The organism is Streptomyces sp. NPDC017095, assembly GCF_044332325.1.
In the GTDB taxonomy this organism is placed as follows: Bacteria; Actinomycetota; Actinomycetes; order Streptomycetales; family Streptomycetaceae; genus Streptomyces.
The window spans coordinates 115,343-159,844 of the sequence record NZ_JBIROU010000017.1 but is presented as its reverse complement, the minus strand read 5'-3'; the positions used below and the strand labels follow the sequence as shown (position 1 = coordinate 159,844).

The 44,502-nt window shown below is 71.7% G+C and carries 40 protein-coding genes and 2 pseudogenes (1 of these 42 running past the window's edge); 17 read left to right on the top strand and 25 right to left on the bottom strand.

The window, feature by feature from the left end; all coding sequences use genetic code 11:
• Positions 1-325: 325 nt before the first annotated feature.
• Positions 326-1,225, bottom strand: coding sequence for a hypothetical protein (locus ACH4OA_RS28990; protein ID WP_397948451.1), 900 nt, complete (start codon positions 1,223-1,225; stop codon positions 326-328).
• Positions 1,222-2,235 (bottom strand): SPFH domain-containing protein, encoded by a 1,014-nt coding sequence (locus tag ACH4OA_RS28985; protein WP_397972045.1) that lies wholly within the window; start codon positions 2,233-2,235, stop codon positions 1,222-1,224. The genes ACH4OA_RS28990 and ACH4OA_RS28985 overlap by 4 nt, the downstream gene beginning before the upstream one ends.
• A gap of 100 nt (positions 2,236-2,335) precedes the next feature.
• On the opposite strand from ACH4OA_RS28985, the gene ACH4OA_RS28980 reads away from it, so the two are divergent.
• From ACH4OA_RS28980 to ACH4OA_RS28965, 4 genes are all read left to right on the top strand, one after another.
• Positions 2,336-2,947 (top strand): hypothetical protein, encoded by a 612-nt coding sequence (locus ACH4OA_RS28980; protein WP_397972042.1) that lies wholly within the window; start codon positions 2,336-2,338, stop codon positions 2,945-2,947.
• Positions 2,948-3,325: 378 nt separating this feature from the next.
• Positions 3,326-3,925, top strand: coding sequence for a TetR/AcrR family transcriptional regulator (locus ACH4OA_RS28975; protein ID WP_397972039.1), 600 nt, complete (start codon positions 3,326-3,328; stop codon positions 3,923-3,925).
• Positions 3,926-4,023: 98 nt separating this feature from the next.
• The gene (locus ACH4OA_RS28970) at positions 4,024-5,220 is read left to right on the top strand and encodes an aromatic ring-hydroxylating dioxygenase subunit alpha (protein ID WP_397972036.1); all 1,197 of its coding nucleotides are present in this window, start codon (positions 4,024-4,026) and stop codon (positions 5,218-5,220) included.
• A complete protein-coding gene (locus ACH4OA_RS28965; protein WP_397940088.1) occupies positions 5,217-5,645 on the top strand; it encodes a PaaI family thioesterase in 429 nt (142 codons plus the stop codon). The genes ACH4OA_RS28970 and ACH4OA_RS28965 overlap by 4 nt, the downstream gene beginning before the upstream one ends.
• A gap of 55 nt (positions 5,646-5,700) precedes the next feature.
• On the opposite strand, the gene ACH4OA_RS28960 is transcribed toward ACH4OA_RS28965, so the two are convergent.
• Together ACH4OA_RS28960 and ACH4OA_RS28955 are read right to left on the bottom strand one after the other, a co-directional pair.
• Entirely contained in the window at positions 5,701-7,212 is a 1,512-nt protein-coding gene (locus ACH4OA_RS28960) for a class I adenylate-forming enzyme family protein (protein ID WP_397948454.1), read from the bottom strand.
• Between the two features lie 224 nt (positions 7,213-7,436).
• The gene (locus tag ACH4OA_RS28955; protein WP_397972034.1) at positions 7,437-8,339 is read right to left on the bottom strand and encodes an NADP-dependent oxidoreductase; all 903 of its coding nucleotides are present in this window, start codon (positions 8,337-8,339) and stop codon (positions 7,437-7,439) included.
• Positions 8,340-8,426: 87 nt separating this feature from the next.
• Between ACH4OA_RS28955 and ACH4OA_RS28950 the strand changes: the two genes are divergently transcribed.
• The gene (locus tag ACH4OA_RS28950) at positions 8,427-9,032 is read left to right on the top strand and encodes a TetR/AcrR family transcriptional regulator (protein ID WP_397948456.1); all 606 of its coding nucleotides are present in this window, start codon (positions 8,427-8,429) and stop codon (positions 9,030-9,032) included.
• A gap of 85 nt (positions 9,033-9,117) precedes the next feature.
• On the opposite strand, the gene ACH4OA_RS28945 is transcribed toward ACH4OA_RS28950, so the two are convergent.
• Both ACH4OA_RS28945 and ACH4OA_RS28940 read right to left on the bottom strand, forming a co-directional pair.
• Positions 9,118-10,116, bottom strand: coding sequence for a multiprotein-bridging factor 1 family protein (locus ACH4OA_RS28945; RefSeq protein WP_397972031.1), 999 nt, complete (start codon positions 10,114-10,116; stop codon positions 9,118-9,120).
• Positions 10,117-10,356: 240 nt separating this feature from the next.
• Positions 10,357-11,427, bottom strand: coding sequence for a S1 family peptidase (locus ACH4OA_RS28940; RefSeq protein WP_397972028.1), 1,071 nt, complete (start codon positions 11,425-11,427; stop codon positions 10,357-10,359).
• Positions 11,428-11,981: 554 nt separating this feature from the next.
• Between ACH4OA_RS28940 and ACH4OA_RS28935 the strand changes: the two genes are divergently transcribed.
• Positions 11,982-12,245 carry a hypothetical protein gene (locus ACH4OA_RS28935; RefSeq protein WP_365884250.1) on the top strand — a complete coding sequence of 88 codons (264 nt, stop codon included), beginning with the start codon at positions 11,982-11,984 and terminating at the stop codon, positions 12,243-12,245.
• Positions 12,246-12,382: 137 nt separating this feature from the next.
• Here the strand turns inward: ACH4OA_RS28935 and ACH4OA_RS28930 are convergent, their stop codons facing one another.
• Together ACH4OA_RS28930 and ACH4OA_RS28925 are read right to left on the bottom strand one after the other, a co-directional pair.
• Positions 12,383-13,468 carry a hypothetical protein gene (locus ACH4OA_RS28930; RefSeq protein ID WP_397972025.1) on the bottom strand — a complete coding sequence of 362 codons (1,086 nt, stop codon included), beginning with the start codon at positions 13,466-13,468 and terminating at the stop codon, positions 12,383-12,385.
• Positions 13,469-13,616: 148 nt separating this feature from the next.
• Positions 13,617-14,366 carry a class I SAM-dependent DNA methyltransferase gene (locus ACH4OA_RS28925; protein ID WP_397972023.1) on the bottom strand — a complete coding sequence of 250 codons (750 nt, stop codon included), beginning with the start codon at positions 14,364-14,366 and terminating at the stop codon, positions 13,617-13,619.
• Between the two features lie 423 nt (positions 14,367-14,789).
• Here ACH4OA_RS28925 and ACH4OA_RS28920 point away from each other — a divergent pair, with 423 nt between their 5' ends.
• Complete coding sequence (locus tag ACH4OA_RS28920) at positions 14,790-16,421, top strand: molybdopterin-dependent oxidoreductase (protein ID WP_397972020.1); 1,632 nt, start codon at positions 14,790-14,792, stop codon at positions 16,419-16,421.
• 125 nt (positions 16,422-16,546) lie between these two features.
• Positions 16,547-17,209 carry a fasciclin domain-containing protein gene (locus tag ACH4OA_RS28915; protein ID WP_397972105.1) on the top strand — a complete coding sequence of 221 codons (663 nt, stop codon included), beginning with the start codon at positions 16,547-16,549 and terminating at the stop codon, positions 17,207-17,209.
• Positions 17,210-17,389: 180 nt separating this feature from the next.
• Here the strand turns inward: ACH4OA_RS28915 and ACH4OA_RS28910 are convergent, their stop codons facing one another.
• From ACH4OA_RS28910 to ACH4OA_RS28900, 3 genes are all read right to left on the bottom strand, one after another.
• Positions 17,390-18,139, bottom strand: a complete 750-nt coding sequence (locus ACH4OA_RS28910; RefSeq protein ID WP_397972017.1) for an anti-sigma factor domain-containing protein — start codon at positions 18,137-18,139, stop codon at positions 17,390-17,392.
• Positions 18,136-18,720 (bottom strand): sigma-70 family RNA polymerase sigma factor, encoded by a 585-nt coding sequence (locus tag ACH4OA_RS28905; RefSeq protein ID WP_397940054.1) that lies wholly within the window; start codon positions 18,718-18,720, stop codon positions 18,136-18,138. Before ACH4OA_RS28905 ends, ACH4OA_RS28910 begins: the two co-directional genes overlap by 4 nt.
• Positions 18,721-19,344: 624 nt before the next feature.
• Positions 19,345-20,622 (bottom strand): MFS transporter, encoded by a 1,278-nt coding sequence (locus ACH4OA_RS28900; protein ID WP_397940049.1) that lies wholly within the window; start codon positions 20,620-20,622, stop codon positions 19,345-19,347.
• A 231-nt stretch (positions 20,623-20,853) separates the two neighbouring features.
• On the opposite strand from ACH4OA_RS28900, the gene ACH4OA_RS28895 reads away from it, so the two are divergent.
• The 6 genes and pseudogenes from ACH4OA_RS28895 to ACH4OA_RS28870 all read left to right on the top strand — a co-directional run bounded on the left by ACH4OA_RS28895 (position 20,854) and on the right by ACH4OA_RS28870 (position 26,587).
• Complete coding sequence (locus ACH4OA_RS28895; protein ID WP_397972016.1) at positions 20,854-22,812, top strand: alpha/beta hydrolase family protein; 1,959 nt, start codon at positions 20,854-20,856, stop codon at positions 22,810-22,812.
• A complete protein-coding gene (locus tag ACH4OA_RS28890) occupies positions 22,809-22,991 on the top strand; it encodes a hypothetical protein (RefSeq protein ID WP_397940045.1) in 183 nt (60 codons plus the stop codon). The genes ACH4OA_RS28895 and ACH4OA_RS28890 overlap by 4 nt, the downstream gene beginning before the upstream one ends.
• Before the next feature lie 81 nt (positions 22,992-23,072).
• A complete protein-coding gene (locus ACH4OA_RS28885) occupies positions 23,073-24,380 on the top strand; it encodes a cytochrome P450 (RefSeq protein ID WP_397972014.1) in 1,308 nt (435 codons plus the stop codon).
• 26 nt (positions 24,381-24,406) lie between these two features.
• A pseudogene (locus ACH4OA_RS28880) lies at positions 24,407-24,631 on the top strand (LacI family transcriptional regulator); the annotation flags it as partial.
• 415 nt (positions 24,632-25,046) lie between these two features.
• Entirely contained in the window at positions 25,047-25,610 is a 564-nt protein-coding gene (locus ACH4OA_RS28875) for a TetR/AcrR family transcriptional regulator (protein ID WP_397972011.1), read from the top strand.
• Positions 25,611-25,684: 74 nt separating this feature from the next.
• On the top strand, positions 25,685-26,587 hold the full coding sequence (locus ACH4OA_RS28870; RefSeq protein WP_397972008.1) for an SDR family NAD(P)-dependent oxidoreductase: 903 nt from the start codon (positions 25,685-25,687) through the stop codon (positions 26,585-26,587).
• A 27-nt stretch (positions 26,588-26,614) separates the two neighbouring features.
• On the opposite strand, the gene ACH4OA_RS28865 is transcribed toward ACH4OA_RS28870, so the two are convergent.
• Complete coding sequence (locus tag ACH4OA_RS28865) at positions 26,615-27,346, bottom strand: alpha/beta fold hydrolase (RefSeq protein ID WP_397972005.1); 732 nt, start codon at positions 27,344-27,346, stop codon at positions 26,615-26,617.
• Between the two features lie 152 nt (positions 27,347-27,498).
• On the opposite strand from ACH4OA_RS28865, the gene ACH4OA_RS28860 reads away from it, so the two are divergent.
• Positions 27,499-27,894 carry a winged helix-turn-helix transcriptional regulator gene (locus tag ACH4OA_RS28860; RefSeq protein WP_397972003.1) on the top strand — a complete coding sequence of 132 codons (396 nt, stop codon included), beginning with the start codon at positions 27,499-27,501 and terminating at the stop codon, positions 27,892-27,894.
• Positions 27,895-27,922: 28 nt separating this feature from the next.
• Here the strand turns inward: ACH4OA_RS28860 and ACH4OA_RS28855 are convergent, their stop codons facing one another.
• The 13 genes and pseudogenes from ACH4OA_RS28855 to ACH4OA_RS28795 form a co-directional block, all read right to left on the bottom strand.
• Positions 27,923-28,651 (bottom strand): GAF domain-containing protein, encoded by a 729-nt coding sequence (locus tag ACH4OA_RS28855; protein ID WP_397972000.1) that lies wholly within the window; start codon positions 28,649-28,651, stop codon positions 27,923-27,925.
• 251 nt (positions 28,652-28,902) lie between these two features.
• On the bottom strand, positions 28,903-30,162 hold the full coding sequence (locus tag ACH4OA_RS28850) for an ROK family protein (RefSeq protein WP_397940034.1): 1,260 nt from the start codon (positions 30,160-30,162) through the stop codon (positions 28,903-28,905).
• A 12-nt stretch (positions 30,163-30,174) separates the two neighbouring features.
• A complete protein-coding gene (locus tag ACH4OA_RS28845; RefSeq protein ID WP_397940032.1) occupies positions 30,175-31,443 on the bottom strand; it encodes a sugar ABC transporter permease in 1,269 nt (422 codons plus the stop codon).
• Positions 31,440-32,219: an ATP-binding cassette domain-containing protein gene (locus tag ACH4OA_RS28840; RefSeq protein WP_397948478.1), complete on the bottom strand. Its 780-nt coding sequence runs from the start codon at positions 32,217-32,219 to the stop codon at positions 31,440-31,442. Before ACH4OA_RS28840 ends, ACH4OA_RS28845 begins: the two co-directional genes overlap by 4 nt.
• 87 nt (positions 32,220-32,306) lie before the next feature.
• Positions 32,307-33,404 (bottom strand): sugar ABC transporter substrate-binding protein, encoded by a 1,098-nt coding sequence (locus ACH4OA_RS28835; RefSeq protein WP_397940029.1) that lies wholly within the window; start codon positions 33,402-33,404, stop codon positions 32,307-32,309.
• Between the two features lie 608 nt (positions 33,405-34,012).
• Positions 34,013-34,426, bottom strand: a complete 414-nt coding sequence (locus tag ACH4OA_RS28830; RefSeq protein WP_365880640.1) for a cupin domain-containing protein — start codon at positions 34,424-34,426, stop codon at positions 34,013-34,015.
• A 44-nt stretch (positions 34,427-34,470) separates the two neighbouring features.
• A complete protein-coding gene (locus ACH4OA_RS28825) occupies positions 34,471-34,794 on the bottom strand; it encodes a carboxymuconolactone decarboxylase family protein (RefSeq protein ID WP_397971997.1) in 324 nt (107 codons plus the stop codon).
• Between the two features lie 79 nt (positions 34,795-34,873).
• Positions 34,874-35,641, bottom strand: coding sequence for a glucose 1-dehydrogenase (locus ACH4OA_RS28820; RefSeq protein ID WP_397971994.1), 768 nt, complete (start codon positions 35,639-35,641; stop codon positions 34,874-34,876).
• A gap of 45 nt (positions 35,642-35,686) precedes the next feature.
• Positions 35,687-36,115, bottom strand: coding sequence for a hypothetical protein (locus ACH4OA_RS28815; RefSeq protein WP_397971991.1), 429 nt, complete (start codon positions 36,113-36,115; stop codon positions 35,687-35,689).
• Between the two features lie 166 nt (positions 36,116-36,281).
• Positions 36,282-36,863 (bottom strand): annotated as a pseudogene (locus ACH4OA_RS28810) (MFS transporter); the annotation flags it as partial.
• Positions 36,864-36,983: 120 nt separating this feature from the next.
• Positions 36,984-37,526 (bottom strand): cyclophilin-like fold protein, encoded by a 543-nt coding sequence (locus ACH4OA_RS28805; protein ID WP_397971988.1) that lies wholly within the window; start codon positions 37,524-37,526, stop codon positions 36,984-36,986.
• A gap of 71 nt (positions 37,527-37,597) precedes the next feature.
• Positions 37,598-38,614 carry a zinc-dependent alcohol dehydrogenase family protein gene (locus ACH4OA_RS28800; RefSeq protein ID WP_397971985.1) on the bottom strand — a complete coding sequence of 339 codons (1,017 nt, stop codon included), beginning with the start codon at positions 38,612-38,614 and terminating at the stop codon, positions 37,598-37,600.
• A 440-nt stretch (positions 38,615-39,054) separates the two neighbouring features.
• The gene (locus ACH4OA_RS28795; protein WP_397971982.1) at positions 39,055-39,747 is read right to left on the bottom strand and encodes a LamG-like jellyroll fold domain-containing protein; all 693 of its coding nucleotides are present in this window, start codon (positions 39,745-39,747) and stop codon (positions 39,055-39,057) included.
• 608 nt (positions 39,748-40,355) lie between these two features.
• Between ACH4OA_RS28795 and ACH4OA_RS28790 the strand changes: the two genes are divergently transcribed.
• Positions 40,356-44,000 carry a glycoside hydrolase family 3 C-terminal domain-containing protein gene (locus ACH4OA_RS28790; protein WP_397971980.1) on the top strand — a complete coding sequence of 1,215 codons (3,645 nt, stop codon included), beginning with the start codon at positions 40,356-40,358 and terminating at the stop codon, positions 43,998-44,000.
• A gap of 310 nt (positions 44,001-44,310) precedes the next feature.
• A protein-coding gene (locus ACH4OA_RS28785) for a hypothetical protein (protein WP_397971977.1) crosses the window boundary here: on the top strand, positions 44,311-44,502 show its 5' end (the start). Its footprint extends 258 nt past the window's final position; the window shows 192 of its 450 coding nt (coding positions 1-192); its start codon is at positions 44,311-44,313; its stop codon lies beyond the right edge, outside the window.

Here is a 44,502-nt window from a genome sequence, read left to right as displayed (position 1 = left end):
GAGTCTTACCTCCGGCCCGGGTGCGGTCGCCCCGGCCGGCGCCGCCCGCCGGGCCCCACCGCCCGGGGGGGGCGGGCGCCCCCCGGCGCCCCCGGGGGGGGGGGCGGGCCCCGGGGCCCCCGGCGGCCGGCCCCACACGGAGAGGCCGTGCCACCCCCTCATGCCCCCTTCTCCCTCCTCCGGCCCGCTACCCCTCGACACCGCCGCCCGCCGGGTCGTCTACCTTCCTGTTCCCCGCGGCGCGACGCCGCGTGCTCGCCCGCCCCGCCGCCTCACCCGGTTTCGTCGCGGTGCGGCGGCCGGGCGATCCGCCGGGGCCGGGCGGTCACGTCACCAGGCGCAGCGATGACGCCGCGATCCCCACCCGCACGCTCTGTCCCCAGGTCAGCTCCAGGGCGTCGGCCTCCATCCCGTCCCCGAAGACCACCATCCGGTCCGACTCCACGGTCAGCCGCAGCGCTTGCCCCCGCCCCAGTTCGCCCGCGACCCTCGACGTCCCGGTCGCGGGCGACGGCCACGCCTCGCGGACGAACCACAGCAGCCGCGGCTCGCGCGGCGCCGGCAGCGGCACGGTGGCGCCGCGCTCCCGCCACAGGGAGTGGAGCCACCCGGTGGCTCCGGTGCCGGTGCCGACGAGCACCCCGGAGGAGGCCTGGGCCTCGCCCGCGTCCGTCCCGCCGCCGGTGCCCAGGCGGTAGCGGACCGTCTGGTGGCCGGGCGGACCCAGATAGACCTCGTTCAGCGCGAGCAGGCGCTGGGTGTCGTCGGCGACGGCCTCGACCATGGTCAGTTCCTCCACCTGGCCCCCGGCGGCGGTCGCGGCACGCAGCAAGGCGGCCGCGTCGGCGCGGCGGTGCCGGACCAGCACCCCCGGGTTGCGCCCCGGATCGGTGTCGATGCCCACCACCGGCTGCCCGGAGAGGTACTTCGCGGTGTTGGCGACCAGACCGTCCTGGCCGACCACGACCACCACGTCCTCCGGGGCGAACAGGAAGCGGTCCAGATCCGCCCGCTCCACCCGGGAGCTGCGCCAGGTGAGCGGCACCGCCGACGCCACGTCCCGCAGCGCCTGCCGGGTGCGGTCGTGACGGCGGGCCACCTCGTCGATCGAGCGGCCGCGCCCGGCGAGGAAGAACGCGGCCTGCCCGTGCGTCCCGTGCCGGGCGAGCAGTTCCTGGTACTCGGTCCTGCGGTGCACGAGCACCACCCGCGGTGCCAGACTCACACGTCCGCCCGGCCGTCCGGGCGCCCGATCCTGGCGAGGAGCCCGGTGAGCACGTCGGGGGAGAGCGTGACGCTCTCGATCCGCGGCAGGTTCTCCGCCAGCCGGGTCGCCGCCAGGGCGTGCAGCGTGACCGGGTCGGCCTCGCCGTGCACGGCCAGCCAGGCGGCCTGGGCCTCGGCGCGCGCCGCGCCCGTCGTGCGCGCGGCCTCGGCCTCCGCGCGGGCCAGGCGGACCTTGCGGGCCGCTTCGGCCTCGGTGCGCACGCCGTCGGCCGCCGCCTTCTCCTCGGCCTCGCGCCGTGCGTTGGTGCCGCGCTGGTCGACCAACTCCTCCTCGCGACGGGCCAGTTCGATCTGGCTGGCCAGCTCGTTCTCGGCGATGGCGCGCTCGCGTTCGACGGCGACGGCCCGCCGCTCGTAGGTGGCGCGGTCCGCCTCCTGCTGGATCTGCTCGCGGGCCGGGGTGCGCAGCGCGCGCTCCACCTCGGCCTCGGGCCGGATCGCGACCACGCGTACGGCGACCACGTCGATGCCGGTGGCCGGGAGGCGGGGCTCGGCGGCGAGACCGGCGCTGATCCGTTCGCGTACGGAGGCGACGCCGTCCACCAGCGCGACGGCCAGCGGGGTGCGGGCCAGCACGTCCAGCGTGTGCTGCTGCGCGGTCTCGGTGAGGAGGGTGGCGATCTGCTCCAGGGGCGTGCCGCGCCAGCTCCCGCTGTCCGGGTCCACGGAGAAGTCGAGCCGGTTCGCCGCCTCGGCCGGGTCGCTGATCCGGTAGGTCACGGTGGCCTGCACGGTGACGTCCTGGAAGTCGGCCGTACGAGCGTGGAACGCCATGGCCAGTTCCCGGTCGTCGACCGGTACTTCGGAGAGTGCCGCCGACAGTGACCGGTACCAGAAGCTGAGTCCCCGGCCGTCGTGGACCAGCCGGCCACGTGTGTGGTGGCGGATGTGAGCGGTGGGCGCGGAGCGCAGATGGCGCCAACCGAAGCGCCGGGTGATGTCGGCCATGACGGACCCCCTTGATTTCGTCAGGACGACGATAACGAGGAACGGCGATATCGTCAAACAGACGAGAATAGGGAACCGTCCCGGCTGGGACCATGCGTGGGTGAACTACTTCTCGTATCTCGCTCTCGGACCCGGCCATGACGGGCCGCCCGGCCCGGTGCCCCGGCGGGCCGAGCCCGGCCGGTGGCCGAAGCTGGAAGCGGCACTCACCTTGGTCAATCGCGACCTCCTGGCGACCCTGCCGGGTCAGGAGGCGCTGGTGCTGATGGCCGTCCCGCCCTGGGAGCCTTCGCAGGCGCACGGGACCGACGGCGACCAGGTCTACGTGGCGATGCCGGACGGCCGTTGGCACGGCAACCCGGTGAACGCCGTTGACCTGGAGGAGGGCGATCCGGCGGAGCCGTACGAGGCGACCACGGCCCTCGCCGTGGTCGCGGAGGCGGCGCAGGAGACCGTCACCGAACTGCTCCGGCAGGTCTGGCCGGTCTGCCGGGAACACCGGCTCGGTACGCACCCGCGTCCCGCGGGGACCACTGAGGACTGGTACCGCGGTGCGACGGACACGGCCGGTGCACCGGTGTGGTGGTGCCGGGGCGGCCGGGACGGCGCGTGCCACGACGTCGCCCCGGTGGGCGAGCTGGCCGCCGCTCTGCCGGGAAGACAGCGTCGCGCCCTGCGGCGCGCCGAGCGCGGACGAGGCGGCCGCCGATAGTCGCGGCGCCGGACCACCGCGGGCGGTCGGGGCGCAGGACCAAGGACTGCACGATGTCCCGGTGCCGATGAGGCAACCGGCCGCTGCCGGACGGTGCGGACCGGCTGCCCGCGCCGACGGGCTCCCGGCCGGAGCGGCGCGGCCCGACGAAACTCCGGCCGCCGCGACCCCGGCCGCTGGGGTGTCGGCTGCTCGGGCGCAGACCACGGCATCCGCGCCCGCCCGGGACGGCGCCGACCGTGCCGGTCCCTGCCCCGGGCCGCCGTACCGGCCGCTGCCGGACCGTACACCCCCGCCGGTTTTTCCTGTTCACTGGTGCTTCCCGGCAGCGACACGGAAGGCCCGGCTCCCGCCATGGTGTATCGACGTACGGAACGCATGAAGCGGCACGCGCAGACGAAGGAGGAGGCCTTCGTGCGCGCCGCGCACGACCTGGTGGCGCGGGAGGGCTTCGCCGGGGCGAAGGTGGCCGCGGTGGCCAGGGCGTGCGGCGTGAGCGCGGGCTCGCTCTACTCGTACTTCGGCAGCAGGGACGAGTTGCTGGCCCACGTCTTCCGGCGTGCCGCGGGGCGGGAACTGGCCGCCGTGCGCGGTGCGGTGGATGCCGCGCCCGCACATCCCGGCGCCCGGCTCGAGGCGTTCGCCGACACGTTCACGCAACGGGCCCTGCGCGGCCGGCGGCTGGCGTGGTCCCTGCTCTTCGAACCGGTCTCGCCGGTGGTGGAACGCGAACGGCTGGTGTACCGGCGCGAGTACGCGCAGTTGTGCGAGGGCGTCATCCGGGACGGCGTCGCGGCCGGGCTGTTCGCCCCGCAGAACACCGCGGTCGCGGCCAGCGCCGCCATCGGTGCCATCTCCGAGGCGCTGGTCGGCAGGCTCTCGCCGGAGATGTCGCAGAAGCCGGAGGTGCCGGACGAGCAACTGGTCGCGGAGATCCGCGGCTTCTGCCTGCGGGCCCTGGGCTGCGCGCCTTCGTGACGGCGCCGCGTGCTGCGGCGGTCTCGTTGCTTCGGCCCGGTGACCTCCGTAACATGAATTGAACGAGGATTCAGAGCTTGATCTGCGACGGGGGACCCATGCGGCACAGCGAACAAGTGGCGATGATCAAGCGTCTGCTCTCGCTGCGCGAGACGCGCCGTGACGAGAAGATGCTCGACGAAGTCGTCACGATCCCGGTGACCAAGTACACCGACGAGGCGCTCCTGGAGCGGGAGATCGGCTCCGTCTTCACCCGCTATCCGCTGGTCGCGGGACACGCCTCGGCGCTCGGCGAACCCGGTGCCTATCTCACCAGCGACTGGGACCGGTTCCCCTATGTCGTCGTCAGGGGCGAGGACGGCCGGGTCCGCGCCTTCTACAACCAGTGCCGCCACCGCGGAGCCCGCCTCGCCGCCGAGCCGACGGGGACGGTGCAGAACTTCGTCTGCCCGTTCCACGGCTGGGTCTACGGGCTCGACGGCGCCCTGAAGGGCATCACCCGGGCCCATGACTTCCCCGGCGTCAAGACGTGCGACTACGGACTGGTGGAACTGCCCGCGACGGAGGCCGGCGGCCTGATCTGGGTCGGCCGCGAGCCCGGGGGGACGCTCGACATACCGGGCTTCCTCGGGACGTTCTACGCGGATCTGGTGAACTTCGACGTGGCCTCGCTCGTTCGGTACAAGAAGACGAAGGTCGTGAAGGAGGCCAACTGGAAGCTGCTGATCAAGACGTATCTGGAGGGCTACCACGTCCCGTACCTGCACCGGGACACCCTCGCCTTCGCCTTCAAGAAGGGGGTGATCGCGCACGACGAGGACGGGCCGCACATCAGGCTGTCCGCGGCGCGCACCAACATCGGCGAGACGGCCCGGAAACCGGAAGAGGAGTGGCGCATCCTGGACTACGCCTCGGTGTACTACACGCTCTTCCCCAACACCTTCTTCATCCTGCACCCCGACTACGTGTCCATCAACACCTTCTGGCCCCTGGCACCGGACCGCACGATCTGGACCCACGAAATGCTCTACCGTGACGGCGACTTCCCCGGGTCGGCGGGGCAGAGCGCGCTGGCCAAGCGCTTCCGGTTCACCAACGACACGGTCTTCGACCAGGAGGACTTCGCCATCGCCGAGGACGTGCAGCGGCATCTGCCCCACGGAGGCAGTGACCACCACGTCCTGGGACTGGCGGAGGGTCTGCTCGCCATGTTCCAGCAGAGCATCGACGAGCGGCTCACCGGCCCGGACGCGACCACCATCTCCCCCCGAGCAACAGGACGGCACTCATCATGACCACGGACCTCGTCGGTCTCGCCCACAGCATCTTCCAGGCCCAGCCGTTCAGCAGGTTCCTGGGTGCGGAACTCGCCGCCGTGGGACCCGGCTCGGCCGAGATCCGCATCGCCAACCGGCCCGAGATCCAGCAGCAGCACGGCTTCGTGCACGGGGGAGTCCTCAGCTACCTGGCCGACAACGCGCTGACCTTCGCCGGCGGACTCGCTCTCGGCGGCGACGCGCTCACCGCCGAATACAAGATCAACTACCTGCGGCCGGCCGTGGGCGACCTCGTCGTCGCCCGCGCCGAGACGACCGCCACGACCCGGCGCCAGGCCGTGTGCGTGTGCTCGGTCTACGTCGTCTCGGGGGAGAGCGAGGAGGAGCACCTGGTCGCCGTGGCGCAGGGCACGATCATGCGGGCGGGCAAGCACGCGGACTGAGAGACGACAGGGCCGGCCGGGCACCCGGCCGGCCCATGACGCCCGGCGGTGCCGGTCACGGGCCGGTCAGCAGCTGTTCCCGCAGGACGTGCTTCTTCGTCTTGCCGGAGGGCGTACGCGGCAGCGACGGGACCACCACCAGTTCCCGGGGGATCTTGTACTTCGCCAGCCTGGTGGAGAGGAACCCGCGCAACTCCTCCAGCGTCACCGCCGAGTCGGCCTCCACCACGGCGACGACGGTCTCGCCCCACTCCGGGTGCGGCCGCCCGACGACGGCGGCGTCCCGGATCGCCGGGTGCCGTACGATCGCCTCCTCCACCTCGGCCGCGTAGACGTTCTCCCCGCCGGTGATGACGACGTCCTTGATCCGGCCGACGATGAACAGGTAGCCGTCCTCGTCCACCCGGGCGAGATCCCCGGACCGGTACCAGTCGCCCGCGAACGCGCGCTCCGTCGCCTCCGGATCGTCCAGATATCCCAGCATGCGGGTCCCCGACCGCAGCCACAGCTCCCCGGTCTCGCCGGCCCCGGCGTCCAGGCCGTCGTCCCTGACCACGCGGATGTCCACGCCCGGCATCCCGCCCGCCCCGATCGACCCGGCCTTGGCGAGCTGCTCCCGCGGGCGCAGCACGGAACCCACCGGCCCCATCTCGCTCATCCCGTACACCTGGCAGAAGCGGTCCGGGCCGTACGCCGCCTCCAGCGTCCGGACCGTCTCGGCCGCGAGCGGCGCCCCGCCGTAGGCCCACAGGCGCACGCTCGACAGGCCGAACCCGGACAGGTCGGCGCCCGGTGGAAGGGTCTTCAGCGGGGCGAGGTAGGCGATGGGAGCACCGAAGAAGGCCGTGACCCGGTGCTTGCGCACCGCTTCGAGGAAGGCGAGGGGCTGGTACTCCTTCAGCAGGACGACGGTCCCGCCCAGGTAGATCATCGACAGGAACCAGTTGTTCAGGGGCGAGGCGTGCCAGATCGGCATGGCCAGCAGGAACCGGTCGTCACGGCGCAGCCCCGCGGCGGCCGTGGTGTACGCGGGCACGGCGGACAGCCCGCGGTGCGAGTGCAGACAGCCCTTGGGCGTGCCGGTCGTCCCGGAGGTGTACAGCACCTGCGCGACGGCATCGGGCCCGACCTCCACCCCCTCCCACTCCGGCGCCCCGGCGACCAGTGTGTCGAACTCCCCGCCGCCGGTGTCGTCCGTGGTGAGCACCTCGACCTCGGGAGCGCCCTCGCGCATCCGGCCGGCCAGCTCCTGAGCGACGACGGCCGTCCGCAGCCTCGCGTGCCGTGCGAGGTACGCCAGCTCGCCCGGGGTCAGCTTGTGGTTGACCGGCACCAGCGCCGCCCCGGCCCGCCAGATCCCGAACGCGGCCACGGCGAAGGCAGGGGTGTTGTACGTCATCACCCCCACGCGATCCCCGGGCCGCACCCCGCGCTCCCGGAGCACGGCGGCGGCCCGCTTCGACGCCGCGAGCAACTCGGCGTACGTCATCGATCCCAGGTCGGACACGAGGGCCGGCTTCGCACCGCAGCCGCGGGCCGACGCCTCCAGCATCCACGTCAGGTTCACCGAACGGTTCTCCGCATCCTCGTGGGACTGCCGAGCCGGGGTCCCCACGGCTCGGCAAGGATTGAATCATTGTTCAAAACCCGGGGGAAGCTGCCACGACCGCCTTTGCGAGGACGGGGCCGCGGGAGGGCGGAGCGAACGGCCCGGACGCCCGGGACCGGCCGGGCGTACCGGGAAGCGACGGTGCGTCAGGCGCGGTCCCGGCCACCCGGGCCGGCACCGTCTTACGGTTCTCGGATGACCAGGGCCCGGCGCCCGCGCGTGTGACCGGCCTGGCTGTCGATGTGCGCGGCCGCGGCCTCGGCGAGCGGGTACGACTTCTCGACCGGGATGTGGAGCTTGCCCCGTGCGATGAGGCGGGCGGCCTCGGCGAGCGCGTCCGGCACGCTCCCGGCCACACCGGAGAACCGGACACCGAACGTGGGCGCATCGAGATCGGCGATGGAGATCACCTTCCGCGGGTCCCCGGTCAGCTCCACGAGTTCGCGGATCACGCCGGAGCCGGCCAGGTCGAGGGCCGCGTCGACCCGGCCGAGCTGCCGCACCCGCCCGGCCCAGCCCTCGCCGTACGTCGTGGCGAGGGCGCCCAGGCCGCGCAGGTAGTCCTGGTTCGCGGCTCCGGCCGTACCGATCACCGTGATGCCGCGGTCGCGGGCGATCTGCAGCACAGCCGAACCGACTCCGCCGGACGCACCGCTGACCAGCAGCGTCTGCCCGGGCCGCACACCGACCTCACGGAGGACGCGCAGCGCGGTCTCCACCACCGAGGGATACCCGGCGGCCTCTTCGAACGTCAGCCCCTCGGGCATCCGGGCCCAGGCCGACAGTACGGCGAACTCGGCATAGGTGCTGAAGCCCTCGCCGAACACGTGGTCGCCGACCGCGACCCCTTCGACGCCCTCGCCGGCCTCGTCCACCACCCCGGCGGCGTCCACCCCGACTCCGGCGGGCAGCTCGACCGGATGGGCCTTCAGGACCTGCCCTTCACGGAGTCTCCAGTCGACGGGGTTCACGCCCGCCGCCCGCACGGCGATGCGTATGCGGCCGGGGCCCGCATGGGGCTCCTCGGCATCGATGAGGCGCAACACGTCCGGACCGCCGAACTCGGCGTAGCTCACTTTCTTCATGCGGTGGACCGTAGCACTAACGGTTAGGGTTTTGAAACGACTCCAGATTCGAACTCGGTAGTGTTCCGCACCTGATAGTGTCAGCGCATGACCGTGCCGACCGGACGCCGTGAGCGCAAGAAGGCCGCGACCCGCCAGAAGATCGCCGACACCGCCCTGCGGCTCTTCCTGGAGCGCGGGTACGACGCGGTGGGCATCCGTGAAGTGGCCGCCGAGGCCGACGTGGCCGTCACCACGCTCTTCTCCCACTTCGCCTCCAAAGAGGCCCTGGTGTTCGAGCAGGATGAGGACTTCGAGCAACGCCTCACGCGGGCGGTCACCGGCCGGGCGCCGCACGAGCCGCTCATCCCCGCGCTCCGCCACGAGATTCACGCCCTGGTGCGCCATTGCACGGCGGACGGCGCCGCACCGATCTGGCGCATGATCGACGAGTCGCCCGCCCTGCGCGAGTACGAGGAGTCGATGCGGCTGCGCCACGCGGAGACGCTGGCAGCGGCCATCGCCGGCGATCCCGGACTGTCCCGGACGGCGACGGCGAGCCGGGCGATCGCCAGGTTCGTGATCGACGCCTATGCGCTGGCCCGTGAGGCGGCCGACCCGGAAGCCGCGGTGGACGAGGTCTTCCGGATGATCGAGGCGGCCTGGGCCGCCACCCACCCCTCCGGCGACTCCACCGGCGGCACCGCACCGTAGCCGGGCCCTGCCCCACGCCGTCCCGCCGTACCCCGGCCGGCGGAGCCTTGGCGGACGGGGCCCGTCGGTTGCCGGTGGCTCTGCCTCAGCGGTCGGGGCCGCTCCGTTCCCAGGCGATCCCGTAGATCCCGCCGGTGCACTTGGCGGGCATGATGTGCACGCTGTGCGAGGCGTCCAGGACCAGAGGGCGGATGTCCCGCCGTTCCGCGCCGGAGGCCTGCTTGTAGTACCCGAACACGGCCGACGGAAGACGTGCCGGATGGAAGAAGATGTGCAGGAGATACTGCCGCACCGGTACGGCCAGGGTGCGTTCGTGGTGGTCGGAGGGTGTCCAGCGCGGACCGACGTCGAGGGTGTAGCCGACGATCGCGGTGTCTCCACGGCGCAGCGGCCGCCCGAACCCGATGTCGAAGACCGCCGAACCCAGTTCCTGGCGGAACCGCAGCGTCTCCAGACGTCCGCACTGGACGGTCACCTGCACGGAAGGCGTCTCGACGTCGTCGAGGTTGTGATGGGCGGTGAGACGGCCGACCCCGTCCTGCGCGGCGCGCACCACATGGCTGACCGCGTAGCGCGCTATGCAGCCCTGCGCGTCGAGGAACACCGTCTCCTGCACGGAGAGACTGACGAGATGTTCGTTGAAGCGGTAGGCGTCGGCACCCAGCACCATTTCGAGCGGCGCCCCGGGGCTCAGGATGCGTGAGAGGGCCTCGGAGGTCTCGCCCCGCGTGCTCACGGCACGGCCCCGGGGCCGGCGGCTGGCCAGCAGGGTCTGCAATGCGCCGCGCGGCAGACCGAGGATGTGCTCGATCTCCCCGACCGCGCGCAGGGACTGCCGTCGTTCCGGCTGGCTCCTGCCGCGCTGCCAGTGGCTGAGCGTCACCGGACTCACCGAGACACCACGCTCGCCGAGGTGGTGGTGCAGCCGCTGCAACGACAGCCCGCTGGCCTTCAGCGCCGTACGGAACGCCTCGCCGAACGTGCTCGGCGCGGAGGGCTGCCCTCCCGCGGTCCGGTCCGCGGTCCCGTCCGCCGGCCCGGAACCGGTCTCTTCCGCGGCCGGCGGATGGTGCGGCTGGTTCATGGACACTCCCGGAACAGCGGTGCGGGGAAGGTCCGGCAGGGCCGCCGCCGTCGTCGGCCGCGGCCCTGCCGGGGTGGTGCACGGCGCGACCCCCGTGGGGGCGGCGGCGGGCATCCGTGGTGGTGGTGCGCGGCGAGTCCGCCGCGCCGGCGCACCGGTCGGAGCCCGCTGCCCGGGGCCGCGCCCTGCTCGACGCCGTGCCTGGGGAGACCGCGGCGCCGAGGTCCGTCACGGTACGGATCAGGCGGTGTTCAGCTTCAGGCCGTAGTAGCGCAGGGTGTCGTCCAGGGGCTGGAAGTAGGACGTGCCCTGCCCGTAGACGCCGTTGCACTGGTTGTCGGTCTGACCGCCCGAGGTCATACCCTGACCCTGGTTGCCGGAGACCCAGGGGCCGCCGCTGTCCCCGCCCAGATCGCACGTGTCGCTCAGGCCCAGGTTGGTCACCAGCGTCGCGGGCTGGCCGGGATCGGTGTACGTCACCGAGTAGTTGTAGGACTTGATGGAGCCGCAGGTCCAGTGGGAGGTGGCACCGGACTTGCAGACGTCGGAGCCGACCGCGGCGCGCTGGCTGCCCTGGACGGCGATGTTGGCGCCGTTGTTCCAGGTGCCGACCTGGGTGGCGATGGTGGTGCCGGCGTCGACGCTGGCGAGACCCATGTCGATGCTGGTCTGGCCGTGGTGGAAACGGGTGGTGGTGCCCTTGGCGAAGTGGGTGCCGTTGAAGTACAGGTCCGGCAGGGTCTCGACGCAGTGGCCTGCGGTGACCAGCACCTGCTGGCCGGAGGAGGTGCGGGCGCCGAAGCCGACCGAGCAGTAGTGGTTGCCGTAGTCCATCCGGCTGCCGGGGTAGATGCTGCCGGCCGTCGACACGGCCCTGCCCGCGTCGTGCCGCACGGTGACCGCCGAGCCGTGGGACGCGGCCCTCTTCAGGAACGCCTTGGTGCCGGCCGCCGTGGTGTCGCGCACATGGACGACGACCGTGTCCGACACGGGGTCCACACCCCAGCCCTGCACACCGGCGGGTGTGTGGATCTCGGCGTACTTGTCCAGTGCGGTCTTGACCCGGTCCAGTTCGCCCGCGCTGTGCCGGACCAGGCGGGCCCTGAGCCCCGCGGTCTCGACGTGTCGTGCCGTGTCCGGAGCCGTGACGTTCACCGTCAGCCGGCCCTCGCCGTCGAAGAAGGCCCCGCGGGCGTCGACTCCCGGGGACCGCAGACCTTCGAGGGCCGTCTGCTGCCGGGCCTGCGAGTCGAGTCTGCGCACGGCCGCCGAGTCGCTGATGCCGAGGGACGCGGCGAGGGCGTGCACCATCTGCTTCTGGTAACGGCCGTTCGAGGCGGAGGAGGCCGGGGATTCCGCGGCGGTGGCGCCATGAGCCGAGAGGGCACCGGCGGATATGAGCAATGCCGCTGCCGCGGCCCCTGAGACCAGGGTCGAGCGTAGACGTAGCACCTTGTCTCCATTTCCGGACAGCCGCCGACGGCGGCATGTGGGGGGAAGTGCGGATTACGGCCGGGGAGTCGCCGTCGAACCCGCAGGAGAACCTTCCTTGCGTATGCGTGTCCCTGACAAGGTCGAGGAAAGGTGCAAAAATTAACAGAACCGCGGCTAACTGTTTCTGATGGCGCCTCAACAGCGGCGATGCGAGCACCTGCGGAACTTCATCAGGGCGCCGGGGAACCGGATACCAGCGGTGACCAAAAGAGGCGAACCCTGATTCTTGTGGTTGTCCTGAAGAAAACCGCGCCGAATGCCACCAAGGGACCGCCCCGGGTGCCACCGGCGAGATGCGGCGGGCGGGGTCTGCGTCGATCGTGGGAAGGGCCGAAGCATTGCCACCGCGGTAGAGACCGGAGAATGTGATCATGGACAAGTCGCGACTGATCGAAATCACCGCGCGCCGTGCCGCCGAACACCCGGGCGGCCGGCAGTTCGCCGAGCAGGACATCGGCCACGTCCTCGACACGCTCTTCGGCACCACGGAGCACCCCGGCACGATCGCGGAGGCGCTCAGGGACCAGCAGACCGTCGTCCTCGGCAGTTTCGGCAGTTTCCACGCCGACGACGGCACGGCGGCGTTCCGGCCGGGCAAGGCCCTCACCGAGTACCTCCGCGGCGAGACGGGCTGAGCCCGGCACGTACCGCACCCGCTGCGCCGGCACCGCCCGCTCCGTGAGGTGCCGGTCCGCTGGGGCGTGGGCGGCGGGGTGCCGAAGCGGGCGCTGCCGCGCGCCGCTCCGGCGAGGAGACCGGACGGCCCAGCCGGTCAGTTGATGCGCTTGGCGACCACGGAGTTGTCGGGGAACGCCGAGCTGGCGGCACCGTTCCACCGGACGTTGAGCGTCCAGGAGCTGTTCGACAGCGGCGTGGCGAACACCGAGGGCGTCGAGGCCGACGGCGCGAGCCTGCCGGTCGGGTGGCGCCACCCGTCGAAGGTGCGGCCCCCGTCGGAGGAGGTGCTCTCCCATACGTACCCGTCGTTCCCGACGCAGGCGATCATGACCCGCTGCTGCTCCGCGTACCCCGGCTGTCCGGGAGCGACCACGGTGGTCTGATCGCCCAGACGGGCCGCGGTCACACCGGTGGCGCACTCGGCTCCGCCGTTCACCTCCGTCACGTTCGAGACCCCGCCCGTCGTGGGGTCGGAGGTGAGCCGCCAGACGTGGTGGTCGCTTCCCGTGACGAAGCTGCGGTAGACCGAGCGGTAGTACTCCGTGCCGTAGACGGCGATCTGGCCGTCTCCCTCGATGTCCACGTGGTTGGTGCCGAGGACCGCGTGGGTGTCCACCGTCCAGCCCCTGGACGACAGGGTTCCGCTGTAGTTCCGCAGGAAGGTGTAACTGATCTGCCGGTTGGCGTTCGGCGCCTCGATCATGAGGTCACCGGTGGCCGAGCTGACGGTGAGCAGGGGGCTGCCGATCGCCCTCGCGCCCTCGGGCAGCCGGGTCCACGGTGTCCAGAGGTTCGCGGATCCGCTGTTCACCTGGCTGTACCAGATCTCACCGTCCAGGCCCCTGATGACGGCCATCGCGCGGCCCCGCGGGAAGTCGACGATGCGCGGGGGCGAGGTGGTCCGGGTCGCGGCGAAGCCTCCGAGGGGATGCCAGGTGCCGCCGTTGTAGCGGAACCAGACGTTGTTGTCCGTGCCGCGGGCCACGTCGTAGGTGGCGCCGCCGATCGCCACCGAGTACACGGCGGACAGGACTCTGGACTGGCCGCCGTCGAAGCTGACCCACTCCGACTCGGCGGCCTGCGCGGGACTCGCCGTACCGGCCAGCAGCAGGAGGCAGCCCGCCACCCCGGCCATGACGGTGCGCAGGCCACGCAAGGGTGACCTCTGGAAATGTGACATGACGGACCTCTCCGCTGGATTGCCCTGTGCGGGAAAGGGTCACATCACGGTGCCTCCGCCGTTTTCCTCACCGTGCACCGACCGCGTGCCGGCAGCGCACACGGAGCTCGCTCGTCACGTACCGCACCGGCCCTGCGGGCCGCTCGGGTCAGTGACCGGCGCCGGGCTTGCGCCACACCGAGACGTGCTTCGTGGCCTCCTGGGTGAACGGCGTCCCGTCCCAGTCCGCGACGCGGCGTTCCGGTTCGAGCCCGGCGATCCGGGCCATCAGGTCGAGTTCGGCCGGCCAGGCGTACCGGTGCCGGGAGGCCTCACGACGGTAGCGGCCGTCGTCGCCGTCGCGGGTGAAGTGGTGCGAGACGAGGATCTGCCGGACCAGGTCGAAGGTGTCGAAGCCGAGGTGGCGCTCGGAGACGTCGAACGGCACCGCGACCTGGCCGGGCGGCAGGAACCGCAGCGGCGGCAAGCCCAGTTCGACGACGAACCGGCCACCGGGCCGCAGGTGACGTGCGGCGTTGCGGAAGCACTCGACCTGCTCGTCCTGTGTCAGCAGGTTCGAGAGGGTGTTGTAGACGAGGTACACCAGGGCGAACTCGCCCGGGACGACGGTGGTGGCCATGTCGCCGACGGTCACCGGGAGCGTGTCCGCGTCGACCTTGCGCCGCAGGACCGCCGCCATGTGCTCGGACAGCTCGATACCGGCGACCGGCACGCCACGCTCCCGGAGCGGGACGCCCACCCGTCCGGTGCCGATGGCGAACTCCAGCGCCCGGCCGTCCCCGGCCAGCTCGGCGAGGAAGGCGACGGTCGGTCCGAGGACGGCGGCCGAGGACATCCCCGTCTCCTCGGCGTCGTACCGTTCGGCGGTCGCACGGTCCCACAGCTCACTGCTCGTCATATCGGGTCACTGTGCCGGGTGTCGGGCGACGTTGTCGAAGCCTTTGTTTCCGGGCGGGGGAGGGGAGCACGGCGGCTCGGGTTGTGCTCCGTCCGTTCACCTGGACAGGTCGCAGTGTCATGCCGACGATCTTATGAACCCGGGACGCAACGACAGCCGCGGATTCCGTCGTCACCGGAGACCACGCCTGTCCGGTCTCCTGCCGGAGGCCGTTGCTCGCCGGGACCCACAGCGACGTCGCCGCGCCGCTGGCCTCCCCCGCGTGCTGGGGCGGCCGGCTTGCAGACGACTCAAGACAGTGATGTGCGTCGGGGCTCAACTCGGTAATCCGTAGCGGAATGGCGGGTGGATTGGTCCGGGGTTTTTCTCCACCTGGTCGGGTGCGGGACCAATCCGTCCGGTGCGCAGAACCGGATTCCCCCCGTGAGGGACGAAGAGAAGGATCAGCGAGTACGGCCGGGCCGGCAGCGGCTGGCGCTGGGTGCGCTGAGCGGGGTGCTGGCCGGCTTCGCCGCGCTGGCGGTGGCCGAACTGGCCGCCGCGGCGGTGCGTCCGCAGTCCGGTCCGGTCATCGCGGTGGGCGGCGCGTCCATCGACGCCACGCCCGCGCCGGTCAAGGACTGGGCGATCCGCCACTTCGGCACCGACGACAAGCTGGTGCTGCAACTCGGCATCGTGGCCGTGCTCGCCGTGCTGGCTCTGGCACCGGGTGTGCTGGCGCTGCGGTCTCGGCGGGGCGGAGCGGCCGGGGTCCTTCTCTTCGGCCTGGTCGGGGCGCTGGCCGCCGTCGGCCGGCCCGATTCCATCGGCGGCGCCGACGCGTTGCCCTCCGCGGTCGGAGCGCTTGCCGGGGCCCTGCTCCTGTACGTCCTTGTGGGCCGACTGAGCGCGGTGAGGCGGTCATCAGCGCCGGTAGCCGGGTCCGTGACGGAGGAAGCGGGAGACGCGCTGGGTGCGGGCAAGGGATGGGACCGGCGGGGATTCGTCCTGGCGGCCGGTTCCGCCGCGGCGGCTTCCGCTGCGGTGGGGGCGGCCGGCCGGTCCCTGAACGCCTCGCGCGGCCAGGACGCGATCGCCTCCCGTGAGAAGGTCGTGCTGCCCGCGGCCGGGTCACCGGCGCGACCGGTGCCCAAGAGGGCGGTGTCGCGCGTCCCGGGAGCGAGTCCCTTCTTCACCCCGAACGACGACTTCTACCGGGTGGACACCGCCCTCGTGGTGCCCAGAGTGGACGCCACCGCCTGGCGGCTGCGCGTTCACGGCATGGGCGTACGCCGTCCTGCCACCTACTCCTTCGACGACCTGCTGCACAGGGAGCTGATCGAGCGGGACATCACCCTGACCTGTGTCTCCAACGAGGTCGGCGGCCCCTACGTGGGCAACGCCCGCTGGACCGGCGTACGGCTGGCCGACCTGCTCGCCGAATGCGGGGTCGAGCCCCCGTCCCGGGGAGGCCCGGCGGATCAGCTGGTGTCGCGTTCCGTGGACGGCATGACGATCGGCAGCCCGGTCGAGGACGTCATGGACGGCCGGGACGGGATGCTCGCCCTCGGCATGAACGGCGAGCCGCTCCCCTTCGCCCACGGCTTCCCCGTGCGCATGGTCGTCCCCGGCCTGTACGGATTCGTGTCGGCCTGCAAGTGGATCGAGGACATCGAGCTGACCACGTTCGATTCCTACGATCCCTACTGGGTCAAGCGCGGCTGGGCCCGCCGGGCCCCGGTCAAGACCGAGTCGCGGATCGACACTCCCAAGCCCTTCGCCCGGCCCCGGGCCGGCACGGTGATGGTGGCCGGGGTCGCCTGGGCCCCGCACCGGGGCATCGGCGAGGTCGAGGTCCGCATCGACGACGGCCCCTGGCAGGAAGCCCATCTGGCCGCCGAGGACACCCGCGACACCTGGCGCCAGTGGTCGCTTCCCTGGCAGGCCACCCCGGGCGGCCACACCCTCACCGTGCGCGCCACCGACCGCACCGGCGCCGCGCAGACCGGCGAACGCACCCGCACGATCCCCGACGGCGCCAGCGGATGGCACACCGTCGTGGTGACCGTCGAATGATCACCCGGCCCCACAAGGGCCCCCGAGTCCCGTCGAAGGATCACCCGGCTCCCAAGGCCCCTCGAGCCCCTTTCCGAACCGCGAACGCAGCGGCATCACGCCGCACCTTTCCCCAGGAGAACATGATGAACACCCGTATCCGCCGTACCGCCGGTCTCCTCGCCGCGGCCGCCGTACTGCCCCTGGCCCTGACCGCCTGCTCCAACGACACCGGTGACTCGGACAAGTCCGACTCCGCGGACAAGTCATCGGCTACGGCCACGGAGCACAGCGACGGCATGGGCGACTCGACGGCGTCCACGAGCAGCATGGACCAGCCCTTCGGTCCCGCCTGTTCCTCCGTGCCGAAGGACGGTGCCGGCTCCTTCGACGGCATGGCCGAGGACCCGGTCGCCACCGCCGCCTCCCACAACCCCGCACTGTCGACCCTCGTGACGGCGGTGAAGAAGGCCGGGCTGTTGGACACCCTCAACAACGCGCAGGACATCACCGTGTTCGCGCCGACCAACGACGCCTTCAAGAAAATCCCGGAGGACACCCTGGACAAGGTCCTGAACGACAAGGCGATGCTGACGAAGGTCCTCACCTACCACGTCGTAGGCCGGAAGCTCACGCCGGAGAACCTCCAGAACGGCTCCTTCGCCACGCTGGAGAAGTCCAAGGTCACGACCTCCGGCTCGGACGAGACCTACACCGTCAACGACTCCGCCGCGGTCGTCTGCGGCAACGTCAAGACCGCCAACGCCCACGTCTACATCATCGACACCGTCCTGATGCCGAAGAGCTGACACACCGGGGGTCAAGGGCGCGCCGCGTCCGCTCGGTCCCCCGTCGGAGAGCTGGTCCGCGGACCTCAGGGTCTGCGGATCAGCTCTCCCCGCTTGTCGTTCATCCGTCCAGAGGGGGCCGGCACCAGCGGGCCGCGTGGGAGACCGTCCGCCGGCGGGCTCCCACGCGCAGGCGCATGCTCACGCCGGAACGCCCAGCAGCGCCACCGGAGTCGAGGTCGGCTGCTTCGATCCGCCCGCCGGCTCCACCGTGATGCCGACGCCCGAGGCGCCGTCGACCGCTCCCCGCAGGAGAACGGCCTGGCTGCCGCGCCCGGGGTCCATCAGGCCGGCCGCGCGCATCTTCCCGCCGTCCGCGAACCACAGCTGGTACACCTTGCCGTGCGGCGGTGCCGCCATCTCGGACACCACGAACACGGCCCGGTCCCGGCTGGCGGAGACCACCAGCGTGCCCGTACCGCCCGCCACGTCCGCCGAGCGTGACTGGGCATCGGGCGCGGCCAGCACTCCCGCCAGGTCCTGGGCGTGCCGCCGCGCCTGCGCGGCCTCGTGCCGAGCGTCCTGGGCGCGCTCGTACTGCCATACGGCGGTCCCGCCGAACGCGGCAGCGGCGGCCACACTGACGGCCAGCGCCCACCGGACCACGCGGCCTCCCCGCCGCCCGCCACGGCGTACCCGCTCCAGCGGCGCGGCACCGGGCGGCACCTGCCGCACGGTGCTGACCCGCCGCAACACCTGCTCCCGCATGACGGGCCGCGTGCGCACCGTGGAGGCCAGCGCCAGGCGTCCGGCGGTCGCGGTGAACTCGGCGACCTCCTGCGCGCAGGCGTCGCACTCGGCCAAGTGCCGTTCGAAGGCGGTACGTTCCTCACCGCGCAGCGCGTCCACGGCGTAGGCGCCGGTCAGAGCGTGCGGATCGCTCGTGGTCACGCGGTCACCCCCAGGCAGTCGCGGAGCCGGATGAGTCCGTCGCGCAGCCGGGTCTTCACCGTGCCGAGCGGCACCGCCAGCGCCTCGGCGACCTCGCGGTAGGTCAGGCCCCGGTAGTAGGCGAGTGTGACCGACTGGCGCTGCAACTCGGTCAGGGTGCGCAGACAGCGCCGTACCTGCTCCTGCTCCAGCCGCGTCTCGACCTGCTCGGTCACCTCGTCGTAGGCCGGTTGGTGCTGGAGCAGCGCGGCCTTGGTGTCACGGGCCGCGGCGGCTTCCGCCGACCGGACCCGGTCGACCGCCCGCCGATGGGCGAGGGTGAGGATCCAGTTGAGGGCCGTGCCGCGCTCGGGCCGGTAGCGCGGAGCCGTGCGCCACACCTCCACCAGCACCTCCTGCGCCACCTCCTCCGACTGCGCCCGATCCCGCAGTACGGCCCGGGCGACACCGAGGACGGAGCCGGCCACGGCGTCGTAGACCGCGGCGAAAGCCTCCTGATCACCCAGCGCCACCGCGTGGACCAGCTGTTGCAGGTCAGGTTTGGCAGTCGGTTTACCGCCGATATATACAGGTTCCTTCACAATGGCTCTCCCAGAGGCGCGGCGGGGCGAAACAGCCCCGTGTAATCCGGGGCCCCGCGAGCTGCGGATTGGTCGCCCGGCACGCTTCACCTCCGCGGCGCGCCGGCTGGAGAGGACGTGATGGGACGGGGCGAGCAGCCGGCTCGCTCCCCGGCCGCCGTCTCGGACGCGGGTGCCGGCACCGGCGGCTACGCGATCGTGCCGCACCGCTTGGTCCAGCCCGACCAGGCCACCTGCACTGCGATGCCGGCCAGGGTACAGGCCCCCCGCCGGCGATGCCCTTTCACCTGCACGGCGCCGCCGCGTTGCAGCACGAGACCTGCTGCACCAGCAGCACCCGTGTGCCGTCTGGGTGCCGGCCTCGCAGTCGACCACTGTGCAGCACCGCCCACCGCCCTCGCGCTGCACTGTGCAGCGGGATGCAGCAGCGCCTGATGGTCTGGGGCGCTGCACCGGTGCTCGGGAGGCTCCTACGCCTCAACGTACGCGACGATGCTGATCTGTCGAAGGGCCGTGACGTAGTAGATGACGCGGACCCCGTCGACGTAGTCGCGCAGCAGGGGATCGGGCACCGGCGTGCCCAGCTCGGGTCCACCGGGGTCTTCTCGGAGGACCGGGTCAGTGTCAGTCCAGGTCCCCGGTGGCCTGGAGGCGGCGCAGGGCCAGGATCAGATTGCCGCTGCCGAACGTCGCGAGCGCGGCGACGCCCCACAGGGTCGCCGCGACACCGGCCCGGTCCAGGACAACGCCCGCGGCCAGGAAGCCCAGCGGCCCGGCCAGGGTGCTGATCGTGACCACGGCCTGCAACACCTTGGGCCCGAAGCCGTCCGGCAGCCGGGCGGAGAGCAGGCCCATCAGCGGCGCGTTCGCCAGGGGCGCGGCGGCCGATGACAGGCCGACGGCGACGACGAGCACACCGGCCGGCACGGGCACCAGGAGCGTCCACAGGGGCAGAGCGACGCAGACCAGAGCCGTACAGGCGAGTCGTACGGGGGCGATGCGTGCCGCCAGCACATAGGCGGCCACCGAGCCCACCACGCCACCGGCGCCATCGGCGGCGATCAGCAGGCCGCCGACCCTGGCGTCCCCCCCGAACCGGGCGAACGCCAGCACCGGCATGGTGATCATCAGGCTCCGCAGCATCAGCCCGAACACCACGGTGGACAGCATCGCCCGGCTCAGGAACCAGTCGCCGCACAGATGCCGCACCCCCGCCCACAGGCCGCGGGGCCCGGCCGCGGACCCTGCGGCCCCGCCACCCCCTGCCGGGACGCGGCGCAGCAGCAGCAACCCGGAGAAGGCGAACGTGGCCGCGTCCAGCCACACCACCGATGTGGTCCCCACCAGCGGGATCAGCGCGCCCGCGAGCGCCGGTCCGGCGAACGCCGAGCCGTTCTGCACACCTGCCAGCGCGCTGTTGGCGCGGGCCAGAGAGCGGGCGTGCGGGCTCAGCAGTTCCATCGCCAGCACCCGCTGTGCCGCGTGGTACGGAACGGCCAGCGCCCCGAGCGCCGCGACGATCGCCACGAGGACGGCCAGGTTGAGCGCGCCCAGGGTCTGCAGCAGCGGGATCAGCGCCACCACCGGAGCGCGGGCGAGATCGGAGACGACCATGGTCCGGCGGGCGCCCAGGCGCTGGATGACCTCTCCGCCCGCGAAGCCGAGCAGCGCCATGGGCAGCACCTGGGCCGCGAAGACCAGGCCCGCCCGGGTGGCCGAGCCGGTGGTCTCCAGCACCAGCCAGGGCAGCGCGAGCATGGTCATCTGGGTGCCCAACGCCGTTACGGCGCCCGCGACATAGACCGCCGTCAGCGCACGGCTCGGCCTGCCACCCGGTGTGCCGTTCGGCGCTGCGCCGGGTGGGACGGGGGCTGCGCCGGGCCGGGTCTCCGCGATCGTCATCGGGTCGCCCCTTTCTCCTTGGTGGGTCAGGGCCATGTGGTCGCTCCCGCACCCTGTCGCCCACCCACCGTCCGGTGCCAGGGAAGGACCGGCAGCAGCTCACTGCCGGTGCCGCTGCGCTTTCTTCCCTGCCACGCAGCCCGCCAGTCCGGCAGTGTGATGGCCGTCGGAGCCCACCACAGCCAAGGCCACCGGCGGCGGATGCGGACACCAACGAAGGGAGGGACGGCGATGAGCGGCGGTATCGGAACGGCGGTGCACGTCCCGTCCTTCGCCGCCCGCGACGGACGGCGAGCGGTCGAGACCCGGTATGTGGACGGTCTCCCGCAGATCGTGGCCTGGGATCTGACGACGGGTCGGCGCCGCCAGGCGACCACCGCACCGCTGGGTGTGGAGACCGCCGCCATCGAGCCGGACGGCCACGGCCTGTGGTGGTTCGACGCCGCTCCCGGCGGTCAAGGCCGCTGGCTGCGCGGGCCGTTCGAGGGCGGCCACCCGCGCCCGGCGCTCGACGGCGTACCCGCCGGGCGGATGCACGGCCTGGCCTTCGACCCCCGCAGTGGCCTCGCCGCCGTCGGCGTCGGGGTCGCGGACCGCTCGCGGTACTACCTCGGCCGGCCGGGCGAGCGCGCCCGCCTGGTGGCCGAGGAGCCCGGCTATGCGGCAGTGGTAGGCCTGGCCCCCGGCGGCCGGCTGCTGGCCACCGCGGGGTGCCCGGCCGGACCGGCCGCGGTCCGGCTGTGGTCACCGGCCTCCGGCGTCCTCGTGGACGCCATCCCCGGCGCAGCGGGGGACGGCGACGGCGGCGCGGTGTGGGCGCTGGGCTTCCGCCCGGACCTCACCACCGCACGACCGGAACTGCTGCTCGTCCTCGAACGCGCGGGCCGCTACACCCTGGCCTTCTGGCGGCAGGGCGAGGGGATCCGTACGCACGGTCCCGGCTCCGCCCTCGACTTCGATACGGAGATCACCGCCTGCTGGTACGGGCCCGGCCGCACGGCGCTGGTCCAGCAGGACCGGGCGGGACGCAGCCGCCTGCTCCGCGCCGACCTCGACCGCGGTACGACGACGGTGCTTCCCACGCCCGAGGGTACGATCATCGACTTCTCCTGCGCACCCGACCGCACGGTCCACTGCCTGTGGAGCCGCGACGGCGAACCGCCCCGGCCACTGATCTGCCACCCGGAAAGCCAGGAGAGCCCGGAAAGTTCGGAAAGTGCGGAGCACCCGGAACCCCCGGAACGTCCCGACCGCTCCGACCGCTCCGGTCACTCCGGCCGCTCCACGACGGCGTCACGCGGCACGGCGCCCGGCGGAACGACCGGATCCAGGCGCCGCGAGCTGTGGACACGTCGGCCGTACGGGCAGATCCACAGCTTTGTGGCCACCCCGCCCGGCCGCAGGGCGGGCCACCGCCCCTGGCCGACGGTCTTCCTCGTCCACGGCGGGCCCCACACCCACGACCGGGACGCCTATGACGCCCGGACCGAGGCCCTGGTCCGGGCCGGATTCGCCGTGGTGCGCACCAACTACCGCGGCTCGACGGGCTACGGCCCCCGCTGGCGGGACGACTTCGGCCACCGGGTCGGCCTCGCCCAGCTCGAAGACCTCGCCGCGGTGCGCGGCCACCTCATCGACGCGGGAGTCTCGGAGCCGGGCCGTACCGGCCTGTGCGGCTACTCCTGGGGCGGCTATCTGACGCTGCTGGCGATGGGCGTCCAGCCCCGGCTGTGGGACGTGGGGCTGGCCGTCGCCCCGGTGGCCGACTACACGGCGGCGTACCAGGCGACGACGCCGGCGCTGCGGGAGGTCGACGACCGCCTCTTCGGCGGCACCCCCGAGCAGGTGCCACACCGCTATCGCGCGGCCTGCCCGATGACCTATGTGGGCCGCGTACGCGGCCCGCTCTTCCTCGCCGCCTCGGCGGACGACGAGAAGTGCCCTCCGGAACAGATCGAGCGCTATCTCGCCGCGCTGCGGCGCCGCGACGTCCCGCATCGCGTCCGGTGGCTCGGCGGCGGACACGACGTGGGCCGTGATCCAGCCGGACACGCCGCCGCCTGGGCCGCCATGGTGCGCTACGCCGACGACACGCTGCGCGCCTCCCCCAGAACCGCCGACCGCCGCAACAGCGGGCGGACCGGCTCGCACCACCCCGTCCACCACACCGAAGAAAGGTCAACCCCATGAAGCGTCACGGACTGCGCGTCGACCCCATCAGCGCCACCGAGCGGGAGCGCGGGATCATCATTCCGCCGCACACCCAGGCCGCCCTGGACAAGGCGGTCCCGGTCCGGCCGAACGGCCCGGCGCGGTCCTGCACCACCGGCACGAAGAAGAACACGGAGGAGAAGTCGCCGCTGCAGTGAGCCCAAGCAGCGCCGTAGCGGGGTGCCACGCCCGGCACCCCGCCGCGGCGCCGGCCGTACCGGTGAGGACAGGAAAACAGCATGACCACAGCTACGGCAGCGACGGCAGCACCCCGGACGAACAGTCCCCGGCCGGAGAAGCACCGGCCGGACAAGCCCGAGACGACGGAACCGCGCCAGAACCCGCCGACGTTCCTCAGCGACCCGTACCCGACCCTGGCCAGGATGCGGCAATCGGCCCCGGTCTCCGTGCTGCACAGCGACGGCGGCCTGCGGCTGTGGATCATCCCGCGCTACGCCGATGTCCGGGCCGCGCTCTTCGACCGCCGCTTCGCGCAGGATGTGCGGCGCGCCCAGGCCCTGGCCGACAGCCGGGTCGAGGGCGTCAACCTGGGCACCGAGATCACCCATATGCTCAGCAGCGATCCGCCCGACCACACCCGCCTGCGCCGCGTGGTCCAGGCAGCGTTCAGCCGCAAGCGGGTCGAGGCGATGCGGCCGATGGTCGAGCGCATCACCCTCGAACTCCTCGACGGGCTGGACGCGGCAGCCGCGCGCCACACGACCGGCACCACCAACGCCACGGTGGACCTGATACGTGACTTCGCCTTCCCGCTGCCGATCCTCGTCGTCTGCGAACTGCTCGGCTTCCCGCCCGAGGACCGCGACCTCTACCGGAAGTGGTCGACCGCCATCGTCACCCAGGAGGGCGACCACGCGGCGTTCCGGCGAGCCGTCCAGGAGATGGGCTCGTACGTCCTGGCCATCGCCGACCGGCGTATCCGCCGCAATGACCGTCCCGACGATCTGCTCACCGAGCTGCTGGCGGCCCGCGAGCGCGGAGAGCTGACGGACGACGAGATCGTGGGCATGGTCGCCCTGCTGCTGATCGGCGGGCATGAGACCACCGTGAACCTGCTGGGCACCTCCTGCCTCGCGCTGCTGCGCGATCCCGGCCAGGCCGCCTGGCTGCGCGCCGATCCCACCCGGATGCCCGGGGCCGTCGAGGAGTTCCTGCGCTACGACTCTCCCATCTGTATGGCCACCACCCGCTTCACCACCGAGCCGGTGGACGTCGGCGGGGTGGAGATCCCGCAGGACGAGTTCGTGCTGCTGTCCCTCGGCGCGGCCAACCGCGACCCGGCGCGCTTCCAGGACCCCGACCGTCTCATCCTCGACCGCAGGGACGCCGGCCATCTCGCCTTCGGCGGTGGCATCCACCGCTGCCTCGGGGCTCTGCTCGGCAAGCTGGAGACCGAGATCGCGCTCACCGCGCTCCTCGCCCGCTTCCCCGGAACGACCCTGGCCTGCCAGGAGCGCGACCTGCGCTGGCGCAACACGATGATGCTGCGCGGCCTGGAGTCGCTGCCCCTCACCCTGCGCCGCTGACCCCCGCCCCGACCCTGCCGCCCTCACAGCTGCTGCTCACCCTGGTCCGCTCGGACGCCGAGCGGACCAGGTTCGTCGAGTACGCGCGCGGCGGCCGGGTCGACGGGGTGCTGCTGATGTCCGTGCACGCCGAGGACCCGCTGCCCGACATGCTCGCCGACGCCGGGCTGCCCACGGTGCTGCTCGGCCGCCGCTCGGAGGAGGAGCAGGTCACCTACGTCGACGCGGACAACGCGGGCGGTGCGAGGGGAACACCGTCGATCAGCGGTTCGTGGCAGCCCGCCGGAGACGGCCCGGAGCTGTCCGGCGTCGACCTCGCCCGGGTCGCGCTGCACCAGGCCCGCGAAGCCGCCAGGAAGCGGGGCGAGAGCGAGGCTCGCGCCCCGCGCCGCCGCCGGACCCGTGTCGTGCAGCGCAACGGCCGAGAGCCGGCCGGGTTCGCCGCCGTGCTCCAGGGCCTGATGGCCGATCGGGCCTGGGACGTCCCGGCCGCCGGCGGCACCGTACTGGACCGCTGGCCCGACATCGCGGCCGCCACCGCCCGACCACGTGGCTGCCGTCGCCTTCCACCCGGAGACCGGCCAGCTGGACCTGCGCCCCGATTCCCCGGCCTACGCCACACTGCGCACACTTGACTGACTGAACACTCTCCTACATGCTGTCCTCATGCCCAGACCGAGGAGCGACGACAAGCGCGCGGCGATCATGGCCGCGGCCACGCGGATCATCGCTGCTCAGGGACTGGGCGCGGCGACGGCGACGATCGCGAAGGAGGCCGGCGTCTCGAACGGGTCGCTGTTCACCTACTTCAGCACCAAAGCGGATCTGCTGAACCAGCTCTACCTGGAGCTGAAGGGTGAGATGGGGGCAGTCGCATCCGGCGGCCTGCCCGCAGCCGACGCGCGCACCCAGCTGCTGCACGTGTGGTCGCGATGGACGGACTGGGCAACGGCCAATCCCCTGAAGCGCCGCACTCTCGCGCAGCTCCAGGTCTCCGACGAGATCACGGAGTCCACCCACGAGTCCGCGAACCGGACCATGGCAGGCATCGGAGAGATCCTGGAGCGCAGCCGGGCGAACGGCCCGATGCGCGATGTCCCGGCGGCTTTGGTGTTCACGTTGAGCAACGCCTTGGCCGAGGCAACCATCGACTACATCATCGGCGACCCGGACCGCGCCGACGAGCACAAGCAGTCCGGCTTCGACGCACTCTGGCGCATGATCGGCTGACCCGCCCCGGCTCCACTTCCCGGCACTCACGCACGCCCGTTGATGACTGACTAGTCAGATAACCAAGGAGCGTCATGCCCGACAAGCACTACGTCATCACCGGCCCCACCTCCGGCTTCGGCCGCCGCACCGCCCTCGAACTGGCCAAGCACGGCACCGTCGTGCTGGTCGGACGCGACGCCGCCAAGCTGGACGGCGTCCGCAGGAGCATCGAAGGCCGAGGCGGAAAGGCCCTGTCCGTCCTCTGCGACCTCTCGGACCTGACGAGCGTGCGACGCGCCGCCGCTCAGATCATCGAACTCGGCTTCCCGATCACCGGCGTGCTCAACAACGCCGGCATCTTCCCCGCCCGCCCCGGCACGAACGCTCTCGGCTGGGACATCGCCTACGCGACCAACCACATCGGGCCTTTCGCGTTCACCGAGACACTCGTGCCCCACCTCGAAGACGGCGCACAAGTGGTGTTCATCGTCTCGGCCGTCGAGGATCCGGAGCGCAAGCCCGCCACCATGTCCGGTTTCCGCGGCGGCCGGTACATCTCCGCCGAGGCGAGCACCCGTGGCGAGTGGCATCCCGGCGGCTCGAAACTGCCCGGCGGAGACGCCTACGCCACGTCCAAGCAGTGCAACCTGGCAACGGTGCTCGCCTTCGCCCGCGAGACACCCCGGCTGCGGTTCAACGCCATCGAGCCCGGCTTCGCCCCCGGCACGAATCTCGGCCGTGACGCCGGCCTGTTCCTGCGGCTGCTGTCGAAGTACGTGCTCTCGTCACTGGCCCCGCTCATCAAGTACTGGACCAACCCGGGCACCGCCGCTCGCGTGATCACCCGGATACTCACCGACGAATCGGACACCAGCGGCGTCTACTACGACGAGAAAGGGCGTCCCATGCGGGGTTCCGCGCAGGTACACGACCCCGCGTTCAACGCGCGGGTAGTCGCCGAGACCCGGGCGCTGCTGGGGACAGTGCACGGCTGAGGAAGGAGTCGGGGCCGCCTCCTGACGCTACCGGAGCGTGGGTTCAAGCAGCAGTTCGCTCAGTTCCGCCGGCATGGTGATCATGCAGTCGTGCCCGGTCGGCAGTTCCCGTATCCGTGCCGGGGAGCCGTTGGGCTGTGTGGCGGGGACGGGCCGCCGCACGATGCCTTCCGGCTGCGCGCCGACGCAGTGGATGTGCGTGCGCGGAATGGAGCCCACGGCAGGGTTGTCCAGCCGGACCGGTTGCTGCAGGGAGCGCACCGGATGGTCGGAGAGCGTCGCACGCAGCCATGCGACGTCCGCCGGGTCGGTGACGCCGAACAGGCCGAAGGGCGGCGGAAGTTCGGGCAGCGGCGGAATGCGCCAGCCGTCGTCGGACTTGGCGGCGAGATCGATCAGGTTCTGGGTCATGGGCTGCACGTCGACGGCGGTCTCGCCGTGCTCCGGGACCATCGCGTCGAGGTACACCAGGTGCGCGATCCGCTCCGGTACCTCGTTGGCCACGGACGAGACGACCAGCCCCGCGTAGCTGTGGCCCACGAGCACCACCTCGGTCAGGTTCTTCTCGTGGATCAGCCGGACGACGTCCGCGACATGCGTGTCGAGCCCCACCTCGGGACCGAGCAGATGTGCCTTGTCGCCGTAGCCGGTCAGCGAGGGCGCGAACACGCGGTGTCCGGCCGATTCCAGCAGCGGAACCACCCGCTCCCAGCACCGGCCGCTGTGCCAGGCGCCGTGTACCAGCAGAAAAGTCGACATGAGGTTTTTCCTCTTCAGGGCGTGGGGGCGCGCGAGCATGGTGGTTCCTGTTTGCGCCTCGGTACTCTTCGGGAACCGAAATCATCGTGCTGCACCTGCCGCACCTTGATCAATAAGGCACATTTCGGTGCCCCGGTTCTCTGGAGGTAACCATGGGCGGCACAGTGGGCGGGGAGTCGCGGCCGGCACGGTCCGAGGACCCGTGCAAGGCCCGTGAGGTGCTCGGCATCGTCGGCGACAAGTGGTCGCTGCTGGTCGTGCGCCACCTCAGCCAGGGACCGCGCCGCTTCACCGAACTCAAGCGGGCCGTCGACGGGATCAGCCAGCGCATGCTCACCGTCACCCTGCGCAGCCTGGAACGCGACGGAATCCTCACCCGGACCGTCCGCAACGTCATGCCGCCGCACGTCAGTTACGAACTCACTCCGATGGGCAGAACCCTCCGCGAAGCCACCGCGCCCCTGTTGGAGTGGAGCATCGCGCACCTGACGCACATCGACGCCGCCCGCGCCGTGTACGACGCCCGCCCCGACACCTCGCCCGCCTGACCCCGCAGCTCAGACGCCGGACGTACGCTCAGAGCACGTCCGCGCCGGGCGCGTCTGGCGGGTCGCGCAGGATGTCCGCGGTGATGTCCGCGAGCGTCTGGCCGGTGCGGAAGGCTTCGGCCCGCATGACGGCCAGCGCGTCCCCGTGGCTCGACTGCCGGCGCGCGGCCAGCGCCACGACCGCACGTGCGGTGTCGAACCAGTGGGCACGAACGACCGGCTCCGGGTCCCAGGCGGGCGGCCGGGACCCGGTGATGATCACTTCCCGTACCGGCAGGAGCGCGGCTGTCACGGCATCGGCCACGTGGGACGCCCGCTCCAGGCCCTCCTCGTCCAACGCGCGGGGCCGTAGCCCCAGCAGGTCGATCGATCCCAGGACGTAGTCGCCGAAGAAGAGGGGCAGCGCGTACACCGATCGCACCTGCGGCAGTTTCTCGCCCATGGTGGCCCCGAACAGCGGCCAGGGCGTCGGTTCGCCCGCGAGGTCGTCCACCGCCACGGGCTCACCGGTGCGCGCGGCGTTGATACAGGGGCCCTCCAGCACGGTGAACTGGATCTCCTCCAGGCACAGCGCGGCATCGTCCGACGCGGCGAGCAGCTGACGGGAAGGTGTGTCGGTCAACAGCGACACCGTCGCGCCGTCCACCTCCAGCCCGTCGCGGACCGCCGCGCACACCCGGCGCGGGATCTCGTGCAGGGCACCGCCTCGCGCGGCGGAGGCGACGAGCCGCGCCGCGCTGCGGGCGTCCGCGGTCACGAGGCAGCCCGCCGCGCCGGTGGGGAAGCGGCGTGGCCGTGTTCCGGGACACGCCCACGGTACGCACCGGACGGCATCGGACGGCGCGGCTGACGAGAAGTGCCGAGTGACTGACGTAGTGCCATGCGGGGCGGACTACCCGGTCTGCTCGCGTCCACACAAAAGCCGTGACCCGGTCCGGGCTGTGCGCGCCCGGCGCATCCACCGCAGCGGTCGCCGGCCGGGTACGGGCACACCGCGCGTCGGACTGTTCACGGTCTGCTCGCGAGCCCCGGGTCCCGTGCTTCGGCGCCGGTGGGAGGCTGAGCGGTGACGCGTGCCAGTGTCTCCAGCGGCCGGGACAGCACCTCGGAGAAGGCGAGTTCGGCGGCGCCGACCAGGATGGCGTCGCCGCCGAGTTCGCTGACGCGCAGGCGCAGGTCCTCCCGGCAGGCAAGGAGAGCGCTGGTGTTGACGCGGCTGCGTACCTGCGCGGCGGAGGCGAGGAAGACGTCGCGGAGGGTGCCGCCGAAGACGATCACGTCCGGATTGAAGAGGTTGGCGAGGGTGGAGACGCCGATGCCGAGCCAGTCTCCGATGAGGTGCAGCGCCGCACGTGCGCTGACATCACCCCGCTCGGCGGCCGTGACCACGGCCCGCACCGCGTCGGTGCCGGCGACACGGCTGTCGCGGCCCGCGGCTTCCAACAGGGTCCGCTCGCCCGCCTCGGCCTCCAGACAGCCGTAGGCTCCACAGCCGCACCGCCGTCCTTCGCGCGGATTGACCGTGATGTGGCCGACCTCGCCGGCGTAGCCGCGTTCACCGCGCAGGAGTTCACCCTCGACGACGATCCCTGCGCCGATGCCGATCTCACCGTGGAGGTAGATGAGGTTCCGGCTGCCGCTGCCGGCGCCGCGCCTGTGTTCGGCGAGGGCACCGAGGTTGGCCTCGTTCGCGACGAGGACCGGGAGGGGCAGGCGCAGCCTGGCCTCCAGCTCTGCGGCGAAGTCGACGTCCTTCCAGCCCATGTTGGGCGTGAGGGTGACCAGTCCGTCGGGGTGGCGGACGATGCCGCGCACCGCCACGGCCGCGCCGACGCACGAGCTGCCCTCACGCGCCGAGGCGAGCATCTGCTCGGCGTAGTCGGCGAGTATGTCCGCGACCTCCGCGGGGTTCTGCGGGTGTCCCTGCGGCCAGGAGCATTCCCGCCTGTCCAGGAACACCCCACCGAGCCCGATGAGGGCGGCCGCCAGACGCTCCACGCCGACGTCGAAGGCCAGCACGTGCGCGCACGTGGGCTCCGGGCGCACCACCAGCGAGGGACGCCCGGCCCGGCCGGTGTCCTGCGGCAGCTCCTCACGCACGAGGCCGGCTGCCGACAGGTCACTGACCAGGCCGAGGATGGTGCTGCGGTTCAGACCCATCCGGGCGGTGAGGACGGCTCGCGAGGTGGGCCCGTCGAGATGGACGTGGCGCAGCAGGGTGCCGAGGTTGTGCTGGCGGATCTCTTCCTGGGATGGGCCAGCTTTCATCGCGAGACAACCTCAATGTCGAACCGAACGGCGGCGGGACAGTGCGTCCACACCGGCGGCCACCAGCAGCACCGATCCCGTGACAGCGTACTTGACGCCCGAGGAGTAACCCATCAGGCCCATGCCGTTCTGGATCACGGCGACGACCAGGCCGCCCAGGACGGCGTCCACGACGCGTCCCCGGCCGCCGAAGAGGCTCGTACCCCCGATGACGGCGCTGCCGACAGCGAGCAGCAGGACGTTGCTGCCGCCGGTGTTGGGGTCGACGGAGTTCCCTCGGGAAGCGGCGATGATGCCGCCGACGGCCGCCATGGCGGAGCAGATGACGAAGGCGGCGATGCGGATGAACGCGACGTTGATCCCGGCGCGCCGGGCCGCTTCCGGGCTGCCGCCGACGGCGTAGATGTGCAGGCCGAACCCGGTGCGCTGGAGGACGAGCGTGCCGAGCAGGACGAGGGCGCTGATGACCGGCACGACGATCGGCACGCCCTTGAGCGAGTCCACGACGACGTTGCGGCTGCGTTCCTGGTTGAGCAGGAACACGGCCAGCCCGCCGAGTACGGCGATCCCTCCGATCCGCACGGCGAGAAGCACCGGGGGCACGCCCTGCAGACCCCGCTTGCGGCGGTCCCGGCCGCGGCGGAGCTGTACGCCGGCGTAGACGAGGACGCACCCGGCCAGCAGGGCCCAGCCGAAGAGGGGGCTCAGGTTCTTGTTGGCGATGGCGAGGACCGTGGGGTCCTTGATCGAGATGTTGGTGCCTTCCTTGAGCAGGATGAGCACCACGCCCTGGAAGCCGAGGAACGCGGCCAGGGTGACGACGAACGAGGGGATGCCGACCTTGGCCACCAGGCCGCCGATGAGGAATCCGATGGCGACGCCGGTCAGCATGGCGGCGGCCACCGCGCCGTACCAGGGCCATCCCTGGTTGGTCAGCAGGATGGCCAGTACGGCGGCGCAGACGCCGCTGGCGTAACCGGCGGACAGGTCGATCTCGCCGAGGAGGAGGACGAACACGAGTCCCATGGCGATGGCGATGCTGCCCGCGCTCTGCGTCAGGAGATTGGCGAAGTTCAGGTTCGACAGGAAGACCGGGCGCAGGATGGAGAAGAAGGCGCACAGGACGACCAGGCCGCCCACGGCGGGCAGGGCGCCGAGTTCGCCGCCGCGCAGCCGCTCCAGGTAGCCGCGGCCGACGTCGCGCAGGCTGAGTGCGGCGGGCTGTGCGGGGGCGGCGGTGCCGGACTGGTTCTGCTTCTGGGGTGTGACGGCGGCGCTCATACTGCGGCTCCCTTGGCGGAAGTGGTCAGGCCGAGGTCGCCGCTGCGGCCCGAGGTGATCAGTTCGACGACTTGCGCGTGGGTGACGTCCGAGGTCTTCACCTGGGCCGCCATGCGCCCGAGGTACAGGGCGGCTATGCGGTCGGACACCGCGAAGACGTCGTTCATGTTGTGCGAGATGAGCACGACGGCCAGGCCCTTGTCGGCCAGCCGGCGCACCAGTTCCAGCACCTGTGCGGTCTGGGCGACGCCGAGGGCGGCGGTGGGCTCGTCGAGGATGACCAGCTTGCTGTTCCACAGCACGGCCTTGGCGATGGCGACGGTCTGGCGCTGGCCCCCGGAGAGGCTGGAGACCTTCTGACGCAGCGACTTGACCGTGCGGACGGACAGCCCCTTCAGTGTCGCGGCGGCCATCTGCTCCATGGTCGAGTCGTCGAGGACCAGACCGCGGCGCTTCTCGCGCCCCAGGAACATGTTCTGCACGATGTCGAGGTTGTCGCACAGCGCGAGGTCCTGGTAGACGATCTCCACGCCGAGCGCCGCGGCGTCGCGCGGGTTGCGGACCTGGACCGGGTTCCCGTCGAACAGGTACTCCCCGCCGTCGATGGGGTGGATTCCGCCGATGCACTTGACGAGGGTCGATTTGCCGGCGCCGTTGTCGCCGACGAGGGCGGTGACCTCTCCGGGGTACGCGCTGAGGGCGACGTCGTGCAGTACCTGGACCGGACCGAAACTCTTGTCGATTCCGCGCAGTTCGAGAATCGGACTCGATGTCATGGGGGACACTCCTGATAGGGCTGAGCGTGAGCGGGTCCCGTGTCGCGGCAGGCCCGGGACCCGCGGGACGCGGTCGGAGGCGACGGGCTACTTGATGCCGGCCTTGGCGCACAGGGCCGCGTACTTGCCCGTGCACAGCTCGGCCTTGTCGACGTAGCCGTCGTCGACGACGTCCTTGACGTTGTTCTTGAAGATGGCCACCGGCGTCAGGAGCTGTGCCGCCACGTCGCGGTTGCCGTCCGGGTCGTGCACGCGGGCGTTGGTCTTGCCCTTCTTGCCGTGGGCGAGGTCGATCGCGAGGGAGGCCGCCGCGTCGGCCTCCTTCTTGACGGCCTTGTAGACGGTCATGCACTGCTCGCCGGCGAGGACGTTCTGCAGGCCCTGCACGGTGGCGTCCTGGCCGGTGACGGGCACGCGCCCGTTGCGGTGGTTCTTGCGCAGGACGGCGATGGCGGCGTTGGCGAGGCCGTCGTTGGCCGCGAGGACACCGTCGATGTCGGGCCGGCTCGTGTACATCTGCTCGAAGATGGTCCCGGCCTGGCCGCTGTCCCAGTCGGGCACGGACTGGTTCGGTCCCTTGACGAACTCGCCCGAGGCGTACTTGGGGTCGAGGACGCTGTTGTAGCCGTTGGCGAAGAGCGTGGCGTTGTTGTCCGTCGGCGAGCCGTTGAGTTCGGCCACGACGGGCTTCGCCGTCTTCTGGTCGCTCAGGCACTTCACGAGGCCCTGGCCCTGTAGCTTGCCGACGCCGGAGTTGTCGAAGCTGACGTAGTACTGGGCGGAGCCGCCCAGCGTGAGCCGGTCGTAGTCGATGGTGGCCACACCCTGCGACTTGGCCTTGTCGAGGACTGCCTTGCCGGTGCCGCTGTCGAGGTTCACGATGATCAGCACGTTCACGCCGTTGGTGATCATCTGGTCGGCGATGGTCTGGAACGCCTGCTTGTCCCCCTCGGCGTTCTGGATGTCGTAGTCCACCCCGGCCGCCTTGAACGCCGCACCGAGGTACGTCCGGTCTGCGGTCTCCCAGCGGACGGACGACTTGCTGTCGGGGAGGATGACGCCGATCTTCGGCTTGGCGTCGGTCCCGTCGGACCCGGCACTGGCGGAGGAGTTTCCGCAGGCGGTGAGCGCGGTGAGCATGACCGCGGACGCGGAGGCAGCGACGAGGAGGGATCCCTTGCGCATGGCAGGGTCCTTTCGGGATGGGGCGTGCCCGGGGCTGAGCCGGACGTGCGGGGGCGGTGGAGGCGGGATGCGCACCCGGTGTCGGCACCGAGCGGTCTCCGTGAAAGTTGTGGGCGAAAACTTACGTCGCGAAGGACGGTCACGCCAGACTTCGGACAGGCGGCAACGTAACGATCCGGTCACCCCGTAGGGGTGGGGAGCGGAGCGCCGGAGGGGTGGGGCTTCCTGTCGGCAACGTCCTCTGCGCGAGTGCTACTTGGGGGTGTCGGGGAGGGGTGTTCCCGCTCAACCCGCAATCCCCGGGTTCCAGCGGAACTCTCGAGTCATCGGCGTACGCCTCCCGACGGCTTTGTCGCACGCTGCAACAATCTCGCTGGGGCGGGCGAGGAATGGCCACCGTCGTCCTCGGCCGGCCGACATGCCGCCGGCGCCCCGGCTGCCGCGCATACGGCCGCTGCCCCGGCGCCGTCGAGGACGGCGCCGGGGCAGCGGTTTCAACTGCGCATGCCGACCCTCCCGTCGGCCGGTGCGCGGTCGGCCAACGGGAGGGTCGGCGTGATCTCTCACCCGGCGACGCGGCGGAGAGTTCGTACGTGCGAGCGTGCGGGTCAGCCGTCGAGCGCGGTGAGTGCCTGCGCGTACTGGTCGTCGGCGACCGGCTCCAGCCAGGTGGTGCCGTCGCCGCCCGTGTCACCGACGACCATGGCGATGTGCGCCATGAGGTGGGAGTCGGTGGCGCCGTGCCAGTGCTCTTCCCCGGCCGGACACTTCACGGTCTCGCCGGCGCTCACGCGCACGACGTTGCCGTCACGGGTGCCGACCAAGCCGACGCCGTCGGTGATGTAGAGGGTCTGACCGTTGGCGTGGGAGTGCCAGTTGGTGCGGGCGCCCGGCGTGAAGCGGACCAGGGCGGCGGCCAGCCGGGCGGGCTCGGCCGGGGCTTCGATCATGTTGAGGTAGACGTCGCCGGTGAACCGCTCGGCCGGGGCCTTGACCGTCGGCGTGGACGTGATGTGTTCCATGATGATGTGTTCCTCGCTGGTGTGGAAAAGGGGGGATTCGGCGATCAGACGGAGCCGCGCTCTTCGGCGATCTTCTTCAGCTGGCTGACGGCGGTCATGGCGTTGGGCCAGCCCGCATAGAAGGCCAGGTGGGTGAGCGCTTCGGACAGCTCCTCCAGGGTGAGGCCGTTGTCCAGGGCGACGCCGAGGTGGTAGGCCAGCTGCTCACCGCGGTAGAGCGCGGCCAGCGCGCTCACCGTGACCAGGCTCCGGTCCCGCGGTGACAGGCCGGGGCGTTCCCAGACATCGCCGAAGAGGACGTCGTTGGTCACCTCGACCAGCTTGGGAGCGATCGTCTTCAGCTCCTCGGGAGCGGACTGCTGGGGCATGGGGTCTCTCCATTTCTCGTACGGGCGTACGGGCGTACGGGCGTTCGGGCGTCAGCCGGTTTCTGATCTCGGGGTCGGGCTACTGGGCGACGTAGCCGCCGTCGACGGGCAGGGCCACTCCGACGACGAAGCCGGCGCCGGGGCTGCACAGCCACAGGACGGCCTGGGCGACCTCGTCGGCGGTGCCGAGGCGGTTGATGGGCTGGCTCGCCTGGGCGGCTGCGCGGTCGAGCTCTCCCTTGGCGATCATGTCGCTGACCATCGGCGTGTCGATGGTGCCGGGGCAGACGGCATTGACGCGGATGCCGCGCGGGGCGTATTCGAGGGCGGCGCTGGTGGTCAGGCCGATGACCCCGTGCTTGGTGGCGTGGTAGGAGGCGCGGCCGGGAAGGCCGACGAGCCCGCCGAGGGACGAGCAGTTGACGACGGCGCCGCTGCCCTGGACGCGCATGTGGCGCAGCTCGTGCTTCATGCAGGCCCACACTCCGCGCAGGTTGACGGCGTTGACGCGGTCGAACTGGTCGGCGCTTTCCTCGGCGGCGTCGGTGGGCGGGACCTGGATGCCGGCGTTGTTGTAGGCCATGTCGAGGCGGCCGAAGGTGTCGACGGTGCGATCGACGGCGGCGGCGACCTGCTGCTCGTCGGTGACGTCGCAGACCAGGGCGAGGGCTCGGTGTCCGGCGTCGGTGAGTTCTCGGGCGGCCTGGTGCACGGCGGCTTCGTCGATGTCGGCGAGGGCGACGGCGGCACCCGCGGTGGCGAAGGCGCGGGCGGTGGCCAGGCCCATGCCGGAGGAAGCACCGGTGACGAAGGCGACCTGGCCGGTGAAGTCGTAGGTGGGGTTCATGAGCGGTCTCCTGTGCCGAGGGGTGAGTGGACGAGGGGGCGCCGGTCAGTGCCGGGGCGACGGGACGGCGTCGTCGCGTGCCGGAACCGGGGTGGTGTGCGCGGCGCTGATGCCCGGGGTGCGGGAGGGTGCGCGGAGGGTGAGCGCGATGAGGGGAAGCAGGGTGAGGGCCGCGGAGACCGCGCCGACGAGGACGGGCCCCGTGAGACCGAGCCTGGAATCCAGGGCCCGGCCGGCGACGGCGGAACCGGCGGCGATGCCGGTGTTGTAGGCCGAGGTGGTCAGCGCCGAGGTGAGGGTCGGGGCGTCGCCGGCGAAGCGGACGGCGAGGGAGGTGACGACGGGGTTGACGGTGAACCCGGTCAGCGCCATGAGGAACACCAGGACGACGGCCGTCACCGGGTTGTCCGACAGCGGGATGAGCAGCAGCAGGGTCACTGCGGTCGCCGCGGCGGCGGTGAGCGTCGTAGCCATGGGACGGCGTTCTCCCAGGCGCCCGCCGAGGGTGTTGCCGCCCAGGGCCCCGGCCCCGAACGCGACCAGCACCAGCGGCACGGCGCCCGCCGCGATGCCCGCGCGGCCGGTTCAGGAGCGGCGTGATGTAGGTGTAGGCCGCCAGGACGCCGCCCATGATCAGCACGGCGGCGGCGAGCGCCAGCCACAGCCGGCCCTGACGCAGGGCCCGGATCTCGGCGCGGACCGACACGTCGGCCCGCTGGGTGGCGGCCGGGATGAAGCGGCCGACGAGTGCTGCCGCCAGGGCGGCGAGTACGGCCAGCGCCCAGAAGGGTCCGCGCCAGCCGGTGAACCGGCCCGCGAAGGAGCCGATCGGGACGCCGACGACGTTGGCCAGGGTGAGGCCGCCCATCATGACGCTGACGGCCCGGGTGGACCTGCCGGGGCCCGCGGCGGAGGTGGCGACGACGAACCCGACCGCCCAGAACGCCCCGGTGGCCAGTGCGGTGACGAACCGGGCGGCCAGCAGGACCGTGAAGGAGGGGGTGAGGGCCGCGACGGCATGGCCGAGGGCGAACACGGCCAGCGCGGCAACCAGGGTCTGCCGCCGGGGCAGGCGCAGGGTGGCCATGGCCATGACCGGTCCCCCGGTGATCATGCCGATCGCGAACGCGGTGATCAGCAGGCCCGCCTGGGACACGCTGACGGAGAGGTCGTTCGAGATCTCCGGGAGCAGTCCGGCGATGACGAACTCGGTGGTGCCCATCAGGAAGGTGCCGGCGGCCAGCACCCAGACGACGAAGGGCAGCTGACCGGTGACGGTCCGGGCTGCGGAGGGCATACGGGTGGTTCTCTTCCTGGGGTGGGTGCAAAAGGACGCGGAGGATCAGGTCGCGGCTTCGACGCGGACCGAGGTGGCCCTGGCCAGCCGGACGAGGTCGGCACTGCTGTCGAGGCGACCGAGGAGGACCAGGCCGGGTGAGTGCTCGCCGTCGCGGTAGAAGAAGGCGAGGTTGCCCCAGGGCGCGTAATAGGCCAGGTCACCGGCCTTCGGTGTGACGGCGTCCGGGGCGCCGGAGGTGTCCAGCGCGCGCGGCGGGTCACCGATCCGCTCGGTCCGGTGGAAGTCCCTCATGGTCACGGTCAGCGGCAGCAATGCGGCGAAGTCACGCGCGGTGCGGCTGTCGTGCAGGGTGGCCTCGACCGGATGATCGTCGAGGGTGAGCCGGATGTGCATGGCGGGGTCCTTCTCGGGCGGGGCACTGGGCGGGGCGGAGACCGACGGCTCGCGCCCTCCTGCGGGCGCCGTCGCGCCGGGCCCGGCGGGACGGGGGCCCGCAGGGGAACCGTCGGCACAGGCGGTCACCGCGAACAGGAACGCGGCCGCCGGAAGGGTGCCGGCCAGGACACGGCGGGTGGTCGGGTGCATGGGCGGCGTCCGGGAGTGGGCAGGGGGCAGGGACCGGCGGAGTGCCGGAAACCGGTGCCGGGCCGGGTGGGTCAGGGCTTGAGGAGCGCCTTGACGGCACGGCGCTCGTCCATGGCCCGGTAGCCCTCGGCGACCTGCTCCAGGGGCAGGACGAGATCGAAGACCTTGCCCGGGTCGATGCGGCCGGTCAGGACGCGCTCGACGAGGTCGGGCAGGTAGCGGCGCACAGGGGCGGGGCCGCCGCGCAGGCCGACGTGGGAGAAGAAGAGTTCCTGGCCGTCCACGGCCACCTCGTGGGGTACGCCGACGAAGCCGACGTTGCCGCCGGGCCGCGCGGAGTGCAGCGCCTGCCGCATGGCCTGGGCGGTGCCGACGCACTCCAGGACGGAGTCGGCGCCGATCCCGCCGGTGAGGTCCTTGATCCGGGCGACGCCCTCGTCACCGCGTTCGGTGACGATGTCGGTGGCGCCGAATTCCCGGGCGAGCCGCTGGCGGGTCTCATGGCGGCTCATGACGATGATCCGTTCCGCGCCCTGCTCCTTCGCCGCTATCACGGCGCACAGACCGACCGCTCCGTCGCCGACGACCACGGCGGTGGAGCCCGGCCGCACCTCGGCGGCGTCGGCGGCCCACCAGCCGGTGCCCATCACGTCGGAGACGGCCAGCAGACCGGGCCAGAACTCCTCGCCCGGCACCTCGTCCGTGGCGACCAGGGTGCCCTGGGCCTGGGGGATGCGCACGTACTCGGCCTGGCAGGTGCTCATGAACTCGCGCCGCAGGCAGTTCGACTGGAAGCCGTTCTGGCAGTTCGCGCAGGTGTTGTCGGAGGTGGCGAACGAGCCGACGACGAACTGGCCCGGCCTGACGGAGGTGACCTCCGCTCCCACCTCTTCGACGAAGCCGACGTACTCGTGCCCCATCGGATGGGCCCCGCCGATCGGCTCCAGGCCGCGCCAGGGCCACAGGTCCGAGCCGCACACGCAGGTGACGGCCGTGCGGATGATCGCGTCGGTGGGGTGGAGGATCTTCGGGTCGTCCAGGTTCTCGAAGCGGACGTCACGGGGGGCGTGGATCACTGCGCCGCGCATGAGGGGGTTCCTTTGCGTGCCGAGGCGATGCGGTACGGCGTACCGGCAGTCGCCGGGTGCGGGACGGACCGGCCGCGGGGGACTGGCTGTCGTCGTCGGCCGGGTGCGGACTGTCCGCCGGCCCGCTCGACGGCCGGGCGGAAAGCCCCACGTCATCCAGGTAACCTCCTCCCGACGCGCGGAGCGAGTCACCGTCAAGGGGTGTACCGGCAGTACATCCCTCCGGCCGCGGTCCGGCGCACCGGAACCGGCCGCGACCCCGCGACAAGGACGGCGGGAGCCTCAGCCTCGACGGCACCGGCCTCGTCGGGAAAGGCACCGCTGCGAGGGCGCGCGGCGCCAGTGCTCCGGCAGCTGGAGCCTGGAGCAGCCTGTCCGGGCGCAGGGGCGGCCCAGGGCAGTGGGCCGCCCCTGCGTGAGTGCGGGGGGACCGGGCCGTGTCAGCCGAGGCTGAGGATGGGGTTTCCGGTGGTGGCGTCGTCCACGCCCACCAGGTGGTACCAGGTGCCGGCCGTCGGCCGCACGGGGGAGTCGGCCCGTGCCTCGGCCGCGGACGTGCTGTCGGCTGCCCGCCGGGTGAAGGAGAACGCGCCGGTGGATCCGCTCAGTTGCAAGTAGAACCCGCTGAGCTGGTCGCCGTCGATGCTGACGGCTGTCTGGTACCCGTCGGCCGAGTCCAGCTTGACCCAGGCGGAGACCGTGAAGCTCCGCGAGGTGTCCACGACCGGCGCGGGGATGTCGGCGTTGCCGTTCCCCGTGCCGTCCAGGTGGAGAACGTGCTCGCCGACCTGTCCTGTCGTCCAGGCCGCCCCGGCTCCCAGGATGGCGTCCGGCGCGTTGCCGGAGGAGTCCGCCGCGGTCGTGCCGCTGCTTCGTCCAGCGTCCGGGCCGCGGCGACGGGCGTCGCCGCGGCAGCCGAGGGACTGGTGCCCAAGCCGGTCAGCGGCGTCCGGCCCGTGCGGCCGGAGGCGCAACGAGGGGTAGACCGAACCCGCAAAGTCCAGGCCGTGCCCCTCCGCCACCGGTTCGCTGCGCAGCGAGTTCCGGTAGCCGTTGCCGGGCGGACCGGCGTAGCCCCTGGTGGGCGAGTCGCCAGCGGCATCAGACGGGAAGGGGCGGGCGGATCGGCCCATCAGTGCGATGTAAAGGTTTTGTGCGGCAACATACGCCGTCGGGACGGGTCCCGCCAGACGTGGAACGACGCGGATTCGTGATCGTGCGATGCGCGAACGCTGACATCCACCGGATCGCGCTTCAAGGTGCTGCGGATGACACGATGTACGGGGTCCGGGGCCTGCCCGCCGCGTGGTGGCGCGCCCGCAACAGCCCCGCTCGGCCCGGTCGCCGGCGCGCACCTCGGCGGTTGCCGACGGGTGCGCGGAACTCCCGGGAGGCGGAGCGCCACGCCCGGTGCAGGGCTGTCACCCTTCGTCGATCCTGCGGTTACGCAGTCATGTCGGCACGGGGTCTGGTGCGATCCTCGGCGGCAGCGTATGTTGCCGCACACAACGTTCAACTGAAGCCCGATTCCCCGGACTTCCCTGCAACCGCCCCCTCGGTCACCCCATTCCGTTGCCACCATCTCGCGGCCGGCAACGGACCCGCGTCCGGCCCCGGCCGGAGCGGTCCCCGTGACCGGCGCACGACCGGCTGCGGGTCCGCGAGCCGGCGTACTGCTGCCACCATCCGCGCCGCGCCGCGCCCCGCCCCATCCGATCCGCACACTGCGCAAGGAGACCCGATGTACTGGAAGAACACACCTGCGAGACACGCGGTCATGGCGACCGTGTGCTCCCTGGCCCTGGTGGGCACCGCCGCCGCCACGGCCCAGGCGAGCCGGGCGGCCGCGGTGCGGGCGACGGTGCCGATCTACCTGGACACGCACTACTCCTTCCAGGAACGCGCGGCGGACCTGGTGTCACGGATGACGCTGGACGAGAAGGCGCTGCAGCTCCGCACGAACAGCGCCCCCGCCCTCCCGCGCCTGGGCGTGCAGCAGTACACGTACTGGAGCGAGGGACAGCACGGCATCAACACCCTGTTCGCGAACAACAATCCGGGTTCGGTCGGGGGCGGAGTGCACGCCACGAGTTTCCCGACGAACTTCGCGGCGTCGATGTCCTGGGACAAGGACCTGGTCTACCAGGAGACCACGGCGGTCTCCGACGAGGCCCGGGGACTGCTGGACAAGTCGCTGTGGGGGACCGGACAGAACAACCTCGGGCCGTCGAAGGACGACTACGGCATGCTCACCTACTGGGCCCCGACGGTGAACCTCAGCCGGGACCCGCGGTGGGGCCGCAACGACGAGGCGTTCGGTGAAGACCCCTACTTCGTGGGCCAGATGGCCGGTGCGTTCGTCAACGGCTACCAGGGCCAGAACCCCGACGGCAGCCGGCAGGGCAAGTACCTGAAGGTCGCAGCGACGGCGAAGCACTACGCGCTCAACGACGTCGAGCAGGACCGCACCGGCATCAGCTCCGATGTCGGCGACGACGACCTGTACGACTACTACACCGCGCAGTTCAGGAGCCTGATCGAGAAGGCGCACGTCGCGGGCCTGATGACCTCGTACAACGCGATCAACGGCACCCCGTCGGCGGCGAACACGTACACGACGAACCAGATCGCGCAGCGCACCTACGGCTTCGGCGGGTACATCACCTCCGACTGCGGTGCGGTGGGCACCACGTACAAGGACTTCCCCGGCGGGCACAACTGGGCGCCGCCCGGCTGGACCACCGACGGCAAGGGCACCAACGCGACCTGGACCAACAGCGCGACCGGGCAGAAGGTGTCCGGGGCGGCCGGTGGCCAGGCGTACGCGCTCCGGGCCGGCACCAACGTCAACTGCACGGGTGACGAGGCCACGCCCGCCAATGTGGAGCAGGCCATCAAGGCCGGTGTGCTCAGCGAGGGGGTGATCGACAACGCGCTGGTGCACCTGTTCACCGTACGGATGGAGACCGGCGAGTTCGACCCGGTGGACCAGCAGCCGTACACGAAGATCAAGAAGGACGTGATCGAGTCCCCGGCCCACCAGGAACTCGCACGGAAGATCGCCGACAACTCCCTGGTCCTGCTGCAGAACCACAAGGCCGGCACGGCCGGGGCCCCGCTGCTGCCCGCCGATCCGGCGAAGCTGGGCAAGGTCGTCATCGTCGGCGACCAGGCGGGCAAGGTCTCCCTCGGCGGCTACTCCGGTGACCCCACCAAGAAGGTGGACGCCGTCCAGGGCATCACCGCCCAGGTCAAGGCGGCCAACCCCGGCGCCGACATCGTCTACGACGCGGCCGGCACGTCCACCACCGCGACCGGCGAGGCGACGCTGAGCGAGCGGACGCAGGCCGACATCAAGGACGCCGACCTGGTGATCATCGCGGTGGGCACCGACGACGCCACCGCCGGCGAGGGCCACGACCGCAGCGGCCTGGCCCTGCCCGGCAACTACGGCAGCCTCATCGACCAGGTGACCGCGCTGGGCAACCCCAGGACCGTCCTGGACATCCAGGCGGGCGGCCCGGTGGCCATCGAGTCCTACCGCGCCAAGGTCGCCTCGATCGTCTTCGCCGGCTACAACGGCGAATCGCAGGGCGACGCGCTGGCCGACGTGCTCTTCGGCAGGCAGAACCCGGGCGGACACCTGAACTTCACCTGGTACAAGGACGACTCCCAGCTGCCCGCGATCTCGGACTACGACCTGGCGCCCAGCGGCACCGGCGGGCTGGGCCGCACCTACCGGTACTTCACCGGCACCCCGACCTACCCCTTCGGCTACGGCCTGAGCTACACCACCTTCGCCTACTCCCACATCCGCGCCGACCGCTCCTCGGTCAACGCCGACGGGAGCGTGAACGTCGGCTTCGACGTCACCAACACCGGCACCGTCGCGGGCACCACGGTCGCCCAGCTCTACGCCGCCACCGACTTCGAGGTCAAGGGCCGCGAACTGCCCCGGAAGCGCCTGGCCGGCTTCGCCAAGACCAGGACGCTGGCCCCCGGCGCCACCCAGCACCTCACCCTCCGCGTGCACGTGCCCGGCCTGGCCTTCCACGACGGGCAGCGGGCCAAGCAGGTCGTCTACGCCGGCCGGTACCGCTTCCAGGTCGGACCCGACGCGTCCACCACCGCCGGATCGGCGAAGGTGGCCGTCCACGGCAGCCTCACCCCGCACGTGCAGTACGTGACCGTGCAGCCCGAGGCCGTGGTCTACGACGCCGGCGACACCATCGACCTCACCGGCCGCAACCGGTGGATCAAGGACGACACGGACCGGGCCCGGCAGCCCGGCCGCAACCTGGGCGTCACCGCCGACCACGTCGTCGAAGCGGTCAACGACGACGGCTCCTTCCTGGACCTGTCCAAGGCCAGGGTGACCTACCGCAGCAGCGACCCGTCCGTCGCGACCGTGAACACCCAGGGCGTCGTCACCGCGGTCGGCAACGGCGCCGCCACCATCAGCGCCACCGTCGGCGGGGTCACCGGCTCGGCCGTGATCCGGGTCCACCACAGCCTGGCCGTCAGCACCCACCCGATCCTCAAGCCCGGCGCGAACGCGACGGTGACGACCACCTACACCAACACCGCCGCCGTACCCCTGGCCGACGCCACCGTGTCGCTGTCCGTGCCCGACGGGTGGACCGCCACGCCGGACACTCCGGCCACCTTCGCCGACATCCCCGCCGGCGCCTCGGTGAAGACCACGTGGACCGTCACACCGCCGGCCGGCGCCAAGCCCGGCCCCTACGCCCTCGCCGCCTCCGCCACCTACCGGGGCGCCAAGGCCAGCGACGACGTCGCCACCCAACTGAACATCCCCTACGCCTCCCTGAACGACATCGTCACCAACACCGGCATCAGTGACGACGCCGCACCCGGCGCCGGCGACCTCGACGGCGGCGGCCAGAGCCTGTCCCAGCAGGCCCTCGCCGCGCAGGGCATCACGCCCGGCGGAACCGTCGAGCACGACGGTGTGACCTTCTCCTGGCCCACCACCGGCACCGGCAAGCCCGACAACATCATCGCCGCCGGCCAGACCGTCCCCTACACCGGCAGCGGCGCCAAGCTGGGCTTCCTTGCCACCGGCACCTACGGCAACGCCTCCGGCAGCGGTCTCGTCACCTACACCGACGGCACCACCCAGCCCTACACCCTGGCCGTGGCCGACTGGTGGAACAACAGCCCCGTCGACGGCAGCGACATCCTCGCCACCACCGACTACTTCAACAACGGTGGCGGAAAGGCCGACCAGAAGGTCAGCGTCTACGCGGCCACCGTCCCGCTCCAGGCCGGCAAGACCGTCGCCTACCTGACACTGCCGAACGTCGGCCCGGACGCGGCGAAGAGCCAGGTGGCCCTGCACATCTTCGCCACCGCCATCGGCTGACAGCCGACGACACCCAGAGGGGCGCCGCACCCAGCGGCGCCCCTCCAAACAGTTCGCGGCACGGGTCGTGGTCGACGGCGGTGCCATCGCGAGGCATGCGGTGTCCGGGCTGGCTGGCCGACTGCTGAACAGCCTTGCACGTAGCGCCGGCGTGTACGTCTCCGGCTTGGCCGAACCGACCATCGGCAAGGAAGCCCGCAAGGACCTGGGCCTGCTCGGTTCGTACGCGCTGGAGTATGACATCACCTAACACCAAGGGGGATACACTGAGCCGCCGGTACCGGGCCTGAGACGACCAAGTAGGCGGAACATGACGGTGTTTCGTGGAGGCCCGATCGGCGCTGTCGTCCTCTCGGTCCTGGGCGCGGCCCTCCTGCTGGGGAGCTGTGCCGGCGGCGGCCGGGACAAGCTCGCTGCGCGGCAAGTCGCCGGGGTCTGGCAGGGCTCTGACGGCGGGCGCGTCGAGTTCCACGACGACGGCACCTTCCGGATGTCGGGCATC

Bases quoted from the DNA above. Each gene is read 5' to 3' on its own strand.
- ACH4OA_RS28825 (WP_397971997.1), bottom strand. From the start codon at position 34,794: ATGCCCCAGCAGTCCGCTCCCGAGGAGCTGAAGACGATCGCTCCCAAG.
- ACH4OA_RS28875 (WP_397972011.1), top strand. From the start codon at position 25,047: ATGCCCAGACCGAGGAGCGACGACAAGCGCGCGGCGATCATGGCCGCG.
- ACH4OA_RS28900 (WP_397940049.1), bottom strand. From the start codon at position 20,622: ATGACGATCGCGGAGACCCGGCCCGGCGCAGCCCCCGTCCCACCCGGC.
- ACH4OA_RS28820 (WP_397971994.1), bottom strand. From the start codon at position 35,641: ATGAACCCCACCTACGACTTCACCGGCCAGGTCGCCTTCGTCACCGGT.
- ACH4OA_RS28945 (WP_397972031.1), bottom strand. From the start codon at position 10,116: ATGAACCAGCCGCACCATCCGCCGGCCGCGGAAGAGACCGGTTCCGGG.
- ACH4OA_RS28815 (WP_397971991.1), bottom strand. From the start codon at position 36,115: ATGGCTACGACGCTCACCGCCGCCGCGGCGACCGCAGTGACCCTGCTG.
- ACH4OA_RS28800 (WP_397971985.1), bottom strand. From the start codon at position 38,614: ATGCGCGGCGCAGTGATCCACGCCCCCCGTGACGTCCGCTTCGAGAAC.
- ACH4OA_RS28865 (WP_397972005.1), bottom strand. From the start codon at position 27,346: ATGTCGACTTTTCTGCTGGTACACGGCGCCTGGCACAGCGGCCGGTGC.
- ACH4OA_RS28940 (WP_397972028.1), bottom strand. From the start codon at position 11,427: ATGGTGCACGCCCTCGCCGCGTCCCTCGGCATCAGCGACTCGGCGGCC.
- ACH4OA_RS28790 (WP_397971980.1), top strand. From the start codon at position 40,356: ATGTACTGGAAGAACACACCTGCGAGACACGCGGTCATGGCGACCGTG.
- ACH4OA_RS28970 (WP_397972036.1), top strand. From the start codon at position 4,024: ATGCGGCACAGCGAACAAGTGGCGATGATCAAGCGTCTGCTCTCGCTG.
- ACH4OA_RS28835 (WP_397940029.1), bottom strand. From the start codon at position 33,404: ATGCGCAAGGGATCCCTCCTCGTCGCTGCCTCCGCGTCCGCGGTCATG.
- ACH4OA_RS28915 (WP_397972105.1), top strand. From the start codon at position 16,547: ATGAACACCCGTATCCGCCGTACCGCCGGTCTCCTCGCCGCGGCCGCC.
- ACH4OA_RS28885 (WP_397972014.1), top strand. From the start codon at position 23,073: ATGACCACAGCTACGGCAGCGACGGCAGCACCCCGGACGAACAGTCCC.
- ACH4OA_RS28870 (WP_397972008.1), top strand. From the start codon at position 25,685: ATGCCCGACAAGCACTACGTCATCACCGGCCCCACCTCCGGCTTCGGC.
- ACH4OA_RS28830 (WP_365880640.1), bottom strand. From the start codon at position 34,426: ATGGAACACATCACGTCCACGCCGACGGTCAAGGCCCCGGCCGAGCGG.
- ACH4OA_RS28890 (WP_397940045.1), top strand. From the start codon at position 22,809: ATGAAGCGTCACGGACTGCGCGTCGACCCCATCAGCGCCACCGAGCGG.
- ACH4OA_RS28955 (WP_397972034.1), bottom strand. From the start codon at position 8,339: ATGAAGAAAGTGAGCTACGCCGAGTTCGGCGGTCCGGACGTGTTGCGC.
- ACH4OA_RS28895 (WP_397972016.1), top strand. From the start codon at position 20,854: ATGAGCGGCGGTATCGGAACGGCGGTGCACGTCCCGTCCTTCGCCGCC.
- ACH4OA_RS28925 (WP_397972023.1), bottom strand. From the start codon at position 14,366: ATGACGAGCAGTGAGCTGTGGGACCGTGCGACCGCCGAACGGTACGAC.
- ACH4OA_RS28935 (WP_365884250.1), top strand. From the start codon at position 11,982: ATGGACAAGTCGCGACTGATCGAAATCACCGCGCGCCGTGCCGCCGAA.
- ACH4OA_RS28840 (WP_397948478.1), bottom strand. From the start codon at position 32,219: ATGACATCGAGTCCGATTCTCGAACTGCGCGGAATCGACAAGAGTTTC.
- ACH4OA_RS28795 (WP_397971982.1), bottom strand. From the start codon at position 39,747: ATGGGCCGATCCGCCCGCCCCTTCCCGTCTGATGCCGCTGGCGACTCG.
- ACH4OA_RS28845 (WP_397940032.1), bottom strand. From the start codon at position 31,443: ATGAGCGCCGCCGTCACACCCCAGAAGCAGAACCAGTCCGGCACCGCC.
- ACH4OA_RS28860 (WP_397972003.1), top strand. From the start codon at position 27,499: ATGGGCGGCACAGTGGGCGGGGAGTCGCGGCCGGCACGGTCCGAGGAC.
- ACH4OA_RS28850 (WP_397940034.1), bottom strand. From the start codon at position 30,162: ATGAAAGCTGGCCCATCCCAGGAAGAGATCCGCCAGCACAACCTCGGC.
- ACH4OA_RS28950 (WP_397948456.1), top strand. From the start codon at position 8,427: ATGACCGTGCCGACCGGACGCCGTGAGCGCAAGAAGGCCGCGACCCGC.
- ACH4OA_RS28805 (WP_397971988.1), bottom strand. From the start codon at position 37,526: ATGCACCCGACCACCCGCCGTGTCCTGGCCGGCACCCTTCCGGCGGCC.
- ACH4OA_RS28985 (WP_397972045.1), bottom strand. From the start codon at position 2,235: ATGGCCGACATCACCCGGCGCTTCGGTTGGCGCCATCTGCGCTCCGCG.
- ACH4OA_RS28965 (WP_397940088.1), top strand. From the start codon at position 5,217: ATGACCACGGACCTCGTCGGTCTCGCCCACAGCATCTTCCAGGCCCAG.
- ACH4OA_RS28975 (WP_397972039.1), top strand. From the start codon at position 3,326: ATGAAGCGGCACGCGCAGACGAAGGAGGAGGCCTTCGTGCGCGCCGCG.
- ACH4OA_RS28930 (WP_397972025.1), bottom strand. From the start codon at position 13,468: ATGTCACATTTCCAGAGGTCACCCTTGCGTGGCCTGCGCACCGTCATG.